Below are 56,736 nucleotides of genomic sequence, written 5' to 3' on the forward strand. Positions count from 1 at the left end.
CCGTGCAGCTTCTGCACCGCTACGGCGGCATCCCCCATCACAGCCACGTTGCCAAATCGACCTGGATCCTTGCGGCCGTCGCGGGCACGCTGGTGGTCTGGCTTGGGCTGCGAATGCTGCGGAAGCGACGCGAAACCCGGCTCGCAGCCGGCGCGGCGAACTAGGCCGCTATAAGGTCTCCAACATGGCTCCGCGGCCAGGTGTAGGTCCGGTATAGCGGGCGCGTGGCCGGATCAGCCGGCCGAACTGCAACTGCTCGCAGGCATGCGCGATCCAGCCGACACAGCGGGCCATGGCGAACAGCGCCAGCTCGCTGCCGGTCGGCAGCCGCAGGCTGTGCACCAGCACGGCCAGCGCATAGTCGATGTTGACGAATTCGCCGGTCGCTTCCGCGATCCGCTCGGGCACCTCGCGGGTGAATTTGCGCGGCGCGCCGGCGCGCGTCAGCGCCTCCAGCAGCGAGATCGCGCGCGGGTCGCCCCGCTTGTAGACGCCGTGCCCGAAGCCGGCGAAACGCTCGCCGAGCGCCACGCGCTCGCGGATCAGCGGCGCGACATCGCGGTCGATCAGGGTCTTCACCAGTTGCGACGCCAGCACGCCGGCGCCGCCATGCCGAGGCCCCTTCAGGGCCGCGAGGCCGGCAATGACCGCGTCATACAGACTGAGGCCGGTCGAAGCCGCACAGCGGACGGTAAAGGTGGACGCGTTCAGCTCGTGGTCCGCCAACAGCACCAGGGTGCGGCGGATGAGATCCGCAGCATGCTTGTGCTCGGGCGCCCAGGCCTTGGCGACCTGGATGTGGAGAGGCTCTGCCGAGGGTGGCGCGTTCAGCATGGTCGCGACGACGAGGCGAACGATGCGGGCGCCGATCAGGGCCCGACCATCGGGCGAGCGGTTGAAGGCGGAGGGATCGGCATTGGTTGCCAGTGCGAGGACGGAGATGGAGCGGTCGATCGGGGCCGCGCGGCGGGCGGCATCGGCGATGATCTTCATCTCCTCCGACACCGCCGGGAGATTGTCGGCAGCGAAGGGATCGATCGCGGTGACGTCCCACAGCAGGGTGGCAGCGTGCTCCAGCGAATCCCGCTCGGCGAGCTCGACGCAATTGACGCCCCGATAGATCGGACCCGCCTCGGTAATCGTCGACACCGCCGAATCGAACAACGGCAGATCGGCATCGAAGCTGCGGAATGCGCGCGGCTCGGGCGCCGGCGCCCGCCGCTCCTTCAGCGCTCGGATGTCCTCGGCGCGATAGCGGTTGCTGCGGGAGTTCGGCGACGGCTCCGAACGAACCAGGCCACGGCTGACATAGGCGTAGAGCGTCGCGGGCGAGATCGCCAGCTCGGCAGAGGCCTCGCGAGCCGATAGGTAAAGGCCACTGTCTTTTTTCATATTGATTAGCTTAATCAAGATTGATCAATTTGTCGATGGGACGAATCTTACTGGCGTGACCAATCACGCAGGAGATCGCGCCATGACCATCCAGCTCTCGAAGTCCCCCGTCGGCCTCGATGGCATCGCCGCCGCCGAGACCGTGCTCAGCCATGTCGACGGGCAGCAGGGCGAGCTCATCATCGCCGGTGCCCGGGTGGCCGACCTCGCCGCCGCCAGCGGCTTTGAGGGCGTGACGGCCCGGCTGTGGAGCGCCGCGACCAGGCGCAGCGTCAGCGAAGCCGACGTCCGCGCCAGGCTCGGACTGGCCCGCCAGCACGCTTTTGCCCGCCTGCCCGAGCTGCTCGCCGCCACCGCCGGCCTGTCGATCATCGATGGCTTTCGCGCCGCCGTCGCCGCGCTGCGTCCCGAGGCTGGTCTCGACGACGAGGCCACCATCGTCGGTGCCTGTCCGGTCATCGCCGGCGCCCTGGTGCAGCGCGCCCGGGGGGCGCAACCGATCCCGCCCGGCCCGGATCTCAGCCAGGCCGCCGACACGCTGCGCATGGTCCGCGGCGACACGCCCGCCGATGGCGAGGTGGCAGCGCTCGACACCTATCTGGTCACCGTCAGCGACCACGGCATGAACGCCTCGACCTTCGCCGCACGTGTCGTCGCCTCGACACAGGCCGACCTGTTCGCGTCCATCACCGCCGGCTATTGCGCACTGACCGGGCCGCTGCACGGCGGTGCGCCGGAGCCGGTGCTGGAGATGCTGAATGCGATCGGCACGCGGGAGAACATCAAGCCCTGGGTCGATGCGGCGCTATTACGCGGCGAGCGGCTGATGGGCTTCGGCCACCGCATCTATCGGGTGCGCGATCCCAGGGCCGACGTCCTGAAGGCCGCGATCGAGAGGCTAGCGGGCAGCGGGGCGGATCTGCCGTTCGCGAGCGAGGTGGAGGCCTACATCCGCCAAGCGCTGCGGCGGAAGAATCCGGAGCGCGTGCTCGACACCAATGTCGAGTTCTTCACCGCCATCCTGCTCGATGCGCTGAAGATTCCGCGCCAGGCGTTCACGCCGATCTTCGCGGTGGCACGGGCCGCCGGCTGGACCGCACATGCCCGCGAGCAGCAGCGGACGGGACGGCTGATCCGGCCAAGCTCGGCCTATATCGGGCCGAAGCCCTGACCCCGGGGCCACGAGCGCGGCAGCGTGACACGCTGCCGCGTATCAGCCCTTCACGACCGTCTTCAGATAATTATAGGCCTTGATGATCTCGATCAGGCGATCCTCGGTGGAGCGGTCGCCACCATTGGCGTCAGGGTGATGCTGCTTCACCAGCGCTTTGTACTTGGCCTTGACGTCGTCCAGCGTGGCGTCCGCACCGAGACCCATCACTTGAAGCGCCTTGCGCTCCGCATTGAAGACCTTGCGCGTCTCCGCCTTCGGTGCGGCCTGCGGGCCGGGGCGCCAGCCGGCGCGGCCGTTGATCTCCGCGAACACGCTGAACGGATCCGACGCATCGCCGAGATCGCTCTCTGCATTGCCCGTGCCACGCTTGCCCGCGGTATTGGCACCCATCTTCCAGGTCGGGCGATGTCCGGTCAGCGCATCCTTCTGATATCGCGCGACGGCGTCGGCATTCATGCCGGAGAAGAAATTATAGGACTGGTTGTACTCGCGAACGTGATCGAGACAGAAGTGCCAATATTCGCGTGCGTTCTCGCGTCCCTTGGGCGCGCGGTGCGAGCCCTTGTTCTTGCAGTCCGGCCACTGGCAGGGCTGGGCCTCCTCGCGCACCACCGGCTGCCGCGCAGCCTGCTTCTTGGGCTTGATGCGGATGGAGTCGAAGAATTTGTTTGAATCGATCGGCATGGCGGACTTTGACTACGCTCCGCGAAAAGCTTCAAGTCTTGACATTACGAATACCTCAGGCGGGGCCGGCCGATTGACGAAAAATAATTTGATGCGTATTTGCAAAGACCATGCGGACCCAGGATGCTATCATTGAAAAGTTGCGCGAAGCTTTCTCGCCGGAAAGCCTCGACGTGCAGGACGAATCACATCTGCATGCTGGCCACATGGGACACCGCCCCAGCGGTGAGACCCATTTCCGCGTGTATATTGTATCGCAGGCCTTTGCCGGCAAGAGCCGCGTCGATCGCCACCGCCTGATCAACGCCGCATTGGCGGCGGAACTTGCAGGATCAGTGCACGCGCTGGCGCTGCATGCGAAGGCGCCGGGCGAAGCCTGATCTGATCCCGGATTAGAACGCCGTGCCCGCACGGCGCGGCCGCGTCTCCTCGGTTTCGCCGCGCGGCACCGGCACGATGCGCAGCGCAGTGATGCGATTGCGCTCCCGGCGCAGCACGCGAAAGCGGAAGCCGTGGAACGTGAAGCTCTGGCCACGCTCCGGGATCGAACGGGCCTCGTGGATCACGAGGCCGGCAACGGTCGTTGCCTCCTCATCGGGCAACGTCCAGTCCATCGCGCGATTGAGATCGCGGATCGGCACCGAGCCATCGACGACGACCGATCCGTCCGGCTGCACGCGAACGCCGGCGACCTGCACGTCCTGCTCATCGGAGATGTCGCCGACGATCTCCTCGAGAATATCCTCCAGCGTGACGATGCCTTCGACCTCGCCATACTCGTCGACCACCAATGCAAAGTGCGTCTTGCGGCGGCGGAACGCCTTGAGCTGTTCCGACACCGAGCGCATCTCCGGAACGAACCACGGCGGCAGCGCCAGCGAGGCGACGTCGATGTGCGACACATCGCCCTCGGCGGCGCGGATCGCACGCAGCAGGTCCTTCGCATGCAGCACGCCGATGATGTTCTCCGGCGTGCCGCGCCACAGCGGAATGCGTGTGTACTCGGTGGCGAGCACCTCGCGAACCAGCTCCTCCTGCGGCAGGTCCGCGTTCACCATCACCATCTCGGTGCGGTGAACCATCACGTCGGATACCTGCAATTCGCGCAGATCGAGCAGGCCGCCGAGCATGTCGCGGTCCTGCTTCTCGACCTTGCCTTCATGGTGCAGCAGATCGACGGCACCGCGCAGGCGTTCGGTCGGCGACAGGATCGGCTGATTGGCGCCGACCTTGAAGCCGATCAGCCGCATCAGAACACGCACGATCGCCTCGATGACGGCAAGCACCGGACCAAGCACGATGACCGTGCCGCGCATCGGCCGCGCCACCGCCAGCGACACGCGATCCGGCGCGTTGATCGCAATCGTCTTCGGCAGCACCTCGGCGAAGATCACGACGAGAGCGGTCATCACGCCGGTGGCGTAGAGCACGCCGACCTCGCCGAACCAGGCCGTGAAGATGCCGGTCGCCAAGGCCGAAGCGCCGATATTGGCGATGTTGTTGCCGAGCAGCAGCGCGCCGATCAGGCGCTCGCGCATGTCGAACAGGCTCGACACCACGTCGGCATCGCGATTGCCCTGCTTCGACAGCCGCAGCATCGAGGCGCGGGAGGCGCCGGTCAGGGCGGTCTCGCTCAGCGCAAAGAAGGCTGAGGCAGCCAGGAGGAGGATGACGATGGTGAGGGTGAACCAGTCCATGACGCCGATGTCGCTCTCGAGTGAGGCCGCCGATGATGCGCCTGCGCTGCTCAACACGGCGTAAAGCCCGGGATCAACTGCGACTGTGCAATTTGGCCTGCAGAAAGTCGCGCACCCGCACGGGATCGACGTCCTTGGCGATGACCGCACGGCCGATCGCCTCTATCAGGATGAAGGTGAGCTTGCCGCGCTTGACCTTCTTGTCCTGCGCCATCAAGGCCAAAAGCCGGTCGGCGTCGCCGATCCCCTCCTGGGCGAAGCCGGCGATATCCTGCAGATGGGTCGGCAGGCCGACCGCGGCAAGGTGACGCTCGATCCTCGTGACGTCGTCGGGCGGCAGCATGCCGAGCTCGGCCGAGAACTGCGCCGCCAAGACCATGCCGACCGACACGCCCTCGCCGTGGAACAAGCGGTCGGAGAAGCCGGTGATCGCCTCCAGCGCATGGCCGAAGGTATGGCCGAGATTGAGCAGCGCGCGGTCGCCGGTCTCGCGCTCGTCGCGGGCGACGACCGCCGCCTTGGCACGGCAGGAGGTGGCGACGGCATGTTCGCGTGCCGCACCGCCCTTGACGATGTCGGCGTGATTGGCTTCCAGCCAGGCGAAGAAGCTGGCGTCACCGAGCAGGCCGTATTTGGCGACCTCGGCATAGCCGGCGCGGAACTGGCGCGGCGACAGCGTGTCGAGCACGGCGGTATCCGCAATCACCAGCACCGGCTGGTGGAAGGCGCCGAGCAGGTTCTTGCCCTGCGGCGAGTTGATCCCCGTCTTGCCGCCGACGGAGGAATCCACCTGCGCCAGCAGCGAGGTCGGCACCTGCACGAAATCGACGCCGCGGCGCAGGATGGCGGCCGCGAACCCGGCGAGATCGCCGACCACGCCGCCGCCGAGCGCGATGACGAGATCATTGCGCTCGATCTTCGCGGCGATCAGCGCCTCGCTGACCTTTTCAAGGCCGGCATAGGTCTTGGAGCCTTCGCCCTCCTCGACCACGATGGGCGACGACGGGATGCCCGCCTCCGCCAGGATCGCCTCGGTCGGCTTGAGCCAGTGCGCGGCAACGGTGCGATCCGTGACAACAGCCGTGCGCACGCCCGGCCGCAACGCCGCGATGCGCTGGCCGAGCGAGGCCAGCACGCCGCGGCCGATGACGATGTCGTAGGCGCGCTCGCCGAGTGCGACGTCGACGATGATCGGATCGGAGTGTTTGAGAGGTGCCGTCATCGGAGCGCGCCCATCGCCTGCGGAGGATCGGGTTGAACTGGGTCGGATTGGGGTCCGGTTGGCCCCGCCTCGGTCTCCGGTGGCGAGAAGAACGCCTGTAACGCCTCCATGCAGTCCTCGACGACGCGATCATGCGGCACATCGCGCGAGCAGATCGTCAGGTCGGCAAGCTGATAGACCGGCTCGCGCTCGACGAGCAGGCGCGCGACCGTGCCTTCGGGATCGGCTGTCTGCAGCAGCGGCCGGTCCGCCCGCCGGCGGACGCGCCGCATGATCACGTCGGCATCGGCCTTCAGCCACACCGAGACGGCCTTCTCCTGAATGCGGCGCCGCGTCTCCTCGCGCATGAAGGCGCCACCGCCGGTCGCCAGCACACCGGGCCCGTTTTCGAGCAGGCGGGCGATCACCCGCGCCTCGCCATTGCGGAAATAGTCCTCGCCGCGCGATTCGAAGATTTCCGGTATGGTCATGCCGGCGGCGGTCTCGATTTCGGTGTCCGCATCGACGAAAGGCAGTCGCAATCGCGCGGCGAGCCGCCGCCCCACGGTCGACTTGCCAACCCCCATCATGCCGACCAGCACGATCAGCCGCTTGCCGAGGCCCGCGAGAATCGCGGCCTCCGGAGCGGCTTGGCCAGGTGCTGGTTGGGTCGTGTCGGTCATCTCTCCGCTTCTAACCCAGCCCCTGCTGCTTTCAAAGGCATCCTGTTCCGCTCGAGCCCACCCCCGGACGTCGTTCCGGGGCGCGCGCAGCGCGAGCCCGGAACCCATACCCACAGGAAGCTGTGTGAGGCAGGCTGGGACTGGGCATCTCGGTCCACGACATCGTCCTGTGGGTATGGATTCCGGGCTCGCCGCGCTGCGCGCGCCGCCCCGGAATGACGGAGCAAAACAACTGGCTATCGGACGACCGGCCCGCCCCGCCGGGCTTGCCAGCCGGGTGCGAACATGTTGGATGAAACCGTTCCATTCCGGTGGCCCGCGCGAGCCTGATGCCCAGCCTGTTCCGCTTCCTGACCGTGATCGCCGTGATCGTCGCCGTGGTCTATGGCGCGATCTACGCGCTGGCGAACTTCGTCACTCCGAAGCCACGCGAGATGACGGTGTCGATCCCGCCGGACAAGTTCCAGAAGAAGTGAGCGAGGAGGCTGCGGCCAACCGAAAAGCCACAGGGCATTGATTAAGATTTTTACGCTTCTCTGAGGCGGCCCGGCGCCGCGATATCGGCCAGATTTGCAGTCACCGCTCGACGTGCCGGCGCGACTAACTCGTAGTGATTCGATCGCCCCGGACGCAGCGGATTTCACGACATGAAGGTCAAGGCCTCGGATGCCAGGCTGATGAGCCTGTTCCTCGACATGATGGCCGCGGAACAGGGCGCCGGCCAGAACACGCTGGACGCCTACCGCCGCGACCTCACCGATCTCTCCGAGTTTCTCACCCGCAAGGCCAACAGCTTCGCTGCGGCCGACACCCAGGCGCTGCGCGACTATCTCGCCGATCTCGACACCAGGGGCTTCAAATCGTCCAGCGTGGCGCGGCGGCTGTCGGCGATGCGCCACCTGTTCCGCTTCCTGCTGAGCGAGCGTATCCGCAGCGATGATCCCGCTGCGATTCTGTCCGGGCCGAAGCGCGGCCGCTCGCTGCCCAAGGTGCTGTCGATCGGCGACGTCGACCGCATGCTGACCAAGGCCAAGGAGCTGTCCGAGGCGGCCGACGCCTCGCCGTCGCAGCGCCTCCGCGCCCTTCGGCTGTATTGCCTGCTCGAGGTGCTCTACGCCACGGGCCTGCGCGTCTCCGAGCTGGTGGCGCTGCCGCGCACGGCGGCGCGCAACGACGCCCGGATGATCGTGGTGCGCGGCAAGGGCAACAAGGAGCGGCTGGTGCCGCTCAATCAGGCCTCGCGCCAGGCGATGGCCGACTATCTGGCGATGCTGGACAAGCAGAAGCCGGAGAAGAAGGCCAGCGCCACCTTCGGCAAATGGCTGTTTCCCTCGTTCGGCGAGAGCGGTCATCTGACCCGGCAGCACTTCGCCCGCGACCTCAAGGAGCTCGCGGTGGCGAGCGGCCTGCCGGCCCGGCTGGTGTCGCCGCACGTGCTGCGTCACGCCTTCGCCAGCCACCTGCTGCACAACGGCGCCGACCTGCGCATCGTCCAGACCTTGCTCGGCCACACCGACATTTCGACCACCCAGATCTACACTCATGTGGTCGAGGAGCGGCTCAAGAGCCTGGTGCGCGACCTGCACCCCCTCGCCGAAACCTGACCCCGCCTCACACCTTCGCGAAACCAAATCCGATACCAAATCCTCGGGCGTGACGCGCCGCCCGCTTGACTTCGGGCCCGTCTGCCCCGAAAGAGCGCCATCCTGCCCGTTCTCCCGGCACGACGCCTGGACGCGGCGCATCGATCGCATCCTAAGCTCCTGAAGTCCTTCACCTTCAGGTCCAGAGGCCGAACCGATTTCGTTTCCCAGCGCTCTTCCTTCAGCTCCTCCATGCCGGATCCCATGCGCAGCTACCTCGATTTCGAAAAGCCCGTTGCCGAGCTCGATTCCAAGGTCGACGAACTCCGGGCGATGGCCGCCTCCGGCGCCGACATCGGCGAGGAGGTCGGCCGGATCGAGGAGAAGGCCGGCCAGGCGCTGGCCGAGCTCTATGCCAATCTGACGCCGTGGCAGAAGACCATGGTCGCGCGCCACCCGCAGCGGCCGCACTTCACCGATTTCGTGGGCGGGCTGATCACCGAATTCACCCCGCTCGCCGGCGACCGCAAGTTCGGCGAGGACGCCGCTCTGCTCGGCGGCTTCGGCCGCTTTCGCGGCGAGCCGATCTGCGTGATGGGCCAGGAAAAGGGCGCGACCACCGAATCCCGCCTCAAGCACAATTTCGGCATGGCCCGCCCGGAGGGCTACCGCAAGGCCGTCCGACTGATGGAGATGGCCGAGCGCTTCGGCATCCCCGTGCTGTCGCTGGTCGATTCCGCCGGCGCCTATCCGGGGATCGGCGCCGAGGAGCGCGGCCAGGCCGAGGCCATCGCCCGCTCGACCGATGCCTGTCTGGCGCTGGGCGTGCCGAACGTTGCCATCATCACCGGCGAGGGCATGTCGGGCGGCGCCATCGCGCTGACCACCGCCAACCGGGTGCTGATGCTGGAGCACGCGATCTACAGCGTGATCTCGCCGGAAGCCGCCTCCTCGATCCTCTGGCGCGACGGCACCAAGGCCCAGGAAGCCGCCAACAGCATGAAGATCACGGCGCAGGACATGCTCCGCTTCGGCGTGGTCGACACCATCCTCAAGGAGCCCGTCGGCGGCGCTCACCGCGATCCCGCGGCGATGATCGCCGCCACCGGCGAGGCCATCGCCTTGGCGTTCGACGAGTTGAAGGGCCTCGATGCCGACGCCATCCGCAAGCAGCGGCGGCAGAAGTTCATCGAGATCGGCCGCAAGCTCGGCTGAACGGGCCTGCGCACGGCCTTGGCCGCTCGCGGTTTTGTGAGTCTTTCCAGCCGTTTGGCCGTATTTCGGCCCCGCCAAGGGGGTCTGTTGTTTAGGACTTGTTGACCAAACGGGCCAGGGGCTCGCGACACCGCCGGACCGCGGGTTGCGGCGCTCGGGGCCAAAGGCTACAATTTTAATCAATGGTTTGACGGCATGACGCGCAGTCGGCCCGGGACCCGTCCAGCTTCCCGGCCGATCTGGTAAGACGAGAGTGGGGTGTCGCGACATGCTGGGTTTGCGGGGAGCTTTGCCTTGATCAACCGCGCTTTCGTCCGGGTTCTGATGACCTCGGCGGCGTTGGCCGCCGGCGCGCTGCTGACCGGTTGCAACAGCGATCAGGTCGCGCTCGCCACCAGCGCCAAAGCCAATCAGCCGGTGCCACCCAAGCTCGTCGCCACGATCAATGAGAAGGACATGGACACGCAGTCGCCGATCCTGGTGCGCGTGTTCAAGCAGGAGGCTGAGCTCGAGGTCTGGAAGCAGGACCGCTCCGGCAAGTTCGCGCTCCTCAAGACCTATCCGATCTGCCGCTGGTCGGGCGATCTCGGACCGAAGGTGCGCGAGGGCGACCGTCAGGCGCCGGAGGGCTTCTACTCGATCAATCCGAGCCAGATGAATCCGCAATCGGCGTATTATCTGTCGTTCAACACCGGCTATCCCAACGCGTTCGACAAGGCGCTCGGCCGCACCGGCTCGCAGCTGATGGTGCACGGCGACTGTTCCTCGCGCGGCTGCTTCGCGATGACCGACGAGCAGATCGCCGAGATCTACGCGCTCGGCCGCGAGTCGTTCTTCGGCGGCCAGCGCGCCTTCCAGTTCCAGGCCTATCCGTTCCGGATGACGCCGGTGAACATGGCGCGACACCGCAACAATCCGAACATGCCGTTCTGGCGCATGATCAAGGAAGGCTATGACGCCTTCGAGGTCACCCGGCAGGAGCCGAAGGTCGACTTCTGCGAGAAGAAGTACGTCTTCAACGCCCAGAAGCCGCCGGGCGCGACCCGCGATCTGGTGTTCGACGCCGCCGCCAAGTGCCCGGCCTATGTGGTGCCCGACGAAATCACGACGGCCGTGCGCGAGAAGCAGCAGGCGGACGAGGCCGAATACGCCAAGCTCGTCGCCAAGGGGACGCCGGTCGCCAAGCTGAACACCGGCATCGACGGCGGCATGAATCCCGTGTTCGCCAACCGCGTGCCGGGCGCCTCCACCGGCCTGTCCGATTCCGGCGAAGCGCCGGGCCTGTCGCTCGCCAACTTCTCGCCCGCGCCGGGCACGATCCCGGGTCACGTCAACCCGCCGCGCGCACCGGGCGCCGATGAGGTCGCCGCGATCCCGGCCAGCGCCGCCCCGGCGCCGGTCGCAGCGCCCGCCACCCGCGTCGCGGCCGTGGCCGCCCCGGAGAAGCCGAGCTTCATGTCCAGCCTCGCCCGCAAGGTCGGGATCGGCGGCTCCAACGAGACCACGGCGACGACGAAGCCGACCGAGAGCAAGACCGCCGAGGCCAAGCCCGCGCCGAAGCCGGTCGCCGTCGCCAAGCCGGCCGAGACCAAGCAGGCCGAGACCAAGCAGGCCGCCGCGCGGCCGCCGTTCAAGCCCGCCGCAGCCAGCGCGCCGGCGGCGACCGCCTCCGCGCCAGTGCAGACCCAGACCGCGCTGGTCTCCGGCGCCGTTCCGGTGCTGCAGTCGAACTCGTTCGACAGCCGGTTCGCCGGGTTCAAGTAGGCCGGCAATCGCGGGACCTGCGGGCGGCGCGCTGCCTCGCAGGGCTGATGTTTGACGACAATGACGCCACATGCTCGCTGCCACCCTCCCCTGGAGGGGCTATCGCATATGGCGATCGATGTTTTGCGCCCATCTCCCTCCGCGTCGTCATGGCCGGGCTTGTCCCGGCCATCCACGTCGTCCAGCATGCTGAGAACGACGTCATGCCCGGGACGGAGCCCGGGCATGACGATGTGGAGACGGTTTCGCGACACACTCAGATTGACCATATGCGATAGCCCTGCCCTGGAGGGGGAGGGTGAGCAGCGCATCGGCGGCGCTGGCGTGGACAACGGTCTCAGACTGCATTCTCGGACATGCGTCTCTGTCCTCGCGGCGCCCCATGGCGTCCGAGTGATGCATCGTTTTCACCCTCTCCAAACCGAGGGTGCAGGGAAGGCCGGGCCTCGACTGAGGCCCGTGGCCCGCCTGCGAAAAAAATGCAGGCGGCAGGTACCACAGGTCCAGCCGGAACGACCCGGCCCTCCCTGCGCGATGGTTTGAACGGCTGCTTCGCGATCTCCCTGGGGACCGGGCTTTCTTGCCCCCATCACCGGCGAGATGCGCGAGGCATCATCGGCCGGCTTGACCTCAGCATCGGGAGGCCAGGACCACGCGACTTGACCGTACGGGCCGATGTTGTTCGTCCGCGCGACTGCTCACGCTGCAAACCGGCCCGCCCACCACATCCCGCACTCCACGCTTCGTGACGACCGCGCAGCGCCCCTCGTCGATGAGGCGGGATGCCGGGAGAAGATCATGAAATTCCGAAAACGCGAAGCGGAATATTTTCGTCCGGGGGACTGGACAGCCCAAATCAGCTTGAATGCGCAGCCGAAATCAATTTCTGCGCGCAGGCTTTTTTCCGGCGGGTTCGATCCGTGGCTACGCCTGCCGAACGCGAGAGGACGCACCCAGTCGCCCGACGGGTCGCGGACCGAGCGTCGCATCCGCGACGCGCCGCGGCCGGCCGGGCCGGTTGACGGCAGGCACATCATGTAATATCGAAAGTTACATGAGACCCAACAGCCAGCTGTCCGGCATCCTTCACGTCCTGCTCCACATGGCGGAGCACGACGGCCCGGTGACCTCCGAGGCCCTCGCACTGATGATGCAGACCAATCCGGTCGTGATCCGCAGAACCATGGCCGGACTCCGGGACAGCGGCTATGTGCGCTCCGACAAGGGACATGGCGGCGGATGGACGCTCGCCTGCGATCTGGCCACCGTCAGCCTGCGCGACATCTACGATTCCCTCGGACGGCCATCGCTGTTCGCGATCGGCAATCGAACCGAGCATCCGGACTGCCTCGTCGAACAGGCCGTCAACGCGGCGCTCGACACCTCCATCCAGGCTGCGGAGGCGCTGCTGCTGGCCCGTCTCGGCGCCATCACGCTCGCGGCCCTGAGCGCTGATTTCCACGCCCGCCTCGAACGCCGAAAGCGGCCTCGCAAAGGAGACGTTTGTCATGACGGCTGACATCACCGACGGCGCCCGACAGTTCATCCGCGCGTTTTCCGATCCCGAATTCGTCGCACGCTACACCGACGGACCACGGCGCTTCGTGCCCGGGCTCGATGGGCTGCATCGGATGACGGCCATCCTGCTTGCCGAACGGGCGCCCAAACATGCGAAGGTGCTCGTGCTGGGCGCGGGTGGCGGGCTCGAGCTCAGTGCGTTGGCCGATGCCCACCCGTCCTGGACATTCGTCGGCGTCGATCCGTCGCCGCAGATGCTGCAACTCGCCGAACGTACGCTCGGCGCGCGGATGAGCCGGGTCGACTTGATCGAAGGCACCATCGACGATGCGCCGGCCGGCCCGTTTGACGCGGCGACCTGCTTGCTGACGCTCCACTTTCTTCCGGCGCCGGAGCGTTTGCGGACGGTGCGCGCCGTGCACGACCGGCTCCGCCCAGGCGCGTCGTTCGTGGTTGCCCATGGCTGCCTGCCCAGGGAGCCGAGCGAGAGGGCGCTTTGGCTCGATCGCTATGCGGCCTATGCCGTTGCCTCCGGCGTCGCCGCCGAGCAGGCCATTTCGATGCGCGCGACCATCGAGGCCAGCACCAACATGCTCAGCCCCGACGAGGATGGAGCGGTCCTGCGCGACGGCGGCTTCCGCGACAGCCGCCCGTTCTTTTCTGCGCTGACCTGGCATGGCTGGGTCGGTCACGCCGGGAGCGAGAATCTTGCGTGACGCCGCGCACGGAGCGCGCAGCCGGCATCTGCGACAACGGCGCCGTCACCCGAGGCGAGGTGACGCAACCGAGGAGCAGGACCATGGGATTTTGGGATGATGTGACCGATGCCGTCAGTTCGGTCGTGGATGACGTGAAGGATGTGGCGGGCGATGTGGCCGGTGCCGTGGGTGGCGCGGTCGGCGCCGTGGTCGACACGGTGGAGCATGTGGCCGGCGATGCCGCGCATGCGGTGGGCAGCGTCGTGCACGGACTCGGCGAACTCGGCGGCGAGGCGATCCACACCGTGGGCGGTGTGCTCGGCGCAGTCGGGCATGGTGTAGAAGCGGTCGGTGGCGGCCTGCTTCACACCGTCGAGGACGTCGCATCGACCGTGGTCCATGTCGGCGGTGACATCGTTCACACCGGCGTCAACGTCGTCAGCGACGTCGCGTCCGGCCTCGGCCATCTCGTGCATGGCGACCTCAACGGCGTGATCAACGACGTGCAGCATATCGGCGGCCACATTGTCGATGGCGGGCTGGCGGTCGTCGGCGACGTGGCACATGGCGCGATCGATGTCGCCGGCGACGTCGTGCACACCGCGGTCGGCGTCGGCGAAGCCGGACTGGAAGCGGCGGGCGCCGTCGGTCAGGGTGCGCTCGACATGGCCGGCACCATCGTCGGCACGGCTGCCGACGTCGGCGAGCAGGCGCTCGACGCGGCGGGTGCGGTCGTCAAGGGTGGCTTCGAGGCCGGCGTGGCGGTGGCGGATGGCGCCATCGGTGTCGCCACCGACGCAGCCTCGGCAGCGGGCCACATCATCGGCGGTCCGATCGGCGAAGCGATTTCGGGCATCGCGCATGGCGCCGATGCGGTCGGCACGGCAGTGGTGGACGGCGTCGGCCACTTCGTCGGCGAGGGCGTCAATGGACTGGCCGAGACCGCGGGCGACCTGGCCCATTCCGTCGGCCATCAGCTCGAAGCGATCGGCCACGACCTCGGCGCGCTGGTCAACGATCTCAGCCATGGCGATCTCGGCGCTGCGATCGGCGACATCTTCAAGCTGGCGCAGGACGGCCTGCGCAGCGACGGCAGCATCGTGATCGGCGCGGGGGATGGCGGCGGCCATGGCGGCTTCTGGGACTCGATCGCCTCGGCGATCCAGCAATCGAGCGACAGCCACAGCAGCGAAGGCTCCGGGCTCGGACTCGCCGGACCGCTGCATGGCGAAGGTTCGTCGCACGGTCCGATCATGGTCGACAATTTCGGCGACCACGGCCACGGCGGCAACACCGGCATCGTTCCGCCGAATTTCGACATCGGTCACGCCGGTGGCGGACACGACGCCCCGCATGTCGACTACAGCCACGTCGTCCAGATGGACGATTCGCATCACTTCGCGATGCATGGCTGAGGCTGCCGGCACGGCGACCCGCGGTGCGGATCACCGCGGGTCGTTCGTCGCCGGTCCTCAAGCTCAGCGCAGCGCGGCCGGCTGGATGATGGCGGACGGCGCAGCGGCCTGCACGCGATCGATCGGCCGATGATCGTTCATCGCCGACAGCGCGCACAGCGCCAGCGAGCCCCAGACCGCGGCGCTGAAATACAGCGACATCCAGGCGATCTCCTCCTTCCAGTGCTCGAATTCGTGGGTGACCGTCCACTGCGTGGCGCAATCACGCAAGCCGACCAGGGGATGCAGCAACGGCTTGCCGGCGGCGCGCTCGATGCGCCAGCGCTTCACATACATCGGCACGTCGACCACGACGAGGAAGGCGAGATAACAGGCGATGCCGATCAGGCCTGCGATCAAGAGCCCGCGCACCAGTCCGTCGAACTCCGGCAGCAGACGGCCGAGGCCGATGCCGACGAACAGGAAGGCCACCGCCCACAGCGAATTCTCGATCGCGTTGTAGAGGAAGTTCTTGGTGACGACGGCGTACCAGGAGCAGATCTCGGCCACGACGATGATCGGGACGATCAGGCGCGCCATGTTGACGGCGGTTTCAGCATCCGCGATGGCGCCGAGCTGAGCCAGGATGATCGCCCATTGCGCGGCGAAGGCGATCTCGGCGATGGTCGCGACGGTGCGGCCGACGAATACGCTCGACAGCCAGCTGTCGACCAGGCAGATGCGCTGCACGTCCGCACGCGGCAGCACCGAGCGGAAGGCGCAGCCGAACACATAGGCCGCCGACAGCGCCAGCATCTGGCCGGTCTCCGGCGACTGGCCGACGGCGACGCTGCCGCCATGCAGCTGGCGATACAGGATGAACCAGAACACGATGTTGGCGAGGCTGACGAGGGTCAGCATCGCCCACCACAGGGCGACGGGGTTCGACAGGGCTCGCGACTGCGCACGCATCCGGCACTCCAATTTTCATGTGACTGACATCGGATCGTATTAATTCCGTCACGGAGCGGCAACCCGTTCCGGCCCGGGGGGTTCACAAAAGCGCGTGCGGCGCGGGCGGCTGCGGCCGAGGGGGGCGGGGCAGCGGGGCAAACCAACGGAGCGTGCCTGGCGCTCACGGGCCGCATGGTCCCGGTGAGGCGAAGCCTCGTCCGGAGACGCGCCGCGCGCTGGCAGCATTCACGACAGCGAGATCACCACCGTCGGCTTCTACGAGGCACCTTGCCGCCGCTCGTCACCGACAAGGCCGTTGCCGCGCCATGTAGCCAGCGAATAGCAGGCCGGTTCCAGCTCGGCACAGAGTGACACGCCACGTTGGTATTTTCGTCACGATGTCCCCGGTTCCTTCTGGGAACCAGAAGACCATCGCGCCGCCCTTAATCATCGGCTTCCAGACCTCATGCATGACTTGGTGCGTGATTTGGCGCGGGCAGATGTGCTGCCCCGCGTTGACGCTTCGCTAACCGCGATTCCTGCCGACCAAAACGCCGCGCGCCACGGATCGTAGCTGGCCCGCGTGAGGGTTCATTGCCGATGTTGACGATCCTGTCCTGCCTGCCTGCCGATCATGATCTGCGCTATGTGACCGCCGCGCTGCTGGTCTGCGTGCTCGGCTCCATCCTGTCGATGCGGCTGCTCGCGCGCGTCAGACGCAACACCGGCCTGCGCCGGCTTCATCTGCTGTTTCTCGCCGGGCTGGTCGCCGGCGGCACGGTGTGGACGACGCATTTCGCCGCCATCCTCGGCTATGATGCGCCCGGCAACCGCTCGTTCGAAGTGGGCCTCACCTTTGCTTCGCTCGGCCTCTCCGTCGCGTTTTCCTGGCTCGGCTTCTTCGTCACCACCCGCACGCAGCGTGGCCCGCTGATCGAGATCGGCGGCGCGGTGTTCGGCTTCGGCATTGCCGCGATGCATTACACCGGCATGGGCGCGCTCAATCTCGAGGGCATCAGGACGTGGCACGCGCCGGCGATCTGGCTCTCGCTGGTGCTGGCAATGGGCTTCGGCGCCGTCGCCGCCAACCGCATCGCGCGCCCGGTGACGCGATTCTGCAAATATGGCAGCTCGCTCGCGATGGTGCTGGCGATCCTCAGCCTGCATTTCACCGGCATGGCGGCGCTCACCTTGGCGCCGACGGCGGCTCTCGCCGCGCCGGCGCAGGCGCTGTCCGACAGCGTGATGCTGATCAGCATCGTCACCGGCATCGGCCTGATCATGGCGATGGCCGCCTCGGCCTACATGATCGACATGCAGGCGGCGCAGGAGGCGGTCGAAGGCTATCGGCAGCTGGCGCTGCAGGACCCGCTGACCGGCCTGCCCAACCGCAACGGCCTCGGACAACGCCTGACGCCGCTGCTGGCGGATGGCGACGAGACCGCGCATCTCGTCGTGCTCGCCATCGACCTCGACCGCTTCAAGGACATCAACGACGCGCACGGCCATGCCGCCGGCGACGCCGTGTTGACGACGATCGCCCAGCGCATCGCCGCCATCCTGCAACCGGGTGAATTCCTGGCGCGGATCGGCGGCGACGAATTCGTCGCGGTGAAGAGTGAAATCTTCGCGCGCAACGAGGCCGCGAAATTCGCCGAGCGCATGCGCACGCTGGTGCTGACGCCGGTCGAGTGGGAGGAGCGCAGCCTCTCGGTCGGTTGCAGCATCGGCATCGCGCTCTATCCCGAGCACGGCCTCAGCTCGGACGAGTTGCTCACCCGCGCGGATCTCGCGATGTATCGCGCCAAGAGCCTCGGCCAGGGCAAGATCTGCACCTATGAGCCGTCGATGGACGAGGCCAGCCGGCGCCGTGCCGAGCTCGCGATCGACCTCAAGCGCGCGCTGGTGCGCAACGAATTCGAGCTGCACTATCAGGTGCAGAACGACACGCAGAGCGGCGAGATCATCGGCTTCGAGGCGCTGTTGCGCTGGAACCACCCGGTGAAGGGCCGCGTGCCGCCGAACGATTTCATTCCGATGGCCGAACAGACGGGACTGATCGTCGACATCGGCGACTGGGTGCTGCGCACCGCCTGCACCACCGCCGCAAGCTGGAGCCAGCCGTTCAAGGTCGCCGTCAACGTCGCGCCGATGCAGCTCAACCACGATCTGCCGAAGCGCGTCGCCGAGGTGCTGCGCGAGACGGGCCTGGCGCCGGAACGGCTCGAAATCGAGCTGACCGAGACCGGCATCATCGCCGACCGCCAGCACGCGCTGCAGGTGATGCAGGCGCTGAAGGCGATCGGCGTCACCGTGGCGATGGACGATTTCGGCACCGGCTATTCGTCGCTGTCGACCCTGCAGGTGTTTCCGTTCGACAAGATCAAGGTCGACAAGAGCTTCATCCAGTCGGTCGAGACCAGCGTGCATGCGGCTGCGATCGTCAAGGCGACGCTGCTCTTGGGCCGCAGCCTCAACATTCCCGTGCTGGCCGAAGGCGTCGAGACCGAGCAGCACCTCGCCTTCCTGCGCGAGGAAGGCTGCACCAGCGTGCAGGGCTTCCTGTTCGGCAAGCCGATGCCGCACGAGGCGATCAGCCGGATGATCCGCGACGTGGCGGTCGCGCAGATCAGCGCCACCGAGGCGCCGGCCAAGAGCGCCGCGGCCGCGTGAGCGCTGAAGCAGCGGAACAGCTCGCGAGCGGACTCGCGCGGCGCGCGTATCAGAACGTGCGGATGATCCTGAAGTCCAGACCGTCGGCGGCGGCGAGGTGCATGACCATGGCGGCACGGCCATGGCGGATGGCGACGTCGCCGCGGGCGCCGGAATACACGATGTTGCGGCCGGCGGCGGCGAGCGGGTGCAACGACAATGAGCCGGCGCGCTCCGCGGCCGCTTTGAGGAAACGCAGGCCTTCATAGTTCGACTGGCCGACCGAGCCGACCGGCGGCGCATCGGTGCCGAACATCGCGGTGTAGCGACTCATGAAAGCGTCATTGGCGTTGGAGCCGATGCAGCTGAAATAGCCGGACGCGGAATACAGGTTCTCGGTGTTGTCGGCGCCGATGCCGAGCAGCACGGTCTCGTCGACCGCGCCAGCCAGCCGCAACGTCGTGGCGGCAAGGCCGGATTCGCCGAACGCCCGGTTGAAGGTGATGCAATCGGTGCCGATCAGCGAGATCAGCACGACGTCGGGCTTGGCGGCGCGGATGCGCGCCAGATGAGCCTCGTGATCATCATTGCCGACGGGCACGAATTCCTCGCCGACGACGTGGCCGCCGGCCTCGGTGATGTAGGTCTTGGTGGAACGATGCGACTGCCACGGCCAGACATAGTCGCTGCCGATCAGGTACCAGCGCTTGGCGCCCTTGTTCTCCGCCAACCAGTGAATGGCGGGGCGGGTCTGGCTGTGCGGCGTCTCGCCGATCGCCATCACCCCCGGCGTGCGCTCGCCGCCCTCATAGACCGGCGTATAGACATACGGGATGCGGCCGCGCGTCAGACGGCGCAACGCGAGTCTCACCGCGCTGATATGCGAGCCCATCACGACGTCGATTTCGTCGAAGTCGAGCGCGTCGCGGGCGCGCGCGACGACTTCCTCGACCGGGCCGCCGGAGTCATAGAATGACAATTCGATCTCGCGGCCGAGGATGCCGCCGCGGCGGTTGATCTCGGACACGGCCAGCAGCGCGCTATTGGTCGCGGCGGGGCCCCAGATGCCGGGCGAGCCGGAGAAGGTGATGAAATTGCCGATGCGCAGTTTGCTGCGGGAGCCGCGGCGCGCGATGCTGTCGGGATCGAAGGGGGCCAGCGACGTCAGGCCGCTCCGCTGGGGCGGACTCCTGAACAGCAGGGATGGCGGCAGGCTGACGCGCCCGGCCGTGACGGATCCTGTCGAGAGCACACCCACTCCTTGGCCCGCAACCATGGTTGGCCCGACACTGTGGGCCGGCGGTCATACGCCGTCAAAATCAGCACGCGTTCGGCAAATATCCTATTCGAAAATGTTGAATGTTCAAGAATTGGGATGCATATAGATCGGGCAGCAACTGCCGGACATTCATTCAAATCGGGACCGCAAGCGAAGTTCACCGTGGCCAAACCGCCCCATCCCAACACCCCCCTCACCGAACATCTCGCCTATCTGCTCGCGCAGGCCAACCGGGAGATCAACCGGCAGCTGGAATCGCGCCTGAGCACGGAGGGCGTTCCCGTCGAGCAATGGCGCATCCTCAAGGTGCTGTCGGACGGCGAGGGGCATTCGATGGGCGATCTCGCCGAAGCCGTGCTGCTGAACCATCCGACCCTGACCAAGATGATCGACCGCATGGTATCGGACTCGCTGGTCTACCGCCGCCAGGATGCGAATGACCGCCGCAAGGTGCTGATGTTCATCAGCGACCGCGGCAAGGCACTGTGCAAGCGACTGAACTCGCTGGCTGCCAGCCAGGAGGCGTACATCCTGGCGAACTACGGCGACAAGGCGACGGGTGAGCTGAAGCGGCTGCTGGAGAACCTGATCGACGCGGCGAGCTGAAGAGGCTGCGGACAGCGATATCCAGCGTCACGATCGCAACGCTCAAAGATCTGATGTTGTGGAGCTGTGTATGAATGCGCCCTCTCCCCTTGTGGGAGAGGGCATGTAGGACGGTGCAGCAAGCTCGGTCGGGTGAGGGGTTTCTCTCCGCGAGCGTCACTCGCCGAGAGAAACCCCTCACTCAACCGCACGCGCGGATCGGCCAGAGATGGCCCTCTCCCACAAGGGGAGAGGGCGCTGTATTGCACAGCGCGTAGCGCCGCTCGATGAGTAAGGCACAGCTCCCCTCCCGCCAAGCACCGCTGCAGCGCAGCGTCGCTGCGACAAAACTCCCGGCATCCCCGATCACGCCGGGATGGACGCAAGACGAATCCTCCCTCATCCTGTCATCTGACGATCGCGACGAACGGGCCACAGAGCCCGCGCGCGATCACCGGCCTCGCATGGCCGGACGAGGACACGACACAGGAGGACAGGCCATGGGCATTCCTATGGGCATTCATCGGCTCGATCGCGCCATCGGCAGCGACTATCCGACATTCGCCAGCACGGCGGACATCCGCGCCTTCGAGCAGACGCCGTACAGCGACCGCATCGCCGCTGAGAGCACGTATGAGGCACTGAAGTGCGGGGCGTCGGCCAATCCGGACGCGCCCGCGATCCAGTTTCTGCAGAATGCCGACCCGGCGGATACGCCCGTGGTGATCACCTATCGCGATCTCCTCGCGCGGGTGACGCAGGCGGCGAACATGTTTCACGCGCTCGGCGTCGGCCCCGACGACGTCGTCAGCTTCATGCTGCCGCTGGTGCCCGAAGCCTTCATCACGCTGTTCGGCGCGGAGGCCGCAGGCATCGCCAACCCGGTCAACCCGCTGCTCGAGCCGCACCAGATCGCGGAGATTCTCGACGCTGCCAAGACCAAGGTGCTGGTGGCGCTCGGCCCCCTGCCCGGCACCGACATCTGGCAGAAGGTCGAGAAGATCCGCGGCAGCCTGAGACATCTCAAGGCGATCGTACAGGTCTACGGCGGTGGCGGCGACCCGGCCAACGGCATCCACGCCTTCAACGACCTGATCAAGCCGCAGCCGAGCGATCACCTCGTCAGCGGCCGGCAGATCAAGGCGAGCGACACCGCGGCCTATTTCCACACCGGCGGCACCACCGGCACGCCCAAGCTGGTGCGTCACAGCCACGGCAACCAGGTCTACCAGGCCTGGGCGATCAACATGATCCTGAAGGCCAGGCCCGGCGGCACCTTGCTGTTCGGCATGCCGCTGTTCCATGTCGGCGGCTCGCTGACGCAGGCGCTGCAGACGCTCTCCGCCGGAGGCTGCCTCGTCGTGCTCTCCGGCGCCGGCTGGCGCAATCCGAATGCGGTGCGCAACATCTGGGGTCTGGTCGAGCGCTTCAAGCCGGAGACGCTGTCGAGCGTGCCCACCGTGCTCGCGGCGACGCTGGCTGTGCCGCAAGGCAGCGCCGATATCTCCAGCCTGCGCTATGCCGCCGGCGGCGGCTCGGCAATTCCGGTCGCGGTCGGACAGGCGATCATGGACAAGCTCAAGCTGCCGGTGATCGAGGTCTACGGCATGACCGAGACCGCGAGCGTGCACACCATGGCCTATCCGGACCAGCCGATCCGGCTCGGCTCGGTCGGCCTGCCCGTGCCCTATGCCAAGGTGCGCATCGTCAGGCTCGACGCCGACGGCCGCTATGAGCGTGACTGCGCGGCGGACGAGATCGGCGTCGTCATCATGGCCGGGCCGGGGGTGTTCTCCGGCTATCTCGATGACGCCCATAACAAGGGCGCCTTCATCGACGGCCATTGGGTCAATTCCGGCGATCTCGGCCGGCTCGACGCCGACGGCTTCCTGTGGATCACCGGCCGCGCCAAGGACCTCGTGATCCGCGGCGGCCACAACATCGATCCGGCGCCGATCGAGGAGATCCTGTTCCAGCATCCGGACGTGGGATTCGCCGCGGTAGTCGGCCAGCCCGACGCTTATGCCGGCGAGCTGCCGATCGGCTATGTGCAGCTCAAGCCGGGTGCTGCCGTGCAGCCGGGCGAACTGGAGGACTGGGTGCGCGCCCGCACGCCGGAGCGTGCCGCGGTGCCGGTGCAGATCATCCCGATCGATCCGATGCCGGTGACCGGCGTCGGCAAGGTGTTCAAGCCGCAACTGCGCTGGGACGCCGCGACGCGCGTGTTCACAAAAGTGCTGTCGCAGCTCACCGACCGCGGCATCGATTGCAGCGTCAAGGTCGGCGCGCATGGCAGCCACGGCAGCCTTGCGACGGTGACGCTACGCAACGTGCCGGCGGAGCAGCGCGAGGCGATCGAAAACGAGGTGCACACGCTGCTGGCGCCGTTCGTGATCCGGCATGAGGTGGTGATGGGGTGAACGGCGGACGCGTCATCCTCCGTCCAGGCTCCTGGCGTGCGGCGTCTCATGGGAAGATAGAGAGCCGTCGCAACAAACGATCAAGTCAGTTCGTTGCTCCGTCATGCCCGGGCTTGTCCCGGGCATCCACGCCGTGCTCAGCGTGCCGAACGACGTGGATGGCCGGGACAGCCCGGCCATGACGACGTGGAGAGTGAGAGCGCAATTTATTTGATCGGAATGCCCGGCCCCAGCCGTTCGACATCCAATATGAGCGGCTTTGCCAATCCTTTGTCGACCGCAACACGACGCAACAGGTTCGGCCAATCGGAGATGATACCGTCGACACCGACATCCATCAGTTGCGCCATGTCCTCCGGCTTGTTGACGGTCCACACCACGACCTGCAGACCGAGCGCATGCGCCTCATCGACCAGCTCCGGCGAGACCTCGGTGTAGTACGGCGACCAGACCTTACCGCCCGCGGCGTTGATTGTGCGCGGCAGCGAGCCACCGTAATCCGCGGGATTGAAGCCGGCCGTCCAGCGCGTGGCTTCCGTCAGCGAGACCGTCGGCGTCTTGCCACCCTGCCGGGACAGATAGACGGTCGGGATGTTTGGTGCGCGCCGCTGCACCAATTGCAAGGTGCGCCAGTCGAACGACTGGATCATGACGCGGCCGGTGAAGTTCTCAGCCTCGATCAGGTCGAGCAGCAAGGCGACGAACCGATCAGGCTCCGGAGCTTCTCCGGTAAGCGCAGGATCGAGCTTGGTCTCGATATTCAAGCGCGCGTGGTCCACGCCCGAACGCCGGACGAGATCGATGACCTGCTTCAGGGTCGGAATCCGCGGCGGCGGCACGCCGCCGGTGAGCACCTGCTGAAACGGAAACTGCTTGGCATAGTCGCTAGCGGGACGGATCTGGCCGACATCGTAGGACTGCACTTCAGACAGCGGCAGATCGATCAGTAGCGGCCCGGGCGACGCGACGTAGTTGCCGGCTGCATCCCTTGCGAGATCGGGATTGAGCCGCCGTTCATGAGAGACGACCAGCACGCCGTCGCGTGTGACGCCGACGTCGAGCTCGAGCGTGTCGACGCGAAGCGCCAGCGCGGCCGTGAAGGCCTGCAGCGTGTTCTCCGGATACAGCGCGCGCCCGCCGCGATGCGCCTCGATATCGAAGGCCGCGGCCGGGCTGCCGAGGGCCGCCAACAACAGCACCGCGGCGAGGGAGAGAGATCGATGTCGCATGGCACCAGCCTACCATGGGACGGCCGATTGCCCATTCCTCTTGTCTCAACTGGCCTTCTGAACTAGGCCTTTTCCATCAGACTGGCAGAGAATGCCGGTCGAGGATCGAGGGGAGGCGATCCGCGCGCGGTTCAATGCCGCGCCCGCATTCCCTTGGCCCTTTTTCGAGCCTTGTTTTTCGAGTTCACGCGCGACGGACCATGCCCAGGACAATGCCCATGACCGACCTTCCTGTCCTCATCGCCGGCGGCGGCATTGGCGGCCTCGCGACGGCGCTGACCTTGCAGCAGATCGGCGTGCCCTGCCTGGTTTATGAGAGCGTGCGCGAGATGCGGCCGCTGGGGGTCGGCATCAACCTGCAGCCCAATGCGGTGCGCGAGCTTTATGATCTCGGCATCGGCGCCGACGATCTCGACCAGGTCGGCGTACCCGCGAAGGAATGGGCGCTGGTCGGGCTGAACGGCAACGACATCTATACCGAGCCGCGCGGGCTGCTCGCCGGCTACAACTGGCCGCAATATGCGGTGCATCGCGGCAAGCTGCATATGCTGCTGTACAGCCGGCTGGTGCAGCGCGCGGGCGCACAGACCGTGCGGCTCGGCAGCCGCGTGAGCGGCTATGAGAAGAACGCGGAGGGCACGGTGACGGCGCGCATCGAGCACGCCGATGGGTCGCGCTCCGAGCAGCGCGGCCGGCTGCTGATCGGCGCCGACGGCATTCATTCGGCGGTGCGCGCGCAGATGCATCCTACACAGCCGCCGATCCATTGGGGCGGCGCCGTGATGTGGCGCGGCGTCACCTGGGCGAAGCCGATGCGCACCGGCTCGTCCTTCGTCGGGCTCGGCACGCATCGCCACCGCGTCGTGGTCTATCCGATCTCGCATCCCGATCCGAAGACGGGGCTGGCGCTGATCAACTGGATCGCGGAGGTGACGATGGACAACACCGAGGGCTGGAAGCAGACCGGCTGGTTCCGGCAGGTCCCAGTCGCCGAGTTTGCCCATCATTTCGCCGGCTGGACCTATGACTGGCTCGACGTGCCCGCGCTGATCGCCGGCGCCGACGGCGCCTATGAGAACCCGATGATCGACCGCGATCCGGTGCCGACCTGGGTCGACGGCCCGGTCGCGCTGATGGGCGACGCCGCGCATGCGATGTATCCGACCGGCAGCAACGGCGCGAGCCAGGCGATCGTCGATGCCCGCGTGCTCGGCACCTGCCTGCTGGCTCATGGCGTGACGCCGGCCGCGCTCGCCGCCTATGACGAGAAGCTTTGCGGCCCGATTTCGGCGGTGATCCTGCGCAACCGCGGCGCCGGCCCGTTCGGATTGCTCAACCTGGTCGACGAGCGCTGCGGCGGCACGTTCACCAACATTGACGAGGTTGTGCCGCCGGCCGAGCGCGAGGCGTTCATGGCCAACTACAAGAAGGCCGCGGGTTTTGCGATCGAGCAGCTCAACGCCGCGCCGCGGACGATTGCCGAAGGCGCGATGGTCGACGCCGCCAAGGCTGCCTGACTTTCTCGGAAGCTGTCTGCCCACCCTCGATGTCGTCCCGGGCAAGCACCTCGGCGCATCGCGCCGATGTGCGCCGACCCGGGACCCATACTCCGCGGCAGAAATTAGCAGCCACGCTGGAGCGACCAGCCTGCGTCACAACATCATCCTGTGGTTATGGATCCCGGCGTTCGCCGGGATGACACTCGTGGTTTGGCGCGCAGCTCGCGCAACAGCGTCATTGCGAGCGAAGCGAAGCAATCCAGAGTCGTGGGCGGGACCCCGGATCGCTTCGCTGACGCTCGCGACGATGATGAGAGGGTCGGCCGCGCTTACGCGTAGCGGCCGTGGCAGTGCTTGTACTTCTTGCCGCTGCCGCAGGGGCAGTCCTCGTTGCGGCCGATCTTGCCCCAGGTCGTGGGGTCGTTCGGGTTGCGCGCCTCCGCCGGGACGGGAGCGGCGCCTGACGACGGCACCAGGGAGACGTTGGCGAAGGCCATCTCGTCCTCGCCGGTGTTCGGATCGGCGTGATGCGCCTGCATCGGCGGCAGCACCGGCTGCTGCTCCTCCGGCGGCACGATCTCGACGCGCATCAGTTGCGCCGTCACCGCCTCGCGCAAGTGAGCGATCATCGCCTCGAACAGCGTGAAGGCTTCCGACTTGTACTCCTGCAGCGGATCGCGCTGGCCATAGCCGCGCAGGCCGATGACCTGGCGCAGGTGGTCGAGCATCACGAGGTGCTCGCGCCAGAGATGGTCGAGCGTCTGGAGCAGGATGGTCTTCTCGACGTAGCGCATCACGTCGGGGCCCCATTGCGCGACCTTGGCGGCCATGCGCTCGTCGGCATGGGTCTCGATGCGCTTGAGCAGCTCCTCGTCGGCGATGCCCTCTTCCTTCGCCCAATCCTCGACCGGCAAATCGAGGTCGAGCACGCGCTTCAGCTCCTCCTTCAGGCCGACGACATCCCACTGCTCGGCATAGGCATGCTCGGGCACGTGCTTGCTGACGAGATCGTCGATGAAGGCGTGGCGCATGTCGGTGATGGTCTCGACCACGCTCTCGTCCTGCATCAGCTCGACGCGCTGGTCGAAGATCACCTTGCGCTGGTCGTTCTGGACGTTGTCGAACTTCAAGAGGTTCTTGCGGATGTCGAAGTTGCGCGCCTCGACCTTCTGCTGTGCCTTCTCCAGCGCCTTGTTGATCCAGGGATGGATGATGGCCTCGCCTTCCTTCAGGCCGAGCCGGGTCAGCATGCTGTCCAGCCGGTCGGACCCGAAGATGCGCATCAGGTCGTCTTCCAGCGACAGGAAGAATTTCGACCGGCCCGGATCGCCCTGACGGCCGGAACGGCCGCGCAGCTGGTTGTCGATGCGGCGGGATTCGTGGCGCTCGGAGCCGATGATGTAGAGCCCGCCCGGCTTGGTCACGGTCTTGGCCGGTTTCGAGCCCTTGGCCGGCTCGATCTCGACCGTCTCCTCGGCCTTCAGCACGATCTCGCGGAAGCGGGCGATATCGGCCTTGATCTGCTCGATCTTGGCGGCCTTCTCGGCCTCGTCGGTGATCCCGGCGGTCTCCTGCTGGAGCCGCATCTCGAGCGAGCCGCCGAGCTTGATGTCGGTGCCGCGGCCGGCCATGTTGGTCGCGATCGTGATCGCACCGGGCACGCCAGCTTCGGCCACGATGTAGGCTTCCTGCTCGTGGAAGCGCGCGTTCAGCACCGCGAACAGTTTGGCAGGCTTGCCGGCGCGGGCCGCCGCATAGAGCTTGTCGAGCGCCCGCTCGCTGCCGAAATCGATCTGCTTGTAGCCGTGCTGCTTGAGATAGGCGGCCAGCACCTCCGACTTCTCGATCGAGGCGGTGCCGACCAGCACCGGCTGCAACCGGGAGTTCGCCCGCTCGATCTCGGCCAGGATGGCGGCGTATTTCTCCTGCTGGGTGCGATAGACCTCGTCGTCCTCGTCGAGGCGCGCGACCGGCAGGTTGGTCGGGATCTCCAGCACTTCCAGCTTGTAGATGTCGAACAGCTCGTCGGCCTCGGTGGCGGCCGTGCCGGTCATGCCGGCGAGCTTGGCGTACATGCGGAAGTAGTTCTGGAAGGTGATCGAGGCCAGCGTCTGGTTCTCGGGCTGCACCGGCTGGTGCTCCTTGGCCTCGAGCGCCTGGTGCAGGCCTTCGGAATAGCGCCGGCCGGGCATCATGCGGCCGGTGAATTCGTCGATGATCACCACCTCGCCGTCGCGGACGATGTAGTCCTTGTCGCGGGTGAACAGGGTGTGGGCACGCAGCGCCTGGTTGATGTGGTGGACGACGGAGACGTTCTCGACGTCGTACAGCGACTCGCCCTTGAGCTGGCCGGCATCGCGCAGCAGAGTCTCGATCTTCTCCATGCCGGCTTCGGTCAAGGTGACCGTGCGCTGCTTCTCGTCGACGTCGTAATCGGACTTGTCGAGCTTCGGCACGAAGGTGTCGATGGTGTTGTAGAACTCCGAGCGATCGTCGAGCGGCCCGGAGATGATCAGCGGCGTGCGCGCTTCATCGATGAGAATGGAGTCCACCTCGTCGACGATGGCGAAGAAGTGGCCGCGCTGGACCATGTCCTCCAGCCGGTACTTCATGTTGTCGCGCAGATAGTCGAAGCCGTATTCGTTGTTGGTGCCGTAGGTGATGTCGCAGGCATAGGCCGCCTTGCGCTCGGCGTCGTCGAGGCCGTGGACGATCACGCCGGTGGTCAGGCCGAGGAAACCGTAGATCTGGCTCATCCAGCCGGCGTCGCGGCGGGCGAGGTAATCGTTCACCGTCACGACATGGACGCCCTTGCCGGCGAGCGCGTTCAGGTAGACAGCGAGCGTGGCGACCAAGGTCTTGCCTTCGCCGGTCTTCATCTCGGCGATGTCGCCCTCGTGCAGCACCATGCCGCCGATCAGCTGGACGTCGAAATGGCGCTGGCCGAGGGTGCGCTTGGAGGCCTCGCGGACGGTGGCGAAGGCTGGGACCAGGAGGTCGTCGAGCGTCTTGCCGTCGGCGAGCTGTTTCTTGAACTCCTCGGTGCGCGCCTTCAGGGCCTCGTCCGACAGCTTGGCGAGCTCCGGCTCCAGCGCGTTGATGGCGTTGACGCGGGACTGGTAGCCCTTGACGCGGCGGTCATTGGCGGAGCCGAAAAGCTTACGGGCGAGCGCGCCGATCATTGCTGAAATCCTGCCTCTAATGGGTCTGCGTTGCAGCCGTAACTCATGGTTTGGGTTTGCTGTTCCCGGCGTGATGCACCGCAGCACCCGCGCCAGGCTCGAACGTCGGCGCCATCAGGCGGCCGTCAGATGAGTGGGAGACGAGCAAACCAGGGTTCAACGGCCAAAAACGCAGCAAAATAAGCGCTATCGCCCTTGAAGCGATCGGGGAGAGATATGGCTGGGGGGGAACGTTGTCAACGGCGCCCGACACCAGGACATCCGCCCCGAACCTGTCGCCGATTTCACGAAATTGACAGACTTTTCGCGTTGCCAAGGCACGACGATTGGGCGAGTGTCCCCGCCGCCCTGAGGCCACGCCCCTGGAGCCCCCTCTTCAAGACAAGGATTTTCCATGACCACGTCGTTCCCGGTTACGAAAACCGGCCTGCGCTTCGGCCTTGCTACCGCTCTCGCCGGCAGTCTCGCATTGTCCCTGCTGGTCGCCCCCGCGCGCGCCGCCGACGATGCCAACCCGGTGCTGGCCAAGGTGAACGGGGCCGAAATCCGCAAGAGCGACGTCAAACTCGCGGAAGAGGAGCTTGGGCCGAGCCTCGCCCAGATGGACCCCGCGACCAAGGACGAGAACGTGCTGTCGTTCCTGATCGACATGAAGCTCGTGTCGAAGGCGGCCGAGGACAAGAAGGTCGCCGACAGCGAGGACTTCAAGAAGCGCCTCGCCTTCACCCGCAACCGCCTGCTGATGGACAGCCTGCTCGCCAGCGAGGGCAAGGCCGCGACTACGCCGGACGCGATGAAGAAGGTCTATGAGGAAGCCTCCAAGCAGATCGGCGGCGAGCAGGAGGTGCATGCGCGCCACATCCTGGTCGAGACCGAGGACGAGGCCAAGGCCGTCAAGGCCGAGCTCGCCAAGGGCGCCGACTTCGCCGAGCTCGCCAAGAAGAAGTCCAAGGACCCCGGCGCCTCCGACGGCGGCGACCTCGGCTTCTTCACCAAGGAGCAGATGGTGCCGGAATTCGCCAACGTGGCGTTCGGCATGGAGCCGGGCAAGATCTCGGACCCGGTGAAGACCCAGTTCGGCTGGCACATCATCAAGGTCGAGGAAAAGCGCAACCGCAAGCCGCCGGAATTCGACCAGGTCAAGAGCCAGATCGAGACCTACGTGACCCGCAAGGCCCAGGCCGACTACGTCGGCAAGCTGCGCGAGGCGGCCAAGATCGAGCGCCTGGACAAGCCGGCCGCCGACGCCAAACCGGCGGATGCGAAGCCGGCGGATGCGAAGCCGGCCGAGCCGGCGAAGAAGTAAGCGGTTCGCTTCTAACCAGGACGCGGCGACGCCGCCTTGCGAGGCGGCAGTCAGAGAGCCGTCACTGCCGCGTCACAAAAGGTGTCGTCCCCGCGAACGCGGGGACCCATACCGCGTGATGCCTGAAATGGGCACGCGGCCAGTACCGAGCCTGACAACTACACCCTGTGGTTATGGATCCCCGCTTTCGCGGGGATGACAGCGGAGTGTGGAGTCGCATCCACTCCCACGTTGACGACTTAGATGATACAGAGCGCTTCCCGCCAATCCTGCCGGAAGCCTCTCGATGTCCTCAGCCGTCTCCCCGCTCGCCCCGACCGACGTCCCCGACATGCCCCCGATCGCCGGCGTCAAGCTGGCGACCGCCGCAGCCGGCATCCGCTACAAGAACCGCACCGACGTGCTGCTGGCGCTGCTCGATCCCGGCACGACCGTCGCCGGCGTGTTCACGCTGTCGAAATGCCCGTCGGCCCCGGTCGAATGGTGCCGCGCCAAATTGAAGGGCGGCAAGGCGCGCGCGCTGGTGGTCAATTCCGGCAACGCCAACGCCTTCACCGGCAAGACCGGCAAGCAGTCGACGGCGCTGACCGCTGCGATCGCCGCCAAGGCGGTGGGCTGCAAGCGGGACGAGATCTTCCTCGCCTCGACCGGCGTCATCGGCGAGCCGCTCGACGCCACCAAGTTCGACGGCGTGCTCGAAGGCCTCGCCGGCACCGCGACCCCTGAGGACTGGATGGGCGCCGCGCGCGCCATCATGACCACCGACACCTTCCCGAAGGTCGCGACCGCCACCGTCAAGCTCGGCAAGGCCAAGGTGACGATCAACGGCATGGCCAAGGGCGCCGGCATGATCGCGCCGGACATGGCGACGATGCTGTCCTTCATCTTCACCGACGCGCCGATCACGGCGCCGGCGCTGCAGGCGCTGCTCAAGGTCGGCGTCGAGGACACCTTCAATGCGGTGACGATCGACGGCGACACCTCGACCTCCGACACCCTGCTCGCCTTCGCCACCGGCGCCGCCGCCGCCAAGGGCGCGCCGAAGATCAGCCGCATCAGCGATCCCAATGCAAAAGCTTTCGTGAAGGCGTTCAACGCCGTGCTGGCCGATCTCGCCGAACAGGTCGCCCGCGATGGCGAGGGCGCGCGCAAGCTGGTCGAGATCATCGTCGAGGGCGCCAAGAGCAAGCCGTCGGCGCGCAGGATCGCGATGTCGATCGCCAACTCGCCGCTGGTGAAGACCGCGATCGCCGGCGAGGACGCCAATTGGGGACGCGTCGTGATGGCGGTCGGCAAGGCGGGCGAACCGGCCGATCGCGACAAACTCTCGATTTCCTTCAACGGCATCCGCGTCGCGTCGAAAGGCGCGCGCGATCCGTCCTATGACGAGGCGGAAGTCTCGGAGGCGATGAAGGCGCAGAAGGTGCAGATCAAGGTGGCACTCGGCCTCGGCAAGGGCCGCGACCGCGTGCTGACCTGCGACCTCACCAAGGAGTATGTCGCGATCAACGGCGACTACCGCTCTTGAGCCGGCTGGCTGCACCTGAGGAGCGCCCCCTCGGAGGCGCCCCTGCAATCGCTCAACTCGCGATCCGCGCGTCGGCGACCGCTCTGTCGAACAGCTTCCTCAGCGCTTCGGCGATGCCCTGGGTCGGAGACACCTCGGTGTAGTATCCGTCGGACGCGCAAGCTTGCATGTTCTGCGCAATCTCGCTGTTCGGCGACGGCCCGAACGGCCCCTTGTTGAAGGGATCGATCCAGCTCATGTACCAGCTGTTGGTCGGCAGTTGCAGATAGGTCGTGTAGAGCACGGCGATCTTGATGCCGCGGTTCTTCAGCGCGGTGCACAGCGCCGGATTGAGCGGCGACTGGCATCGGTTACCGCTCGCCTTCGCCTTCAGGCAGGCCGCATTGCTTTCGTCGGCAACGCCGTCAGAGACGAAGAACAGGTATTTCAGCGGCGAGCCCGTGGTGCCGTCACCGGGCGTCGAGATCTCGTTGTTGATCGCCGGGAACACAGTCGAGAACGGCGTGTCCTTGTCGGCGGTATAGGCGTCGTTGTTGCCGTAGACACCCATCAGGTCGATATTCCCGGCGGCACTCTTGGCGCTCGACAAATTGGACGACAGCGCGAACAAGGAGCGCAGGCCGATCGTCTTCGACGCCGCGCCGAAATCGTACAGCGCCATGCGGAACTGATTGGGATAGGTCTGCGTGGCCGCCGCCTTGTCCATCAGCTGCTGGGTGGCGCTGCGCAGCACGTCGATGCGCGTGGTGACGCCAAGCTTCTTGGCAAGATTATAGTAGTTGTTGGAATCATTGTAGTCGTGGCAGGCAAAGGCACACTTGTCGGACGTGTTGTTGACCATCTTGGTCACATCGTCGGGAGTCGCCGCGACGCCCATCGAGGGCGAATTGTCGAGCAGCAGATAGAAGTCGATGTATTTCGGCATCGAGGCCTTCGCCGTCGACGAGCCCTGCAAGGTCATGGTCTTGAAGCCGACGATGCTCATGAACATCGTCGGCACCGTAGCCGTGAACGACACCGTGGCGCTCACGACCGAGCCCGACTTCTTCACGTCCGGCGTGAGACTGTTCAGCGTATAGCCGGACGTGCCGGACATGTTGCCGTTGAATATCTTGCGCGCATCGTCGTTGCCGACCGCGATCGGGCCGTCGCCGGTCATGGAACCAGCCGCGATGAAGGCCGGCGCGGTCCTCGACACCGCGCCGACGGACGCGGCGTCCACCGCCGCCTGCAGCTTGGCGCGCATCTGGTTGTTCCGGCTGTAGTCGATGCCGCAGCCGACCGCCGTGATCACCGGCACGCAGACGATGGCGAAGGTCACGGCAACATTGCCGCTGACGTTGCGGCGAAAGCGGGCGAGCAGGTCAGTTAAAAATCGCATGAAAGATGCCTAACGAACCATGAGGAGGCCACGACTGACACCCGTGAAAATACGCGTGAGCCAATTAAGGTTGGCTTATTTCAATCGTGGAAAGACGGCTCGAAACGGCTTAGGTTAAGAAATCCTCACCAGCGCAGCCGGCTCGTTCAGTCTGAACCAGCGGCGGCGTGCGCTCCCAGCCCCCCGATCGGATCATGCCCGACTTGAAACTCACCCTCGTGGTCGCCTGCGCCCTCGTCGATGCCGACAATCGCGTGCTGCTGGCGCAGCGGCCGCCCGGCAAGACGCTCGCGGGCCTCTGGGAGTTTCCCGGCGGCAAGCTCGAGCCGGGCGAACGCCCCGAGGCCAGCCTGATCCGCGAGCTCGACGAGGAGCTCGGCATCACCGTGCGCGAGGCCTGTCTGGCGCCGCTGACCTTTGCCAGCCACGCCTACGAGACGTTCCATCTGTTGATGCCGCTCTACATCTGCCGGCGCTGGGAAGGCGTGGTCACCGCGCGCGAGGGCCAGCAACTGGCCTGGGTGCGGCCGAACAAGCTGCGCGACTATCCGATGCCGCCCGCGGACATTCCGCTGCTGCCGCATCTGATCGATTTGCTGATGTGAGCCGCTGCGCCGTCCCAACCCTCACTCGTCATGCGCGGGCTTGACCCGCGCATCCATCATCCTGCGAAAAAGAGGATGGATCGCCGGGTCAAGCCCGGCGATGACGAGTGTAGCTAGTCGCCCTCATTGGAGTGCGGCACACGCTTCACCGCCGTCTCCAAGCTCGCCGTCGCCGAGCCCGGCTTCAGCGGCTTCTGCTGGCTTTCGTGCGGCGCCCAGCCGGAAATCCAGATGATGTCGAAGGTGGCGCGGATGCGGCCGTCAGGGTCGGCGAAGCGCTCGGCATAGATCGCGGCCATGCGCAGCAGGGTGGCGCGGCGCAGCGGCGTGCGGCGCCGCTCGACCAGGCTGTTGGTCGCGCCCATGCGGCGGAGATCCTGCATCAGGCCGAGCGCGCTGGCGTAGCGGACCACGACGCGGTCGACGTCGGTGACGGGCAGCGCGAAGCCGGCACGCTGCAACAGCCCGCCGACATCGCGCAGATCGGCAAGCGGCGCGACGCGCGGCGATACGCCGCCCTCGCATTCGGCTTCGGCCGCCGCGAAAGACTGCCGCAGCTCGGTCAGCGTGTCGCCGCCGATCATGGCCGCGAGCAACAGGCCATCAGGACGCAGGGCCCGGCGGATCTGCACCAGCAGCCCAGGCAGATCATTGACGAATTGAAAGGCGAGCGCCGACAGCACGAGATCGAGCGATTGCGCTGCCAGCGGCAGCCGCTCATCCGCCGTTTCGGGCGCGGCGATATGTGCGAGCTGCGAGAGGCGTCCCGAAAGATACGGCTTCAAGCCGGCGCCGGGCGTCCAAACGTCGGCGGCCGCGCTGAACGGCCGGTTCACTGCGGCGAGGCGGTCCGCGATGTCCTCGGCGACGCGCTCCAGCAGGAACGTCTCGGGCGCGCTCGCAACCCGCCGCTGCCGCTGCGCAAGCAGGGGACGGTCGAACAGAACGGGAGCGGTGCCGGGCTGGGTCATGGGGGGCTGGTTACGCCGATCCTGGTGGCCGGGCAATGCGCCGCTTGAGCCGCCTGAGTTGCGGGGCTAGCCTCAACACATGGGTGTGACGTTTGCTCCAAACCGCGTCGGACGACTTCGTGCAGCCGCGGGCGCGCTGCATCGCAGTCTCGCGCACGTTGCCAAGCTCGCACTCGACGTCGCGCTCCCCACCCTGTGCATCTCCTGCCGCGAGCCGGTCGATGGCGAGGGGGTCTGCGCGGCGTGCTGGGGTAAATTGTCGTTCATCGAGCGGCCCTACTGCCCCAAGCTCGGCATTCCCTTCGTCTATGATCCAGGCCCCGAGCTGCTGTCGATGGAGGCGATCGCGGCACCGCCGGCCTATGCCAAGGCGCGCGCCGCCGTGCGCTATGACGAGGTCGCGCGCACCCTGGTGCATCAGCTGAAATATCAGGACCGCACCGATCTGGCGCCGATCATGGGCCGCTGGATGGTCCGCGCGGGCCGCGAGCTGCTCGCCGATGCCGATCTGCTCGTGCCGGTGCCGCTGCACTGGCGGCGCGGCTTTTCGCGCCGCTACAACCAGTCCGGCGCGCTGGCGCGGGTGATCGCCCGGTCCAGCGGGGTCAGAATGCAGGGCGACGCGCTGCGCCGCGTCCGCGCGACCAAGCAGCAGGTCGGCCTGTCGCGGCCCCAGCGCGCCAGCAATGTGCAGGGCGCATTCCAGGTATCGGCAGACCGTCTGCACGACGTGCAGGGGCGCCGTGTCGTGATCGTCGACGATGTCCTCACCACCGGCGCGACGGTGGATGCCTGCGCCCGCGCCCTGCTGCGCGCCAAGGCGGCCGAGGTCCGCGTGCTGGTCTTCGCCCGGGTTGTCGATGCCCCCCGCGCTCCCATATAATCTGACGTTCCGTAACAGCTGAGCGCGACATGACCGCTGCGATCGAAATCTATACCCGTCCGGGGTGCGGCTACTGCACGGCCGCCAAATCGCTCCTGACCCGCAAGAACGTCCCCTTCACCGAGCACGACGCGGGCAAGGATCCGACCGTCCGGCAGCAGATGTACGACCGCGTCGGCCCGGGCTCGACCTTCCCGCAGATCTTCATCGGCAAGACCCATATCGGCGGCTGCGACGATCTCTATGCGCTCGATCGCGAGGGCAGGCTCGACGCCATGCTGGCCGGAGACAAGGCGACATCATGAGCAACGACCGCAGCTTTACCGCCGCCATGGTGCAGATGCGCACCTCGCTGCTGCCCGAGCCGAGCCTCGAGCAGGGCACCAGGCTGATCCGGGAAGCGGTCGCGCAGGGCGCGGAGTACGTCCAGACGCCGGAAGTGAGCAACATGATGCAGCTCAACCGGACGGCGCTGTTCGAGCAGCTCAAGAGCGAGGACGACGATCCCTCGCTCAAGGCCTACCGCGCCCTGGCCAGGGAGCTGAACATCCATCTGCAAATCGGGTCGCTGGCGCTGCGCTTCTCGGCCGAGAAGGCCGTGAACCGCTCGTTCCTGATCGGGCCTGACGGAAACGTGCTGGCGAGCTACGACAAGATCCACATGTTCGACATCGACCTGCCGGGCGGTGAGAGCTATCGGGAGTCGGCGAACTATCAGCCCGGCGAGACGGCGGTGATCTCGGATCTGCCGTGGGGCCGGCTCGGCCTGACGATCTGCTATGACGTCCGCTTCCCGGCGCTGTATCGCGCGTTGGCCGAGAGCGGCGCGTCGTTCATCAGCGTGCCCTCGGCGTTCACGCGCAAGACCGGCGAGGCGCATTGGCACACGCTGTTGCGCGCCCGCGCCATCGAGACCGGCTGCTTCGTGTTCGCCGCCGCGCAATGCGGCCTGCACGAGAACAAGCGCGAGACCTTCGGCCATTCGCTCATCATCGATCCCTGGGGCGAGGTTCTCGCCGAGGGCGGCGTCGAGCCCGGCGTGATCGTGGCGCGCATCGATCCGTCGCGGGTCGAGAGCGTGCGGCAGACCATCCCCTCCCTGCAGCACGGCCGCCGCTTCGGCATCGCCGATCCAAAGGGGGGCCCCGATTATCTGCATCTGGTGCGGGGCTCGGCATGATCCGCTACGCGCTGCGCTGCGAGCGTGATCACACCTTCGAAAGCTGGTTTCAGAGCTCCTCGGCCTACGAGTCGCAGGTGAAGCGCAAGCTGGTGGAATGCCCGACCTGCGGCTCGACCAAGGTCGAGAAGGCGATCATGGCGCCGCGCATCGTCAGCAAGAAGGGACGCGAGGTTGCAGTGGAGCCGCCGCCGGCGGTTCCGGCGCCGGCGCAGGAGGTCATTCCGCCGGGATCGACCGCGCTGATGATGGCGCAGGAGCGCGAGTTGCGCGCCAAGCTCAAGGAGCTGCGCGATCACATCGTCAAGAACGCCGACGATGTCGGCGAGCGCTTCCCGACCGAGGCCCGCAAGATGCATTACGGCGAGACCGAGCACCGGCCGATCTATGGCGAAGCCTCGCTCGACGAAGCGCGCGAGCTGATTGAGGAAGGCATCGAGGTCGCCCCGATACCGGTGTTGCCGGACGATCGGAATTGACGGTTAGAGCCGGCCAGTCCCGCAGCGCTCGCGGGGCGAACCAACCGCAACTCTCGATTATTCTGCGTCATTGCGAGCGCAGCGATCGATTTGCGCGACCCCAAATGTGTCAACGATGTCCCCGAACAGGTGTAAGCTATGTCTCCGGGCTGCTCGCAATGACGGAGGAAAGAGCTCATCCTCTCTCCTCTTCCGTCGTCTGAGCAATACATCCGTCAGAGCGGCATAGATGTCCCCCCTCTCCTCCTCCTGGCAGCTCTGGGCTCTGCTCTCCGCGCTGTTCGCCGCCCTGACGGCGATCTTCGCCAAGGTCGGCGTCGAGGGGCTGAACTCCGATCTCGCCACCCTCATCCGCACCGCGATCGTGCTGGTGACGCTGGCGCTGATCCTGTTTGCGACAGGACAGCTCACCAGCCCCGGGCCGATCTCGACAAGGAGCTGGATCTTCCTGACGCTGTCGGCGCTCGGCACCCGCGCGTCTTGGCTGTGCTACTTCCGTGCGCTCAAGCTTGGTCCCGCCACATTGGTGGCGCCGATCGACAAGCTCAGCGTCGTGCTCGTCGCGCTGTTCGGCGTCGTGTTTCTCGGCGAGCGGCCGAGCATGCAAGGCTGGATCGGCATTGCGCTGATCGCGGCCGGCGCCGTGCTGATCGCCGTCAAGGGTTAGGCTACACCGCAATAAGCAGCGCCACCCCGGCCACGATCAGGGCGATGCCGCAGAGCTCGCGGAGCGACACCGGCTGCTTGAACGAGTAGTACGACACGCCTTGCGCGAACAGCACCTCGACCAGCGCCAGGGTGCGGACGTTGGCCGCTGCGGTGAGCGCGAACGCCAGGAACCAGAACTGCGAGGCGAAGGCGCCGATGAAGCCCGCCATCATCGACGGCCGCCACAGCGACAGGATTCCGCGCAGGATGTCCGGCGCGCGCGCCAGCAAATAGACGGTGAGGATCGCCGTCTGCACGAACAGGCCCCAGACCAGCGTGGTCGACGCGGCCGTGACGAAGGACACGCCGTCGACGGTGATGATGGCGCCGCGGAAGCCGACGGCCGACAGCGCGAACGCGGCTGCGGCGACGAGCCCCGTGACGGTCGGCTTCAACTCGGCAAAGCTCTTGTCGCCGCCAGGCCGGAGCGCGGTGATGACGACGCCGATGGTGGCGATCAGGATGGCGATCACCTTCGGCACCGACAGCGGATCGCCGAGGAAGATGAAGCCGAAAATCGCGGTCTGGATCGCCTCGGTCTTCAGATAGGCGGTCGTCACCACGAAGGAGCGGTCGGTCATCGCCAGCAGCATCAGGCCGGTGGCGATGATCTGGCTGAGCGCGCCGAGCAGCAGCCACGGCCAGAATGCAGCCGACGGCCATGGCAGGCGATCACCGGTGGCCAGCAGCACCGCGGTCAGGAACACCAGCGAGAACGGAAACCCGAACAGGAAGCGGATGTTGGTCGCGCCCCAGGTGCCGAGCTTCGCTGTCAACGATCGCTGCATCGCATTGCGCGCGACCTGACCGGCCGCGGCCACCAGCGTGAAGGGAATCCAGAGCGAGGCGATGGAGAACATGCGGGGCACGGAACGGCTGTGAGGGCCGGCCACCGTGGCGAGCGGGGCGCGCCGGGTCAACCGTTCAGGCGGAGATTCGGCCGCATGTCAGGATTGCAGCGGACGTCAGGGACGACACCGTTGGTGGGGCGGCAGGCGGGCTGAAGCGCAGAAGCGCGCTACACCATCTGTTCGGCGACCACCATGTAGTTCACGTCCATGTCGGTCGACAGGCTCCAGCGGTCGGCGAAGGGGCTGTAGACGACGCCGCTCTGCTCGGTGATGACCAGGCGATTGTCGAGCAGGTATTTGGTCAGCTCGTCCGGGGTGACGAACTTGCTCCATTCATGCGTGCCGCGCGGCAGCCAGCGCAGGACGTATTCGGCGCCGACGATGGCGAGCGCAAAACTCTTCCAGTTGCGGTTGAGGGTCGAGACGACCATCAGGCCGCCCGGCTTCAGCACCGCCGCACAGCGGCCGAGGAAGGCGCCGACATCGGTGACGTGCTCGACGACCTCCATCGCCAGAACGATGTCGAAGCGTTCGCGCGGGTCCATCTCCTCGATGGTGGTGCAGCGATAGTCGATGGAGAGGTGCCCCTTCTCGGCATGCAGCTTGGCGGCAGCGATGTTGCTCGCCGAAGGATCGACGCCGACGACCTGGGCACCGAGCCGCGTGAACGGCTCGCACAGCAGGCCGGCGCCGCAGCCGATGTCGAGCATGCGCAGGCCCGACAGGCAGTTGAGGCTCTTGGCGTTGCGCTCGAACTTCCGGCAGGCGGCATCGCGAATGTAGGTCAGGCGCAGCGGATTGATCTTGTGCAGGGGCGCCATCTTGCCCTTGGGGTCCCACCAGGTCTCGGACAGTTTCGAGAATTTTGCGATCTCGGCGGGGTCGACGGTCGAGCCTGGAGAAACAGGGCTGCTGCGGGAATCCTGAGGCATTGTCATCGGTGATTACTCAATGATCGGAGCTGGACGCGGCGGGGCGCTAACGCGCCGTGATGGCGTTCCGGAACGCCACCGGCTCCGCGATGGTCGAAATGGCTTCCTTGCCCTCGCCCACACCCAAGATGGTGACGTCGCCGTAATTGAGAAGTCGTCCCATGATGGTCTGGTTGACGTCGACGCTCTCGACCTTGTCGAGCGCCATCTCGAAGGTACGGCGGCGGATGAAACCGGTTTTGTGGACGACCCGGCGATTGGTCACGTCGGTCTCGGTCGTCAGGCGGTGGAACCAGGCCCTGACCGTCCAATACAGGCCCACGATGGCGATCACGGCGGAGGTGGCCAGGCAGAGCATGACGAGATTGTCATTCATGGTCGTGCGGGAGAGGACGAGCAATCCAAACACGACGATCCAGGCCCCGATCGCCGGAAGGTAGAACATCCAGTGCGCATTGGTCGAATACAGCACCTTCTCGCCGGGTTGCAGGATTTCGTCGATGTAACGCGCCATACCAGTCCTCTACCCCACTCCGTCACCGCAAGGAACCGTCTTGCCCCCAGCCGCGCCGCTATGTATACGCGCGTTTCGGCTGGCGCGCCTCCGGTTTCCGCGCGAGCCGGTCAACTTATCCTCCTGATGGGAATGAGCGCGTCGTCATGGGTCGCCTCGTGCTGAAATTCGGCGGCACATCCGTCGCCAACATCGACCGCATCCGCAACGTCGCGCGCCACGTCAAACGCGAGGTCGATGCCGGTCATGAGGTCGCCGTCGTGGTCTCGGCGATGTCCGGCAAGACCAACGAGCTGGTGGCCTGGTGCACCGAAGCCTCGCCAATGCACGACGCGCGCGAATACGATGCCGTGGTGGCCTCGGGCGAGCAGGTCACGTCGGGCCTGCTGGCGATCGTGCTGCAGAGCATGGGCATCCAGGCCCGCTCCTGGCAGGGCTGGCAGATCCCGATTCGCACCAGCGACGCCCACGCCTCGGCCCGCATCGTCGGCATCGACGGCTCCGAACTGATCCAGCGCTTCCAGGAGCGCAAGGAAGTGGCTGTCATCGCCGGCTTCCAGGGCATCAATCCGGACACGAATCGAATCACGACGCTCGGCCGGGGTGGCTCGGACACCTCGGCGGTGGCGATCGCCGCCGCCATCAAGGCCGACCGCTGCGACATCTATACCGACGTCGACGGCGTCTACACCACCGATCCGCGCGTGGTGCCGAAGGCCAAGCGGCTCGACAAGATCGCCTTCGAGGACATGCTGGAGCTGGCGTCCCAGGGCGCCAAGGTGCTGCAGGTCCGCTCGGTGGAACTGGGCATGGTCCACAACATGCCGATCTTCGTCCGCTCCTCATTCGACAAGCCCGAGGATATCGACCCGCACGCCAACCAGCCGCCGGGGACGCTGATCTGCAGCGAGGAACAAATCATGGAAAATCACGTCGTGACCGGCATCGCCTTCTCAAAGGACGAGGCCCAGATCTCGGTGCGCCAGATCGAGGACAAGCCGGGAATCGCCGCCTCGATCTTCGGACCGCTGGCGGACGCCAACATCAACGTCGACATGATCGTCCAGAACGTCTCCGAGGACGGCAAGACCACCGACCTGACGTTCACCGTGCCGGCGACCGACTATAACCGGGCCCGCGAGACCATCACGGCAGCCAAGGACAAGATCGGCTACCAGCGCCTGGATACCGCAACCGACGTCGCCAAGGTGTCGGTGATCGGCTCGGGCATGCGCAGCCATGCCGGCGTCGCCGCCAAAGGCTTTGCCGCCCTCGCCGCCCGCAACATCAACATCCGCGCGATCACGACCTCCGAGATCAAGTTCTCGGTGCTGATCGACGCCGCCTATACCGAACTGGCCGTCCGCACGCTGCATACGCTCTACGGGCTGGACCAGGCCTAGAAAATCCTCCTCCTTCACGCCCGATGTCCCGTTCTGTAACAGCGGGACATCGCGCAGACGTGCGCGAAAGCCGTTGACGCCGCCGCCGGTGGCAGGCGTTTTGCTTGGCAAAACAAGCCCTAATTCGCTATACGCCTCGCAGGATGGCTGCCGCGAACTGTGCTCCAGTGATGGTTGTCCTTATTCGACCCGGCAGCTTCGGCGTGTAGAGGGCCGAATCAAGAAAGCTGTTCGATTTCGCGAGTTTAGCGCCAGTCCGGCCGACCGCCGGAGTGGTCCCAGGAAGGGGGATTGTGCCACATGCGAAGCACGTCGGGAGGCCCCCGCGTCTTGCTCAGACGGCTTCGCGAGACCATGGCGGAGCAGGTCTCGGCGCAGGAGCGGCTCGACAAGATCGTGGTGCTGATCGCGGCCAACATGGTCGCGGAGGTCTGCTCGGTCTATGTGCTGCGCGTCGACAACACGCTCGAGCTCTACGCCACCGAAGGTCTGAACCGCGACGCCGTCCACATGACGGTGCTGAGCGCACATGAAGGCCTGGTCGGCCTCGTCGCCAGCGAGGCCACCCCGCTCAACCTGAGCGACGCGCAGAACCATCCGGCCTTCTCCTATCGCCCGGAGACCGGCGAAGAGATCTACCATTCCTTCCTCGGCGTGCCGATCCTGCGCGCCGGCAACACGCTCGGCGTGCTGGTGGTGCAGAACCGCGCCAAGCGCACCTATGTCGAGGAAGAGGTCGAGGCGCTGCAGACCACGGCGATGGTGCTCGCCGAGATGATCGCCTCCGGCGAGCTCGCCGCGCTGGCGCAGCCCGGCGCCGAGCCCGCGGTTCGGCATTCGATCCACAAGACCGGCGCGGTGCTGTCGGACGGCATCGCGCTCGGCCATGTCGTGCTCCACGAGCCGCGCGTCGTCGTCAACAACTACATCGCCGAGGATCTGCCCAAGGAGATCAAGCGGCTCGATGCCGCCTTGGTGAAGCTGCGCGCCGATCTCGACCGCATGCTGGAACGCGGCGACGTCGCCGACGGCGGCGAGCATCGCGAGGTGCTCGAAGCCTATCGGATGTTCGCCAACGACCAGGGCTGGTCGCACAAGCTGCATGAAGCGGTGGCCACCGGCCTCACCGCCGAGGCCGCCGTCGAGCGCGTGCAGTCCGACACCCGCGCCCGCATGCTGCGCTCGACCGATCCTTATCTGCGCGAGCGGCTGCACGATCTCGAGGATCTCGGCTACCGCCTGCTGCGCCAGCTGGTCGGCCAGGATCATGCGCCGAGCCGCGATCACCTGCCCGACAACGCCATCCTGATCGCGCGCGCGATGGGTCCGGCGGCGCTGCTCGACTACGACCGCAAGCGGCTGCGCGGCCTGGTGCTGGAGGAAGGCACCGCGAACTCGCACGTGGCGATCGTGGCGCGGGCGCTCGGCATTCCCGCCGTCGGCGAGGTGCCGAACGCGCCCGGCATCGCCGATCCCGGCGATGCCATCATCGTCGACGGCACGTCCGGTTCGATCTATGTGCGGCCGTCGGCGGAGATCGAATCCGCCTATGCCGAGCGGGTGCGCTTCCGCGCCCGTAGGCAGGCGCAATACAGCGAGCTGCGCAACAAGCCCTGCAAGACCAAGGACGGCCAGCCGATCGAGCTGATGATCAATGCGGGCCTCGTGATCGACCTGCCGCATATCGAGGACACCGGCAGCGCCGGCATCGGCCTGTTCCGCACCGAGCTGCAGTTCATGGTCTCTGCCAGCCTGCCGCGCTCCAGCGATCAGCTCGCGCTGTATCGCACGGTGCTCGACGCCGCCGGCAATAAGCCCGTCACGTTCCGGACACTCGACATCGGCGGCGACAAGGCCCTGCCCTACATGGAGACGGTGATCGAGGAGAATCCCGCGCTCGGCTGGCGCGCGATCCGCCTCGGCCTCGATCGTCCGGGCCTGCTGCGTGGCCAGATCCGCGCGCTGCTGCGCGCCGGCGGCGGGCGCTCGCTCCGCATCATGTTCCCGATGATCTCGGAGGTCGCCGAGTTCGACACCGCCAAGGCGATCGTCGAGCGCGAGCTGACTTACCTGCGCCAGCACGGCCACACGCTGCCGGAGCGCGTCGACGTCGGCACCATGCTCGAGGTCCCGGCGCTGCTGTATCAGCTCGACGAGCTGCTTTCCAAGGTCGACTTCATCTCGGTCGGATCCAACGATCTGTTCCAGTTCCTGTTCGCGGTCGACCGCGGCAATGCCAAGGTCTCCGAACGGTTCGACACGCTGTCGACGCCGATCCTGCGGGCGCTGCAGGAAATCGTGCGTAAAGCCAAGGCGGCGAAGCGGTCGGTGTCGCTGTGCGGCGAGATGGCGTCCAAGCCGATCGGCGCGCTGGCGCTGATCGCGCTCGGCTACCGCTCGCTGTCGCTGTCGGCGACCGCGCACGGCCCGGTCAAGGCGATGATCCTCGAGCTCGACGCCGCCAAGGCCGAGGCCAAGATGGCCGAGTGGCTGGCGGCGCCGGCCGGCAGCTTCTCGATGCGGCAGAAGCTGACCGAATTCGCCGAGAGCGAAGGCCTGGCGCTGTAGCGGGCCTGTCGCACCGCGCGTCTTCCCTTCGTATTGTTTGCTCCTAGATCAGATTGCATCATGTCGTCGCTTCCCGAAGCCAAACTGGACGTTCTGCTCGCGCACCACGCCTCGCTCGAGGCGGAGCTGCTCGGCCAGGTCAATTCCGACCGCTACGTGCAGATCACCCGCGAGCTCGCCGAGCTCAATCCGCTGATCGAGGCGGTGAAGGCTTATCGTGCAGGAGTCAAAGAACTCGCCGACGCCGAGGCGCTGATCGCTGATCCCGAGACGGATGCCGAGATGCGCGCAATGGCCGAGGCCGAGCGCGACGAGCTGATCGCGCGCCGCGGCGAGCTCGAGCAGAAGATCCGCGTCGCGCTCTTGCCGAAGGATGCGATGGACGACCGCAACGTGGTGCTGGAAATCCGCGCCGGCACCGGCGGCGACGAGGCCTCCCTGTTCGCCGGCGACCTGTTCCGGATGTACGAGCGCTTCGCCGCCCTGCAGGGCTGGAAGGTCGAGGTGATCTCGGCGTCCGAAGGCACCGTCGGCGGCTACAAGGAAATCATCGCCGAGGTGCAGGGCCGCGGCGCCTTCGCCAAGCTGAAGTTCGAATCCGGCGTGCACCGCGTGCAGCGCGTGCCCGACACCGAGACGCAGGGCCGCATCCACACCTCCGCGGCGACGGTGGCCGTGCTGCCGGAGGTCGAGGATGTGGACGTCGACATCAAGCAGGACGATCTGCGCATCGAGACCATGCGCGCGCAAGGCGCCGGCGGCCAGCACGTCAACAAGACGGAATCGGCAATCCGCATCACCCACATCCCGACCGGCATCGTGGTGATGATGCAGGACAGCCGCTCGCAGCATAAGAACCGAGCCTCGGCGATGAACATCCTGCGCTCACGCATCTATGATGCCGAGCAGCAGAGGGTGAATGCCGCTCGCTCGGCCGAGCGCAAGGAGAAGGTCGGCTCCGGCGACCGCTCCGAGCGCATCCGCACCTATAATTTCCCGCAGGGACGCGTCACCGACCACCGCATCAATCTGACGCTCTACAAGCTGCCGCAGGTGATCGCCGGCGAAGCGCTGGGCGAACTCATCGACGCGCTGACGACCGAGCATCAGGCCGCGCAGCTCGCCGCGCAAGGTGCTGCGGCGTGATGAGCGTCCGCGCATTGCGAGAGGCGATGCGACGCTGCCGCGACACACTCCGTGTCGTCCCGGCGAACGCCGGGACCCATAACCACCGGCTGCAGTGGCTGGCACAGACGGCCACTCCGACTGCCCGTCCCGCGCCTGCACGGCGTATGGATCCCCGCGTTCGCGGGGATGACCCGTGGAGAGAGACGGCGCGATGACGGAGATCGTCGCCGGGGCAACCATCGATACGGCCCGTCGCACGTTGGCGGCGCGCCTCGCAGCCGCGGGGCTCGATTCGCCCGAGCTCGACGCGCGGCTGTTGGTGGGGCACGCGATGCAGCTCGACCTCACCGGACTGGTGATTCACGGGCAGCGACAGCTGTCGCAAGAGGACGCACAGCGCCTCGACGTGCTGGCCGTGCGCCGACTGGCCGGCGAACCGGTGGCGCGCATCCTCGGGACCAGAGAGTTCTGGGGCCTCGAGCTGCAATTATCAGCCGATACGCTGGTGCCGCGCCCGGACACCGAGACCGTCGTCGAGCTGGCGCTTGAGCATCTCACGGCCGGCGGCGACCTCAAGCGACCGTTGCGCATCGCCGATCTTGGCACCGGCTCCGGCGCCATCCTGCTGGCGCTGTTGTCCGAGCTGCCACGGGCCTATGGCGTCGGCACCGACATCAGCGTCGCCGCGCTCGAGACCGCCCGCGACAATGCGCAGGCGCTAGGCCTTGCCGACCGCGCCGGCTTTGTCGCCTGCTCCTTTGCCGCCGCTCTGCAGGCGCCGTTCGATCTGATCGTCTCGAACCCGCCTTACATCCCCTCGACGGACATCGAGGATCTCGCCATCGAGGTCCGCGCCCACGACCCGCGCCGCGCGCTCGATGGCGGCGGCGACGGACTCGATGCCTATCGCGCGCTAATCCCGCAGGCCGCACGCCTGCTTCAACCCGGCGGCGCCCTGGTCGTCGAGGTCGGCGTCGGACAGAGCGGCGACGTCGCAACGCTGATGACGGAGGCCGGGCTGGCGGCCGATTCGGCGGGCGTGAGGGCCGATCTGGGCGGCATTTCAAGGGCCGTCATGGCCCTAAAAAAGGTCCGCTAAAGGCCGGCCCAAATGGAAAAAGCTCTTGGAATATCCCCGGGGAGCGACTACGTTCCCTCCATAGCATCGGCGCAGGCCCGCTGAGTGGTATTCAGGGAATACTGCCGCGGACGGATGCCAGAGAGCCGCGCCGGGCGATTGGTTCCAGAACGCAGATCTGTTGAGCGCGAGAGCCGGATGGCTGCGCAGCCCACGACTGCAAAGCGAACGAAAGCCTGACTTTGCACTTGAGGTCTTACGCTAAGCAAACTGGGTCGGTCGTGGCGCACATCGCCCGGGCTGGCTGAATGACGTGGTTCGCCGGCCGAGACGGCTGGTGGGTGGGGAACGCGTGTTGAACGCGCTTTTGTCGAGAGAATCGGCTGTCGATCACATCGGCTTGGGTCGAAGGCATGGGTCGGAACCGGCATCTCGGAACCGGTCGGGCGAGATCGTCCATTTGGAACGTGCGCGGGCGCCGGGCCGCGAGGCGGTATTTCAACGGTATCGGTATTCCGATGACAATCAGTGCTCTGACAATCAGTGCTCCTAACGCAGGGTTGGAATAAAGGCAGGACATGAGAAACGGTCAAAACAACAAGCGGATGCGCAACCGGAATAGCGGTAACAATAATAACAACAACCGGCGCGGCCAGAATCCGCTGACCAGAGTGTTCGAGTCCAACGGGCCGGACATCAAGATCCGTGGCACTGCCTCCCATGTGGCCGAGAAATACGTCCAGCTTGCCCGCGACGCCCGCTCCTCGGGCGATCCCGTTGCCGCCGAGAACTACTACCAGCATGCCGAGCACTATTTTCGCCTGATCGCCGCCGCCCAGGAGCAGTTCCGGCAGAACCAGCCGCAGCCGCGCTCGACCGAGGACCTGACCGTCGACGACCTCGACGATGACGGCGAGAGCTTCTCGAATTTCGGCCAGGAGCCCGGCTTCGTTCCCGCCCAGCCGCAGCCCCAGCCCTTCATGCGTGAAGGCGGCCAGCGCGAGCGCGGTGACAACCAGCCCTATCAGCGCGACCAGCAGCAGCCCCAGCCCCGTGAGCACCGCGAAGCACGTGAGCATCGCCAACCCCGAGAGCATCGGGAGCCGAGAGAACCCCGGGAGCCGCGGGAGCATCGCGAGCCTCGTGAGCAGCGCGAACCCCAGGAGCAGCGCGAGCATCGCGAACGCCCGCAGCCTGCCCAGTATCAGCCACAGCCGCAGCCCGTGATTGCCGACAGCGGCGTCGATCGCCTGCCGTCCTTCATCACCGGTCCCCAGCCGCAAATTGCCAACGCCCCGGCGGCCTTCGAAGGCGCTGCCGAACGCTACCCGCGCCGCCGCCGCCGTCCGCACGGCCCGCGCCCGGAAGCCGCCGCTGCGGCGCCGGCCCCGAGCGAGGACCTCAATCCCGGCGAATGATCGTTGCTGACAGATTGAAGAAGGCGGGCGGGCGATTTGTCCGCCCGCTTTTTTGTGCGGCCGTTACTTCCCTCGACGAGGCCGGCGCGCGATCAATCATCCGAGGCGGAATTGGCGCCGCGATTGGAGCCAAGGTTGGACCCGAGACTAGATCCTTGGGTCGACGGCGCCGGCGCCAGCACCGGTTCGAGCCGCGGGATCAGCCGGATGCGCTCGCGCCGGGCGGGAATGACACGATAAACCTGCTTGGTCGCCTCGACGATATGGACGCCCGCGAACGGCAGCGACAGCGCCGCGCCGACCCGCTCCCAGGCCATCGCCGATTTCAGGAACCAACCGCCGACCGGCGGCATGAACAGCGCCTCGCCCCAGGCGCTCGGCGTGAACCAAGTCTGGCGCAGCAGCTGCGTGATCTGCGAGCGGGAATAGGGCCGGCCATGGCCGAACGGGGTGTTGTCGGTCCTGGTCCAGACACCGCGCCGGTTCGGAATCACGATGATCACGCGCCCGGTCGGCGCCAACACGCGCCAGATTTCGCGCAGCAACCCGGCCGGATCGTCCGACATTTCCAGGGCGTGAACGATCAGGATGCGGTCGACCGCCGAATCCGGCAGCGGCAGCGAGAACTCGTCCACCAGTGAGGCCAGGGTCGGCCGCGCCGTCGGCCATTTCAGCACCCCCTGCGCCGCCGGCATGAAGGCGATGCAGCGTTCCGAGTCTTCGCGGAACAGTCCGAGATAGGGCGTCGGATAGCCGATGCCCAGCACGCGCTGTCCAGCCGCGCTCGGCCAGCGCGCGCGGATGCCGCGGTTGATCAGGAGCCGCGCGACGATCCCGAGGCGACCCGAATAGAAATTCCGCAGATCGATCACGTCCATGGCGTCAATGTACCATGCGGATGCGGCCTGCCGCGCGTCCAATATTGCGTTGCGCCTGCAGCGTTAACGCCATATCTCTGCCGCCTGTATCGCCGAACGGAGACATCATGGCCGCTGACATCCGCGTCTTCACCTGTCTGTCCGACAATTTCGGCTATCTGATCCACGACCCCGCGACCGGCGCCACCGCCTCGATCGATGCACCGGAGGCCGGCCCGATCATACGCCAGCTCGAGGCTGCGGGCTGGACCCTGACCGACATCCTGATCACGCATCATCATCACGACCATGTCGGCGGGGTCGCCGAGCTGAAGCAGAAATATGGTTGCCGTGTCGTGGCCCCCCACGACAAGACGACGGCGATCGGCAATGCCGATCTGCGCGTGGCCCATGGCGACGTGGTCAAGATCGGCGAGCTGCTTGCGCGCGTGCTGGAGACCCCGGGCCATACGCTTGACCACGTCGCCTACGTGTTCGATGCCGACAAGGCCGTGTTCGCAGCCGATACGCTGTTCTCGATCGGCTGCGGCCGCGTGTTCGAAGGCAACTATCCGATGATGTGGGATTCGCTGCTGAAGCTGCGCACGCTGCCGGACGATTTCAGGCTCTATTGCGGTCACGAATACACCCTCTCCAACGTCAAGTTCGCGCTGACGGTCGATCCGGACAACGAAGCGCTGAAAGCCCGCGCCGACGAGGTGACGCGGCTCCGCGCCGCCAATCGGCCAACCATCCCGACGCTGCTCGGCGAGGAGAAGCAGGCCAACGTGTTTCTGCGCGCCGATGATCCGGCGGTCGCGATCCGGCTGCGCATGAAGGGCGCAAGCCCGGAGGAGGTGTTCGGCGAGCTGCGCGAACGCAAGAACAAGTCGTAAGACGGAGCACGGCCATGACCACGCTGTCCGCAGCCGATATCGTCGCCCGTCTCGGTCTGCTGCCACACCCCGAAGGCGGGCATTATCGCGAGACCTTTCGTGACACCGCCGTTGACGCATCCGGGCGCGCCGCCTCGACCTTGATCTATTTCCTGCTCGCGCGCGGCGAGCGCTCGCATTGGCACAGGGTCGACGCAGTGGAGACCTGGCACTTCTATGCCGGCGCTCCGCTGGCGCTGCGAATTGCCTGCGAGGGCAAGCCGCCGCAGACGACGACGCTCGGCATCGATCTTGCGGCCGAGCAGCACCCGCAGGCGGTGGTCCCCGCCCATGCCTGGCAAGCAGCCGAGAGCACAGGCGACTGGACCCTGGTCGGCTGCACGGTTGCGCCGGGATTCAGGTTCGAGGGCTTCGAGCTGGCGCCCGCAGGCTGGGAGCCCGCGGTCTGACTCAGGCGCTCAGACCGGCGATCTTGGCGCCGGCCGGCTCGGCAAAGCGCTGACGCTCCTTGGTGAGGAAGCCATAGATCGCCTCGGCCGGCATCGGTTCGGCAAAGTAGTAGCCCTGGATGTAGTCGGCGCCCAGGCGCTTGAGGCTGTCGAGTTGCTCCTTGGTCTCCACACCCTCGACGACGCAGGAAATCTCCATGTCGGCGCACAGGCCGGTCAGCGACTTGATGATCTTGTGGCTGACCGGATTGGCGTTGACGTCGCGCACGAAGCTGCGGTCGACCTTGAGCTTGTCGAGCGGCAGCCGATGGACGTGGCTCAGCGACGAATAGCCGGTGCCGAAATCATCCAGCGAGATGCCGCAGCCGATGGCCTTCAACGCCGCGATCGACTCCTCGGCCCTGGCAAAATCGAAGGTGACGGCCGTCTCCGTGATCTCGAACTCGATGCGCCGTGGCGGAACGCCGCTGGCGTGGATGATGGAGATCAGTGGCAGGATTCCCTCGGGCGAGCAGATGTCATGTGCCGAGAGGTTGAACGACATCCGGATGTCGTCGGGCCAGGTTCGTGCCGTCGCCAGCGCCTTCACCAGCAGAACGCGGGTGAGAGCGCGAATGACACCGATCCGCTCGGCCGCCGGGATGAAGCTGGACGGCGACACCAGTCCGAGCTTGGGGCTGCGCCAGCGCGCCAGGACCTCGAAGCCGGTGGTGCGCGCATTCGTGGCATCCATGATCGGCTGAAACGCCAGATCCATCTCGGTCTCGAAATCCGCCGTGCGCAGCAGGTGCTCGATCACGCTGCGGCTGCGGATCTCCGCCTCCAGCTCCGTCGAGAAGATGATGGCCTGACCGCGGGCCCGGCGCTTGGCGTGATAGAGAGCGTAGTCGGCGCACTCATACAGGGCATCCGCCGCCATGGCCGAACGCGGATAGAGCGCGAACCCGGTCGAGCAGGACAGACCGGTATGCGTCGTGTCGAACTGATAAGGCAGCTTGATGAGATCAGTGATCTCGCGCCCGAGCGCGAGGAGATCGTCGTCGGTCGGATTGCCGACCACCACGAGACCGAACTCGTCGCCGCCGAGACGAGCCAGATGAACCTGGGAGCCACGGCTCTTGCACACCTCGCTGATCCGGCGCGCAGCCTCCATCAGCACGCGGTCGCCCACCGTGTGCCCATAGGTGTCGTTGATCGGCTTGAAGCCGTCGAGATCGATGATGCCGACGGCAAGGCGCGTGCCGTCGCGCTCGGCCTCGGCGAAGGCATGGGTGAGCTCGGAGAAGAACCGGCGCCGGTTGGGAAGGTCGGTCAACGAGTCCAGATTGGCGAGCCGGAAGTTCTCGTCCGAGAGCGCCTGGGTTGCAGCCTGCTCGGCCAACAGCGACTTGCGGCTCGCGACCAAAGCGGCGAAGTCGCGATAATAGATGAACAGCACCGTCACCATCGCGCCCGAGACGAGCAGCTGATTGACGGCGATCGCCCGCAGCGCATGAACGCCCGTTGACATGAAGAAGATCACGTAAGGGACGATCACCACCAGCGTCACGATCAGCGCTGCCGAGCGCAGATGCATCAGGCAGAAGATGATGCCGATGACGGTGACGGCCATGTAGAACGCGACCTGTCCCTTGGCGAACGGATCGCCATAGGGAAACAGCGCGAACGACCAGACCACGAACAACGCACCGATCGGCCCGGCGATCCTGTTAGTGACGCGCAGATTGTGCAGTACCTCGGCGTCGCTGCTCGTCACCTCGCCCTGGCGCAGCCACCACAGCATGCGAACGCCGGTGATCGTCGACAGCAGCGCCGGCACCGAGACCGTCAGCCATGCCGGTGCCAACGGCAGGAACGTGTAGGCGAGCGCGAGGCTGTTGGTGATCAGGATGAAATAAAGCAGCGGTACCTGCTTGGAGAAAGCCTGGAATTGCGCGCGCGTCAGTTCGGGATTGTCGGCGGGAACGCGAAACAACTCCCCCGCGCGGGCCATGTAACGTCTCACGTCCGGCATCCGCCGCCCCGTTGTCAGCACCATTGCGGGCAAAGTGTCGCGCACCACCGGTAAAGGCTGGGTTAGGTGCAGACCGCGCCGAGCCACGATCGCCGGTTGCAAGCTACCAGCAAACGATGCCGCCGGTTCCCGGGTTAAGCGCGCATCAAGGATAACGTGCGTATTCGCCATCGGCGCCGACATTCGACGCGGCGTACGCAGCAGTGCCGCTAGCGGCGGCGCAGCAGGAACATGTCCTTTGCCGCGACGAGGCCCCCGCCTGCGATCAGCAAGGCCGCGACGGCGATCGCGGCGCTCGGTTGGGCATAGCCGGCGACGATCAGGAACGCGGTCGAGAGCAGCGGCGTCGCATAGGACGCCGCTCCGAGCACACGAATGTCGCCACGCTTCATGCCGATGTCCCAGGCGTAGAAGGCAGCACCGACCGGGCCGAGGCCGAGGCCGGTAACGGCCAGCCATTGCATCGCGTTGTCGGGCCAGACCGTACGCTCGACGGCCAGGTGGACCAGGGCGGCGAGTCCGGATGTGGCGAGACAGAACCCCGCGACGGCATCTGTGGGCACCGCCTTCAGACGGCGCGACAGCACGGAGTAGATCGCCCATACGAAGGCCGCTACGAACGCGGCCACGAGACCCGGCAGCTGGCTGGCTGCGAAGCTCGCGCCATTGCCGACCAACAACAGCGCCGTGCCAACGAGCCCGAGCGCGGCGCCGATCACGTGATGAATCGCAAGCCGCTCGCCGGGCAGAAAGGCCGAGAACAGCACGATCAAGAGCGGCCAGAGATAGTTGAGCAAGCCGGCTTCCGCAGGGGGTGCAAAGCGCAGCGCGAGAAAGTACAGCGCGTGATAGCCGAACAGGCCGCCGACGCCGACGGCCCACGCCGTCACCGGCTGCTGCAGCACCTGCAGCACATTGGCCCGCTGCAAGACGGTGAGCATGCCGACGACGCCGCCGACGGCAAAGGTCATCGCGGCAAGCTGAAATGCGGGGATTGTGCCAGTTGCCACCGTCAGCAAGGCCAGCAGCGACCACATCAGAATCGCGGTCAGGCCGATCAAGGTCGCGGTGCGCTGGGACATCGGACAGCAGGCTCCATCACGGCCGATTCCGACGGCCATTCACGCCTGCGCCCGCGCCGGGCAACACTCAAGACGTGAATGCCCGCGGCGAGCGCGGGCATTTCGTGTCTTAGCCGTAGATCGCACCCGGTGGCAACGCCACCGCTGACATCACGCCATGTACTGGCCGCCATTGACCGAGAGCGTCGAGCCGGTGATGGCGCCGGCCTCGTCGGCCGCGAGGAACACGACGGTGCGCGCGATCTCCTCGGGCTCGCCGAGACGCCCGACGGGGATCAGCGGCAGGATGGACTTCTCGAGCACGTCCTTCGGCACCGCCTGCACCATCTCGGTGTTGATGTAGCCGGGGCAGATCACGTTGACGGTGATGCCCGCCTTGGCCGTCTCGAGCGCCAGCGCCTTGGTGAATCCGATGTCGCCGGCCTTCGCGGCGGAGTAGTTGACTTGACCGAACTGGCCCTTCTGGCCGTTGATCGAGGAGATGTTGATGATGCGGCCGAACTTGCGCGCGCGCATGCCCTCGATGATCGGACGGGTCATGTTGAACAGCGAGCCGAGATTGGTGTTGATGACCGCGCTCCACTGCTCGAGCGTCATCTTGTGGAAGGCGGTGTCACGGGTGATGCCGGCATTGTTGATCAGCACGTCGATCGGCCCGAGCTCGGCTTCGACCTTCTTGATTCCTTCGGAACAGGCCTCGAACGAGCTCACGTCCCATTTGTAGACGGGAATGTCGGTCTCGCCCTTGAACTTCTCCGCAGCGGCATCGTTGCCGCCGTAATTCGCCGCGACCTTGTATCCTGCCGCCTTCAGCGCCTTGCTGATCGCCGCACCGATACCGCGCGTCCCCCCCGTCACCAACGCCACACGTGCCATGTCGAATCCTTCCCTCGATGACTGTTCGTACGACGACAACCTCTGGATGTCGACGCACCTACCCGTTGTTTTTGGATCATGCTCGCCCTTGCAGCAATCAACTTGCCGCCAGGACATCCATGCTCGTTCAACTCCGTTTTTTTAGTGGTCGATTATGCGGCGTGTTTGACGGACATCAAGAACAAAACGCCCGGCGAGATCGCCGGGCGTTGATCTTTAGTTGAGCTGCAGGGGATTGCGAAGACTGAACGGTTCGCAATCAGTGCCGCGTTTTTAGTCGCGTGCAACGCACAGTGCGATGCCCATGCCGCCGCCGATGCACAGCGTGGCCAAGCCCTTCTTGGCGTCGCGCTTTTGCATTTCATGCAGCAGAGTCACGAGAACGCGCGCGCCGGATGCACCGATCGGATGGCCGATCGCGATCGCGCCCCCATTGACGTTGACCTTGGCCGGATCCCAGCCGAGATCCTTGTTGACCGCGCAGGCCTGCGCGGCGAACGCCTCGTTGGCCTCGATCAGATCGAGGTCGGCGATGTTCCAGCCGGCCTTCTTCAACGCGGTGCGCGAGGCCGGGATCGGTCCCGTGCCCATGATCTTCGGATCGACGCCGGCCTGCCCCCAAGAGACGATCCGCGCCAGGGGCGTCTTGCCTTCCTTTACGGCCTGCTTGGCCGTCATCAGAACGACGGCCGCAGCGCCGTCATTGATGCCCGACGCATTGCCGGCCGTGACGGTGCCGTCCTTCTCGAAGGCCGCGCGCAGCTTGGTCATCGCCTCGATCGTCGCACCGTGACGCGGATATTCGTCGGTGTCGACCACGGTATCGCCCTTGCGGCCCTTGATCGTCACCGCCGCGATCTCATCCTTGAACTTGCCGGCCTTCTGCGCGGCCTCGGCCTTGTTCTGCGACGCAACTGCGAACTCGTCCTGCTGCGCGCGCGTGATCTGATATTGCTTGGCAACGTTCTCGGCGGTGTTGCCCATGTGGTAGCCGTTGAAGGCATCCCAGAGGCCGTCCTTGATCATGGTGTCGACGAGCTCGAGCGAGCCCATCTTGACGCCGGCGCGCAAATACTGTGCGTGCGCCGCCATGCTCATCGACTCCTGCCCGCCGGCGACGACGATGTCGGAGTCTCCGTTCTTCAGCGCCTGGTATCCCAGCGCGACGGAGCGCAGGCCCGAGCCGCACAGCTGGTTGATGCCCCAGGCCGGGCTATCCACCGGAATGCCGGCGGCGATCGAGGCCTGCCGCGCCGGATTCTGGCCCTGCGCGGCGGTCAGGATCTGACCCATGATGACCTCGGAGACCCGACCCGGCTCGACGCCGGCGCGCTCCAGCGCAGCCTTGATGGCGACCGCACCCAATTCGTGGGCCGGGACACTGGCAAAAGCACCGTTGAAACTTCCAACCGCGGTGCGGGCGGCGCTGACGATGACGACATCGTCTGACATGGGCATCTCCTGGGGTTCTTGATCTTGGACGTGAGAGCGAGGCTTGAGAGATTGGGCGTATTTGAAATCAAACCGAATTTTTCAGTTCACGGTCGTGCCGGCCGTCCGCAAGCCCCGGATTGGCGGTGCGCAACCTTCGCCCGTCATCCTGTTAACGTCGTTGCGACATGTCAATCGGCGGCGGCCGCAATTCCTGTTGCGGCGCATCCAAAATGGGATGTCTGGCCGTTTCGTGAGCAAGATTTCTGCTGCCCAATTAACCGTTCCGCACAAAACCGTAGCCGAACTCGCTCGAAAGTGATTACCTTATTGCATTGCGTAGCTCTTCGCCCTGCGGCGACGCCGCCGGGTTCCCCTGTTCTCGGTTTGCATGTGTGAGCTCATGGCGAAATCTGACCAACCCACCACCATCAAGAAATACGCGAACCGGCGGCTCTACAATACCGGGACGAGTACCTACGTGACCCTCGAGGATCTGGCCTCCATGGTTAAGAACGGGGAGGATTTCCTGGTCTACGACGCCAAGACCGGCGACGACATCACCCGCTCCGTGCTCGCCCAGATCATCTTCGAGCAGGAGAACAAGGCGGGCCAGAACCTGCTGCCGACCACGTTCCTGCGCCAGCTGATCCGCTTCTATGGCGACAGCATGCAGATGGTGGTTCCCAAATACCTCGAACAGTCGATCGATACCCTCACCCGCGAGCAGGAGAAATTCCGCAAGCAGATCGCGGACACCTTCAGCGGAACACCGTTCGCGCCGCTCGAGGAGCAGGTGCGGCGCAATATGGAGCTGTTCCAGCAGACCTTCTCGATGTTCAAGCCGTTTGCACCTGCAGCGGTCCGCAGCGATGAGAAGGCCGCGGAGCCGGGTGCCGCCGCCGCGCCCGATGACAATATCGACGAGCTGCGCCGCCAGATGAAGGACATGCAGGAGCGGCTCGACCGCATGTCGGAGCCGAAGAAGGACGACCAGCAAGGCTGAGGCGTTCGGCGCTAAGCCGGAGGCCGATCAGCTCGCCGCCGGCAGCTCCACTCTGCTGCTCTCGATCCAGGGCCGCTCGACGGACGCAAGGCCGATCACCCGGCCCTGGATGTAGTCGCAGCCCCAGTCCCGCAACAGCGCGACCGACGCCTCATCCTGCACCCATTCGGCCACCGTCTTGATCTGCAGCCGCCGCGCGAGTTCGACCAGCGTCTGCACAAAAGCGCGATCATCGGCCGAGCGGACGAGATTCTGCACGAACGCGCCGTCGATCTTGACGATGTCGACGCCCAGCTTGCGCAGGTTGCGGAACGACGTGTGCCCGGCGCCGAAATCGTCGATCGCGATCCTGCTGCCGAGATCCTTCAGCCGCGTCACAAAGCCGCGGA

The 56,736-nt window shown here is 66.2% G+C and carries 51 protein-coding genes (2 of these 51 running past the window's edge); 31 read left to right on the forward strand and 20 right to left on the reverse strand.

All coding sequences use genetic code 11. The features are described from left to right. Nucleotides 1-164, forward strand: the 3' end of a protein-coding gene (locus HL666_RS26870) for a DedA family protein (protein ID WP_172131431.1). It extends 493 nt beyond the left edge of the window; the window shows 164 of its 657 coding nt (coding positions 494-657); the start codon falls outside the window, past its left edge; the stop codon is at nucleotides 162-164. Nucleotides 165-168: 4 nt separating this feature from the next. Here HL666_RS26870 and HL666_RS26875 read toward each other — a convergent pair whose 3' ends face one another. After that, on the reverse strand, nucleotides 169-1,392 hold the full coding sequence (locus tag HL666_RS26875) for a citrate synthase family protein (protein ID WP_172184508.1): 1,224 nt from the start codon (nucleotides 1,390-1,392) through the stop codon (nucleotides 169-171). Between the two features lie 82 nt (nucleotides 1,393-1,474). Between HL666_RS26875 and HL666_RS26880 the strand changes: the two genes are divergently transcribed. Further along, a complete protein-coding gene (locus tag HL666_RS26880) occupies nucleotides 1,475-2,563 on the forward strand; it encodes a citrate synthase/methylcitrate synthase (protein WP_172131433.1) in 1,089 nt (362 codons plus the stop codon). A gap of 42 nt (nucleotides 2,564-2,605) precedes the next feature. Here the strand turns inward: HL666_RS26880 and HL666_RS26885 are convergent, their stop codons facing one another. Next, entirely contained in the window at nucleotides 2,606-3,250 is a 645-nt protein-coding gene (locus HL666_RS26885; protein ID WP_172114492.1) for a J domain-containing protein, read from the reverse strand. 110 nt (nucleotides 3,251-3,360) lie between these two features. Here HL666_RS26885 and HL666_RS26890 point away from each other — a divergent pair, with 110 nt between their 5' ends. Next, nucleotides 3,361-3,630 (forward strand): BolA family protein, encoded by a 270-nt coding sequence (locus tag HL666_RS26890; protein ID WP_041751115.1) that lies wholly within the window; start codon nucleotides 3,361-3,363, stop codon nucleotides 3,628-3,630. 12 nt (nucleotides 3,631-3,642) lie between these two features. On the opposite strand, the gene HL666_RS26895 is transcribed toward HL666_RS26890, so the two are convergent. From HL666_RS26895 to HL666_RS26905, 3 genes are all read right to left on the reverse strand, one after another. Further along, nucleotides 3,643-4,947 (reverse strand): HlyC/CorC family transporter, encoded by a 1,305-nt coding sequence (locus HL666_RS26895; protein ID WP_172114491.1) that lies wholly within the window; start codon nucleotides 4,945-4,947, stop codon nucleotides 3,643-3,645. Nucleotides 4,948-5,020: 73 nt separating this feature from the next. Beyond that, the gene (gene aroB / locus HL666_RS26900) at nucleotides 5,021-6,169 is read right to left on the reverse strand and encodes a 3-dehydroquinate synthase (RefSeq protein ID WP_172184510.1); all 1,149 of its coding nucleotides are present in this window, start codon (nucleotides 6,167-6,169) and stop codon (nucleotides 5,021-5,023) included. Then, on the reverse strand, nucleotides 6,166-6,831 hold the full coding sequence (locus HL666_RS26905) for a shikimate kinase (RefSeq protein WP_172184626.1): 666 nt from the start codon (nucleotides 6,829-6,831) through the stop codon (nucleotides 6,166-6,168). The genes aroB and HL666_RS26905 overlap by 4 nt, the downstream gene beginning before the upstream one ends. Before the next feature lie 329 nt (nucleotides 6,832-7,160). Here HL666_RS26905 and HL666_RS26910 point away from each other — a divergent pair, with 329 nt between their 5' ends. From HL666_RS26910 to HL666_RS26945, 8 genes are all read left to right on the forward strand, one after another. Further along, on the forward strand, nucleotides 7,161-7,307 hold the full coding sequence (locus HL666_RS26910; protein WP_172114488.1) for a histidine kinase: 147 nt from the start codon (nucleotides 7,161-7,163) through the stop codon (nucleotides 7,305-7,307). 171 nt (nucleotides 7,308-7,478) lie between these two features. After that, complete coding sequence (gene xerD / locus HL666_RS26915; RefSeq protein ID WP_172114487.1) at nucleotides 7,479-8,435, forward strand: site-specific tyrosine recombinase XerD; 957 nt, start codon at nucleotides 7,479-7,481, stop codon at nucleotides 8,433-8,435. 231 nt (nucleotides 8,436-8,666) lie between these two features. Continuing rightward, nucleotides 8,667-9,629 (forward strand): acetyl-CoA carboxylase carboxyltransferase subunit alpha, encoded by a 963-nt coding sequence (locus HL666_RS26920; protein WP_172114486.1) that lies wholly within the window; start codon nucleotides 8,667-8,669, stop codon nucleotides 9,627-9,629. Between the two features lie 294 nt (nucleotides 9,630-9,923). Beyond that, nucleotides 9,924-11,393, forward strand: coding sequence for a L,D-transpeptidase family protein (locus tag HL666_RS26925; RefSeq protein WP_172114485.1), 1,470 nt, complete (start codon nucleotides 9,924-9,926; stop codon nucleotides 11,391-11,393). Between the two features lie 798 nt (nucleotides 11,394-12,191). Next, nucleotides 12,192-12,434, forward strand: coding sequence for a hypothetical protein (locus HL666_RS26930; RefSeq protein WP_172114484.1), 243 nt, complete (start codon nucleotides 12,192-12,194; stop codon nucleotides 12,432-12,434). 13 nt (nucleotides 12,435-12,447) lie between these two features. After that, a complete protein-coding gene (locus HL666_RS26935) occupies nucleotides 12,448-12,912 on the forward strand; it encodes an Rrf2 family transcriptional regulator (protein ID WP_172114483.1) in 465 nt (154 codons plus the stop codon). After that, nucleotides 12,902-13,627, forward strand: a complete 726-nt coding sequence (locus HL666_RS26940) for a class I SAM-dependent methyltransferase (RefSeq protein ID WP_172114482.1) — start codon at nucleotides 12,902-12,904, stop codon at nucleotides 13,625-13,627. The genes HL666_RS26935 and HL666_RS26940 overlap by 11 nt, the downstream gene beginning before the upstream one ends. Nucleotides 13,628-13,710: 83 nt before the next feature. Next, nucleotides 13,711-15,024 carry a hypothetical protein gene (locus HL666_RS26945; protein WP_172114481.1) on the forward strand — a complete coding sequence of 438 codons (1,314 nt, stop codon included), beginning with the start codon at nucleotides 13,711-13,713 and terminating at the stop codon, nucleotides 15,022-15,024. Between the two features lie 63 nt (nucleotides 15,025-15,087). Here HL666_RS26945 and HL666_RS26950 read toward each other — a convergent pair whose 3' ends face one another. Next, nucleotides 15,088-15,975: a hypothetical protein gene (locus HL666_RS26950; protein ID WP_172114480.1), complete on the reverse strand. Its 888-nt coding sequence runs from the start codon at nucleotides 15,973-15,975 to the stop codon at nucleotides 15,088-15,090. A gap of 582 nt (nucleotides 15,976-16,557) precedes the next feature. Here HL666_RS26950 and HL666_RS26955 point away from each other — a divergent pair. Next, complete coding sequence (locus HL666_RS26955) at nucleotides 16,558-18,630, forward strand: putative bifunctional diguanylate cyclase/phosphodiesterase (protein ID WP_172184512.1); 2,073 nt, start codon at nucleotides 16,558-16,560, stop codon at nucleotides 18,628-18,630. 49 nt (nucleotides 18,631-18,679) lie between these two features. Here the strand turns inward: HL666_RS26955 and HL666_RS26960 are convergent, their stop codons facing one another. Continuing rightward, nucleotides 18,680-19,861 carry a substrate-binding domain-containing protein gene (locus HL666_RS26960; RefSeq protein ID WP_172184514.1) on the reverse strand — a complete coding sequence of 394 codons (1,182 nt, stop codon included), beginning with the start codon at nucleotides 19,859-19,861 and terminating at the stop codon, nucleotides 18,680-18,682. Between the two features lie 189 nt (nucleotides 19,862-20,050). On the opposite strand from HL666_RS26960, the gene HL666_RS26965 reads away from it, so the two are divergent. Further along, nucleotides 20,051-20,494, forward strand: coding sequence for a MarR family winged helix-turn-helix transcriptional regulator (locus HL666_RS26965; RefSeq protein ID WP_172184516.1), 444 nt, complete (start codon nucleotides 20,051-20,053; stop codon nucleotides 20,492-20,494). A gap of 479 nt (nucleotides 20,495-20,973) precedes the next feature. Beyond that, nucleotides 20,974-22,893, forward strand: a complete 1,920-nt coding sequence (locus tag HL666_RS26970) for an acyl-CoA synthetase (RefSeq protein ID WP_172184518.1) — start codon at nucleotides 20,974-20,976, stop codon at nucleotides 22,891-22,893. 206 nt (nucleotides 22,894-23,099) lie between these two features. Here the strand turns inward: HL666_RS26970 and HL666_RS26975 are convergent, their stop codons facing one another. Then, nucleotides 23,100-24,122: a glycerophosphodiester phosphodiesterase gene (locus HL666_RS26975; RefSeq protein ID WP_172184520.1), complete on the reverse strand. Its 1,023-nt coding sequence runs from the start codon at nucleotides 24,120-24,122 to the stop codon at nucleotides 23,100-23,102. A 218-nt stretch (nucleotides 24,123-24,340) separates the two neighbouring features. Here HL666_RS26975 and HL666_RS26980 point away from each other — a divergent pair, with 218 nt between their 5' ends. Next, entirely contained in the window at nucleotides 24,341-25,639 is a 1,299-nt protein-coding gene (locus tag HL666_RS26980; protein ID WP_172184522.1) for a flavin-dependent oxidoreductase, read from the forward strand. Between the two features lie 311 nt (nucleotides 25,640-25,950). On the opposite strand, the gene secA is transcribed toward HL666_RS26980, so the two are convergent. Continuing rightward, a complete protein-coding gene (gene secA / locus HL666_RS26985) occupies nucleotides 25,951-28,803 on the reverse strand; it encodes a preprotein translocase subunit SecA (RefSeq protein ID WP_172114475.1) in 2,853 nt (950 codons plus the stop codon). 394 nt (nucleotides 28,804-29,197) lie between these two features. On the opposite strand from secA, the gene HL666_RS26990 reads away from it, so the two are divergent. Together HL666_RS26990 and argJ are read left to right on the forward strand one after the other, a co-directional pair. Continuing rightward, entirely contained in the window at nucleotides 29,198-30,109 is a 912-nt protein-coding gene (locus HL666_RS26990) for a peptidylprolyl isomerase (protein WP_172114474.1), read from the forward strand. Between the two features lie 286 nt (nucleotides 30,110-30,395). Further along, a complete protein-coding gene (argJ, locus tag HL666_RS26995) occupies nucleotides 30,396-31,637 on the forward strand; it encodes a bifunctional glutamate N-acetyltransferase/amino-acid acetyltransferase ArgJ (RefSeq protein ID WP_172184524.1) in 1,242 nt (413 codons plus the stop codon). 52 nt (nucleotides 31,638-31,689) lie between these two features. Here the strand turns inward: argJ and HL666_RS27000 are convergent, their stop codons facing one another. Further along, entirely contained in the window at nucleotides 31,690-33,018 is a 1,329-nt protein-coding gene (locus HL666_RS27000; protein WP_172184526.1) for a TadE/TadG family type IV pilus assembly protein, read from the reverse strand. Between the two features lie 194 nt (nucleotides 33,019-33,212). On the opposite strand from HL666_RS27000, the gene HL666_RS27005 reads away from it, so the two are divergent. Continuing rightward, nucleotides 33,213-33,623 carry a (deoxy)nucleoside triphosphate pyrophosphohydrolase gene (locus HL666_RS27005; RefSeq protein ID WP_172184528.1) on the forward strand — a complete coding sequence of 137 codons (411 nt, stop codon included), beginning with the start codon at nucleotides 33,213-33,215 and terminating at the stop codon, nucleotides 33,621-33,623. A 113-nt stretch (nucleotides 33,624-33,736) separates the two neighbouring features. Here the strand turns inward: HL666_RS27005 and HL666_RS27010 are convergent, their stop codons facing one another. Next, entirely contained in the window at nucleotides 33,737-34,594 is an 858-nt protein-coding gene (locus HL666_RS27010) for a methyltransferase domain-containing protein (RefSeq protein ID WP_172184530.1), read from the reverse strand. 79 nt (nucleotides 34,595-34,673) lie between these two features. Between HL666_RS27010 and HL666_RS27015 the strand changes: the two genes are divergently transcribed. From HL666_RS27015 to HL666_RS27035, 5 genes are all read left to right on the forward strand, one after another. Then, nucleotides 34,674-35,477, forward strand: coding sequence for a ComF family protein (locus tag HL666_RS27015; RefSeq protein ID WP_172184532.1), 804 nt, complete (start codon nucleotides 34,674-34,676; stop codon nucleotides 35,475-35,477). Between the two features lie 29 nt (nucleotides 35,478-35,506). Beyond that, nucleotides 35,507-35,782: a glutaredoxin 3 gene (gene grxC, locus HL666_RS27020; protein WP_172114468.1), complete on the forward strand. Its 276-nt coding sequence runs from the start codon at nucleotides 35,507-35,509 to the stop codon at nucleotides 35,780-35,782. Continuing rightward, entirely contained in the window at nucleotides 35,779-36,657 is an 879-nt protein-coding gene (locus HL666_RS27025; RefSeq protein WP_172184534.1) for a carbon-nitrogen hydrolase family protein, read from the forward strand. Before grxC ends, HL666_RS27025 begins: the two co-directional genes overlap by 4 nt. After that, the gene (locus tag HL666_RS27030) at nucleotides 36,654-37,136 is read left to right on the forward strand and encodes a DUF1178 family protein (protein ID WP_172184536.1); all 483 of its coding nucleotides are present in this window, start codon (nucleotides 36,654-36,656) and stop codon (nucleotides 37,134-37,136) included. The genes HL666_RS27025 and HL666_RS27030 overlap by 4 nt, the downstream gene beginning before the upstream one ends. 229 nt (nucleotides 37,137-37,365) lie before the next feature. Continuing rightward, nucleotides 37,366-37,803, forward strand: coding sequence for an EamA family transporter (locus HL666_RS27035; RefSeq protein ID WP_172184538.1), 438 nt, complete (start codon nucleotides 37,366-37,368; stop codon nucleotides 37,801-37,803). 1 nt (nucleotide 37,804) lies between these two features. Here HL666_RS27035 and HL666_RS27040 read toward each other — a convergent pair whose 3' ends face one another. The 3 genes from HL666_RS27040 to HL666_RS27050 all read right to left on the reverse strand — a co-directional run bounded on the left by HL666_RS27040 (nucleotide 37,805) and on the right by HL666_RS27050 (nucleotide 40,141). Next, on the reverse strand, nucleotides 37,805-38,704 hold the full coding sequence (locus tag HL666_RS27040) for an EamA family transporter (RefSeq protein WP_172114464.1): 900 nt from the start codon (nucleotides 38,702-38,704) through the stop codon (nucleotides 37,805-37,807). A gap of 158 nt (nucleotides 38,705-38,862) precedes the next feature. Next, entirely contained in the window at nucleotides 38,863-39,627 is a 765-nt protein-coding gene (ubiG, locus tag HL666_RS27045; protein WP_376698627.1) for a bifunctional 2-polyprenyl-6-hydroxyphenol methylase/3-demethylubiquinol 3-O-methyltransferase UbiG, read from the reverse strand. Between the two features lie 46 nt (nucleotides 39,628-39,673). Next, nucleotides 39,674-40,141, reverse strand: a complete 468-nt coding sequence (locus HL666_RS27050; protein WP_172184540.1) for a PH domain-containing protein — start codon at nucleotides 40,139-40,141, stop codon at nucleotides 39,674-39,676. A gap of 146 nt (nucleotides 40,142-40,287) precedes the next feature. Between HL666_RS27050 and HL666_RS27055 the strand changes: the two genes are divergently transcribed. The 5 genes from HL666_RS27055 to HL666_RS27075 all read left to right on the forward strand — a co-directional run bounded on the left by HL666_RS27055 (nucleotide 40,288) and on the right by HL666_RS27075 (nucleotide 47,736). Beyond that, entirely contained in the window at nucleotides 40,288-41,544 is a 1,257-nt protein-coding gene (locus HL666_RS27055) for an aspartate kinase (protein ID WP_172114461.1), read from the forward strand. 300 nt (nucleotides 41,545-41,844) lie between these two features. Continuing rightward, the gene (ptsP, locus tag HL666_RS27060) at nucleotides 41,845-44,112 is read left to right on the forward strand and encodes a phosphoenolpyruvate--protein phosphotransferase (protein ID WP_172114460.1); all 2,268 of its coding nucleotides are present in this window, start codon (nucleotides 41,845-41,847) and stop codon (nucleotides 44,110-44,112) included. Between the two features lie 60 nt (nucleotides 44,113-44,172). Next, nucleotides 44,173-45,258, forward strand: a complete 1,086-nt coding sequence (gene prfA, locus HL666_RS27065; RefSeq protein ID WP_172131454.1) for a peptide chain release factor 1 — start codon at nucleotides 44,173-44,175, stop codon at nucleotides 45,256-45,258. Between the two features lie 193 nt (nucleotides 45,259-45,451). Continuing rightward, complete coding sequence (gene prmC / locus HL666_RS27070) at nucleotides 45,452-46,339, forward strand: peptide chain release factor N(5)-glutamine methyltransferase (RefSeq protein WP_172184542.1); 888 nt, start codon at nucleotides 45,452-45,454, stop codon at nucleotides 46,337-46,339. Nucleotides 46,340-46,896: 557 nt separating this feature from the next. Further along, a complete protein-coding gene (locus HL666_RS27075; protein ID WP_172131456.1) occupies nucleotides 46,897-47,736 on the forward strand; it encodes a DUF4167 domain-containing protein in 840 nt (279 codons plus the stop codon). A gap of 92 nt (nucleotides 47,737-47,828) precedes the next feature. Here the strand turns inward: HL666_RS27075 and HL666_RS27080 are convergent, their stop codons facing one another. After that, on the reverse strand, nucleotides 47,829-48,614 hold the full coding sequence (locus HL666_RS27080) for a class I SAM-dependent methyltransferase (RefSeq protein ID WP_172184544.1): 786 nt from the start codon (nucleotides 48,612-48,614) through the stop codon (nucleotides 47,829-47,831). A gap of 107 nt (nucleotides 48,615-48,721) precedes the next feature. Here HL666_RS27080 and gloB point away from each other — a divergent pair, with 107 nt between their 5' ends. Beyond that, a complete protein-coding gene (gene gloB / locus HL666_RS27085) occupies nucleotides 48,722-49,489 on the forward strand; it encodes a hydroxyacylglutathione hydrolase (protein ID WP_172184546.1) in 768 nt (255 codons plus the stop codon). A gap of 14 nt (nucleotides 49,490-49,503) precedes the next feature. Then, nucleotides 49,504-49,938, forward strand: a complete 435-nt coding sequence (locus HL666_RS27090) for a cupin domain-containing protein (protein WP_172114454.1) — start codon at nucleotides 49,504-49,506, stop codon at nucleotides 49,936-49,938. Between the two features lies 1 nt (nucleotide 49,939). Here HL666_RS27090 and HL666_RS27095 read toward each other — a convergent pair whose 3' ends face one another. The 4 genes from HL666_RS27095 to HL666_RS27110 form a co-directional block, all read right to left on the reverse strand. Then, the gene (locus HL666_RS27095; RefSeq protein WP_172184548.1) at nucleotides 49,940-51,952 is read right to left on the reverse strand and encodes a putative bifunctional diguanylate cyclase/phosphodiesterase; all 2,013 of its coding nucleotides are present in this window, start codon (nucleotides 51,950-51,952) and stop codon (nucleotides 49,940-49,942) included. 209 nt (nucleotides 51,953-52,161) lie between these two features. Beyond that, nucleotides 52,162-53,034 (reverse strand): aromatic amino acid exporter YddG, encoded by an 873-nt coding sequence (gene yddG, locus HL666_RS27100; protein ID WP_172184550.1) that lies wholly within the window; start codon nucleotides 53,032-53,034, stop codon nucleotides 52,162-52,164. 150 nt (nucleotides 53,035-53,184) lie between these two features. Further along, a complete protein-coding gene (locus tag HL666_RS27105) occupies nucleotides 53,185-53,910 on the reverse strand; it encodes a beta-ketoacyl-ACP reductase (protein ID WP_172114451.1) in 726 nt (241 codons plus the stop codon). Between the two features lie 273 nt (nucleotides 53,911-54,183). Further along, nucleotides 54,184-55,362 carry an acetyl-CoA C-acetyltransferase gene (locus tag HL666_RS27110; protein ID WP_172184552.1) on the reverse strand — a complete coding sequence of 393 codons (1,179 nt, stop codon included), beginning with the start codon at nucleotides 55,360-55,362 and terminating at the stop codon, nucleotides 54,184-54,186. 382 nt (nucleotides 55,363-55,744) lie between these two features. On the opposite strand from HL666_RS27110, the gene phaR reads away from it, so the two are divergent. After that, nucleotides 55,745-56,347 (forward strand): polyhydroxyalkanoate synthesis repressor PhaR, encoded by a 603-nt coding sequence (gene phaR / locus HL666_RS27115; RefSeq protein ID WP_172114449.1) that lies wholly within the window; start codon nucleotides 55,745-55,747, stop codon nucleotides 56,345-56,347. A 27-nt stretch (nucleotides 56,348-56,374) separates the two neighbouring features. Here phaR and HL666_RS27120 read toward each other — a convergent pair whose 3' ends face one another. Beyond that, nucleotides 56,375-56,736, reverse strand: the 3' end of a protein-coding gene (locus HL666_RS27120; RefSeq protein ID WP_246739353.1) for a bifunctional diguanylate cyclase/phosphodiesterase. The gene runs 1,306 nt beyond the window's last position; 362 of the gene's 1,668 nt are visible here — the last part of the coding sequence; its start codon lies beyond the right edge, outside the window; it ends in the stop codon at nucleotides 56,375-56,377.

The organism is Bradyrhizobium aeschynomenes (assembly GCF_013178945.1).
GTDB classification, from domain to species: Bacteria; Pseudomonadota; Alphaproteobacteria; order Rhizobiales; family Xanthobacteraceae; genus Bradyrhizobium; species Bradyrhizobium aeschynomenes.

Bases quoted from the DNA above. Each gene is read 5' to 3' on its own strand.
- HL666_RS26875 (WP_172184508.1), bottom strand. From the start codon at position 1,392: ATGAAAAAAGACAGTGGCCTTTACCTATCGGCTCGCGAGGCCTCTGCC.
- HL666_RS26880 (WP_172131433.1), top strand. From the start codon at position 1,475: ATGACCATCCAGCTCTCGAAGTCCCCCGTCGGCCTCGATGGCATCGCC.
- HL666_RS26885 (WP_172114492.1), bottom strand. From the start codon at position 3,250: ATGCCGATCGATTCAAACAAATTCTTCGACTCCATCCGCATCAAGCCC.
- HL666_RS26890 (WP_041751115.1), top strand. From the start codon at position 3,361: ATGCGGACCCAGGATGCTATCATTGAAAAGTTGCGCGAAGCTTTCTCG.
- HL666_RS26895 (WP_172114491.1), bottom strand. From the start codon at position 4,947: ATGGACTGGTTCACCCTCACCATCGTCATCCTCCTCCTGGCTGCCTCA.
- aroB (WP_172184510.1), bottom strand. From the start codon at position 6,169: ATGACGGCACCTCTCAAACACTCCGATCCGATCATCGTCGACGTCGCA.
- HL666_RS26905 (WP_172184626.1), bottom strand. From the start codon at position 6,831: ATGACCGACACGACCCAACCAGCACCTGGCCAAGCCGCTCCGGAGGCC.
- HL666_RS26910 (WP_172114488.1), top strand. From the start codon at position 7,161: ATGCCCAGCCTGTTCCGCTTCCTGACCGTGATCGCCGTGATCGTCGCC.
- xerD (WP_172114487.1), top strand. From the start codon at position 7,479: ATGAAGGTCAAGGCCTCGGATGCCAGGCTGATGAGCCTGTTCCTCGAC.
- HL666_RS26920 (WP_172114486.1), top strand. From the start codon at position 8,667: ATGCCGGATCCCATGCGCAGCTACCTCGATTTCGAAAAGCCCGTTGCC.
- HL666_RS26930 (WP_172114484.1), top strand. From the start codon at position 12,192: ATGAAATTCCGAAAACGCGAAGCGGAATATTTTCGTCCGGGGGACTGG.
- HL666_RS26935 (WP_172114483.1), top strand. From the start codon at position 12,448: ATGAGACCCAACAGCCAGCTGTCCGGCATCCTTCACGTCCTGCTCCAC.
- HL666_RS26940 (WP_172114482.1), top strand. From the start codon at position 12,902: ATGACGGCTGACATCACCGACGGCGCCCGACAGTTCATCCGCGCGTTT.
- HL666_RS26945 (WP_172114481.1), top strand. From the start codon at position 13,711: ATGGGATTTTGGGATGATGTGACCGATGCCGTCAGTTCGGTCGTGGAT.
- HL666_RS26950 (WP_172114480.1), bottom strand. From the start codon at position 15,975: ATGCGTGCGCAGTCGCGAGCCCTGTCGAACCCCGTCGCCCTGTGGTGG.
- HL666_RS26955 (WP_172184512.1), top strand. From the start codon at position 16,558: ATGTTGACGATCCTGTCCTGCCTGCCTGCCGATCATGATCTGCGCTAT.
- HL666_RS26970 (WP_172184518.1), top strand. From the start codon at position 20,974: ATGGGCATTCCTATGGGCATTCATCGGCTCGATCGCGCCATCGGCAGC.
- HL666_RS26975 (WP_172184520.1), bottom strand. From the start codon at position 24,122: ATGCGACATCGATCTCTCTCCCTCGCCGCGGTGCTGTTGTTGGCGGCC.
- HL666_RS26980 (WP_172184522.1), top strand. From the start codon at position 24,341: ATGACCGACCTTCCTGTCCTCATCGCCGGCGGCGGCATTGGCGGCCTC.
- secA (WP_172114475.1), bottom strand. From the start codon at position 28,803: ATGATCGGCGCGCTCGCCCGTAAGCTTTTCGGCTCCGCCAATGACCGC.
- HL666_RS26990 (WP_172114474.1), top strand. From the start codon at position 29,198: ATGACCACGTCGTTCCCGGTTACGAAAACCGGCCTGCGCTTCGGCCTT.
- argJ (WP_172184524.1), top strand. From the start codon at position 30,396: ATGTCCTCAGCCGTCTCCCCGCTCGCCCCGACCGACGTCCCCGACATG.
- HL666_RS27000 (WP_172184526.1), bottom strand. From the start codon at position 33,018: ATGCGATTTTTAACTGACCTGCTCGCCCGCTTTCGCCGCAACGTCAGC.
- HL666_RS27005 (WP_172184528.1), top strand. From the start codon at position 33,213: ATGCCCGACTTGAAACTCACCCTCGTGGTCGCCTGCGCCCTCGTCGAT.
- HL666_RS27010 (WP_172184530.1), bottom strand. From the start codon at position 34,594: ATGACCCAGCCCGGCACCGCTCCCGTTCTGTTCGACCGTCCCCTGCTT.
- HL666_RS27015 (WP_172184532.1), top strand. From the start codon at position 34,674: ATGGGTGTGACGTTTGCTCCAAACCGCGTCGGACGACTTCGTGCAGCC.
- grxC (WP_172114468.1), top strand. From the start codon at position 35,507: ATGACCGCTGCGATCGAAATCTATACCCGTCCGGGGTGCGGCTACTGC.
- HL666_RS27025 (WP_172184534.1), top strand. From the start codon at position 35,779: ATGAGCAACGACCGCAGCTTTACCGCCGCCATGGTGCAGATGCGCACC.
- HL666_RS27030 (WP_172184536.1), top strand. From the start codon at position 36,654: ATGATCCGCTACGCGCTGCGCTGCGAGCGTGATCACACCTTCGAAAGC.
- HL666_RS27035 (WP_172184538.1), top strand. From the start codon at position 37,366: ATGTCCCCCCTCTCCTCCTCCTGGCAGCTCTGGGCTCTGCTCTCCGCG.
- HL666_RS27040 (WP_172114464.1), bottom strand. From the start codon at position 38,704: ATGTTCTCCATCGCCTCGCTCTGGATTCCCTTCACGCTGGTGGCCGCG.
- ubiG (WP_376698627.1), bottom strand. From the start codon at position 39,627: ATGCCTCAGGATTCCCGCAGCAGCCCTGTTTCTCCAGGCTCGACCGTC.
- HL666_RS27050 (WP_172184540.1), bottom strand. From the start codon at position 40,141: ATGGCGCGTTACATCGACGAAATCCTGCAACCCGGCGAGAAGGTGCTG.
- HL666_RS27055 (WP_172114461.1), top strand. From the start codon at position 40,288: ATGGGTCGCCTCGTGCTGAAATTCGGCGGCACATCCGTCGCCAACATC.
- ptsP (WP_172114460.1), top strand. From the start codon at position 41,845: ATGCGAAGCACGTCGGGAGGCCCCCGCGTCTTGCTCAGACGGCTTCGC.
- prfA (WP_172131454.1), top strand. From the start codon at position 44,173: ATGTCGTCGCTTCCCGAAGCCAAACTGGACGTTCTGCTCGCGCACCAC.
- prmC (WP_172184542.1), top strand. From the start codon at position 45,452: ATGACGGAGATCGTCGCCGGGGCAACCATCGATACGGCCCGTCGCACG.
- HL666_RS27075 (WP_172131456.1), top strand. From the start codon at position 46,897: ATGAGAAACGGTCAAAACAACAAGCGGATGCGCAACCGGAATAGCGGT.
- HL666_RS27080 (WP_172184544.1), bottom strand. From the start codon at position 48,614: ATGGACGTGATCGATCTGCGGAATTTCTATTCGGGTCGCCTCGGGATC.
- gloB (WP_172184546.1), top strand. From the start codon at position 48,722: ATGGCCGCTGACATCCGCGTCTTCACCTGTCTGTCCGACAATTTCGGC.
- HL666_RS27090 (WP_172114454.1), top strand. From the start codon at position 49,504: ATGACCACGCTGTCCGCAGCCGATATCGTCGCCCGTCTCGGTCTGCTG.
- HL666_RS27095 (WP_172184548.1), bottom strand. From the start codon at position 51,952: ATGCCGGACGTGAGACGTTACATGGCCCGCGCGGGGGAGTTGTTTCGC.
- yddG (WP_172184550.1), bottom strand. From the start codon at position 53,034: ATGTCCCAGCGCACCGCGACCTTGATCGGCCTGACCGCGATTCTGATG.
- HL666_RS27105 (WP_172114451.1), bottom strand. From the start codon at position 53,910: ATGGCACGTGTGGCGTTGGTGACGGGGGGGACGCGCGGTATCGGTGCG.
- HL666_RS27110 (WP_172184552.1), bottom strand. From the start codon at position 55,362: ATGTCAGACGATGTCGTCATCGTCAGCGCCGCCCGCACCGCGGTTGGA.
- phaR (WP_172114449.1), top strand. From the start codon at position 55,745: ATGGCGAAATCTGACCAACCCACCACCATCAAGAAATACGCGAACCGG.